This is a genomic window from Myceligenerans halotolerans (assembly GCF_054782975.1).
Map to the genome: position 1 here is coordinate 1 of NZ_BAAGRL010000007.1, position 48,102 is coordinate 48,102.

Genomic DNA, 48,102 nt, shown 5'->3' on the forward strand with positions numbered 1-48,102 from the left:
CAGAGACCTCAACCGACCCGTCCGCACACTCCTCCAGTCATGACTTTGCCGGAGCCCTGGGCGGGTGACTGTCGCGACCTGCGCAACCTCGTCCTCGACGGCCTTGGAGATCGCGCCCTCACCACCGAGGATGACAACCTCAGCGTTTCCCCACTGCGAGAGCTTTCTCAGAACCGACTCGCCAATACGACCCTTCCGCGTCAAGATGACCGGTCCCCCCAGGCTCCCCGCTACGGGCGCACCCGACAACGCATCGGGAAAATCGGTACCCGAGGCCAGGAAGACGGTATCCGGATCCTCCGGATAGAAGGTCTTTCTGGCGATCCATTCTGACGTTTTGTAACGGTCAAGGTCCGCCAGGCGCTTGACGTCGTCCTCCGCCGCGTTCACATACAGCCGCTCCGTGTGATCCGTGTATCCGTACCTCGAAGCCGTGACGGCGACCTCGAGGAGTTTATTGGCACTGCCTTCCGGCAGGATGAATTCGGGTGAGTCCGAGCTGTGAACATGTTCCCTGTCGATGTACCAGTCGAAATGGAAGGACTCGGGCTTCGGGTACCAATTGTTGCTCACCCTCGCGACGGCGGTCGATTCCTCGATCGGTTGTTGATCAACGCTGACCGCAGTCCCGCGGACGTCGAAACTCCCGACGACCACGTCTATCGTCAGGTCGAGCACTGCTTTCTCGTACTTGACGTCATCTGGCAGAAACTCGATCCGAAGCAAGTGCGCTCCGCCGACGGGGACGAGATCGGCCGGAAGGGTGAAAGAACCTTCGCCGTACAGGATCTCGTAATCCGGGCTGATCTCCTGCCCGTCCCAGACAAGTCGATACGCGCCATCCCTGACCTGTCCGAAACTCTCGGAAATAACCTTGACGTACAAGGATACAGTCTCGGCAATCACCATCTCCGTGTCGCTGTCGACAGGACGCGTATTGATCGATGGCCGGATCGTGAGAGGGAGGGCCGTGACATCGACCGTCCCCAGGCTGACCCTCGACGGCAGGTAGTTTCGCACGCCGTCATTGCTGGGTACGAACTCGGCATAGATCTCATAAGGTCCAGGCGGGATCTTGAGTTCCACGCCTGGCTTTGCCACTCCGTACCGGTTGAGGGTGCCCCCGCTGAGGCCGACCTCGCCGTTCGAGCCATCCATTGACCTTGCCCGGATGCGGACGTCGCCTGCGGGAGCCGTCCCGTCTGCAGCGCGCACGCAGGCCCGTACGTAGAAGAACGTGCCATACGGTCCTTCGCTGGGGACTTCTCCTTCAGCGGTGATCGTTGTCGCGATCGACTGGGCTTCGTCACGGTCTCCGAGGCTGCTGTCATCCGACGGAACCGGATCCGTCGTGCAGTCGGGTTCCGCCATGCCGGACGCGCCCGCCACCGGTGTCATGGTGAAGGCCAGAGCGGCCGCGACACCGCTCGCGACGGCGCGGGCCGCCGTTCGGGATGCTCGTGTCGTTCCGGCGTAGCGCGAGCCAGATGGGGGAACTGCGTGTCGCGGCTGGGGGCCGCTGCCGGTGTTCATCGGCCAGGGTGGCATGTCGGCCCTTCAGCCTTCGGAGAAATCGCCCGGAATGTATCGATCGCGGTGGTGCACTGTCAACCGAGCCGCCCAGAGCTCCCACCACTGCTCGGACGGCTCGAACCGGTCGACGTGCACGACCACGGGCGGGTCGGGAAGGCGCAGGTCCTCGACCCGTACACCCCACATCGCCACGCCCTGGTTCTCGTGGCGTACGACCAAGCACACCGTCCCTGACCTGTGCCTCCGCGACGCCCGACTCGTCGTCAAGCGCCGCACCGATCCAGTGCCGAGCGAACCGCGCCACGAACCGCCATGCAGCCTCACGGTCCACACCGGCCGCCACCACTTCCGCGGCCAGGTCGAAGTTGTCCTCCTCACGCATGACCACGACTGCAGCGGGGCGGCGCCGACCGGTTCAGTGCTCCCGTTCCACCAGGGCGATCAAGCCGGCCAGGTCCGCAGCAAGCACTTCGTCCAGACCGGCCATCTCCGCCGCGAGTTCCGCCGCCCGCGGCCCGTCGATCCGGGCATGCAGTTCCAGCCGGCTGCCCGTACCGTCACGGTGCGACTCGTGGCGGACAGTCAAGGCGCCACCGTCAAGCAGCACGGTGTCCTGGAAAGCCACCCCGGGAACGACATCACTGACCAGCATCGCCGTCTCCTGCCCCTCACGGGTCTTCATCACCCCATGGACACCGGGGCGCACCGGCCCCTCCAGCCTGATGTATTCCATCCCGGGCGCCCATTGCGGATGCGTCTCCACGTCGCACCACCGGGCGTGGAAATGTTCGGGCGCGACCCGCGACCCTGCCGTGATCACCGGAAACCTCACCATGGCGGCCCGCCGCAGTCGTTGGTGGCGAGCGTGTAGCGGTAGCTCATGAGCGTCGTCATGCCCCGCACACTAGAGTCTTGAAATCCGGCTGCGCAACAATCTGCAACACCTTTCAACCTCTCGTCACCCGGATCCGCACTCCGGCGGCCAATCGCACATCTCAGATCATGAGATGAGCGGGCGTTCCGCGATCCGCCGTCACGGCAGATCCCTTCGCTCGACGCCATGACGCCATCGGGCCCGGCGTGCCGTCCGGAAGGCGCGTTGCAGGTCAGCGGCGGCACTCAGCGCATCCTCCAACGAGGCCAAGGCCTACCCCCGGCAAGGGCGGGCTGATCGCCAAGCTGTCTCCCGCCAGGTCAGGACCAGGCCACCCGGAGCCCGTGACGCTGGGCGAAGCGTTCCAGGTGGCCACCCACGACCCGCTGTACCGTCGCCAGGCCTTCCTGGTCGTCTCCGACGGCGTGCAGGTGCACGGCCGTGTCCGTGGTGCGCAGCGTGCAGCTGCCGACCGTCAGATAGATCACCGTCGTCTCGTCCCCCGACTCGACACGCGAGCGCCGGCCCAGGTGAGAGGCAAGCTGCTTGACGTAGCGGGCACCGCTGTCGGTCTCGAGGACGCCGTCTGCCGTGGGGTTCGTGTCGTTCATCGCGCCTCGTCTTCGCTGCTGAAGGGATCGGCTGTCAGGGTGTACTTGGTCTGCAGGTACTCGTGGATGCCTTCGGCGCCGCCCTCTCTGCCCAGGCCGGAGAACTTCCAGCCGCCGAACGGCGCCGCGGCGTCGGACACGACGCCGACGTTGAGGCCCATCATTCCGGTGGCGAGCCGCTCGATCATTCGTTGTCCGCGGGCCAGGTCGCGGGTGTAGACGTAGGAGACCAGACCGTACTCGGTGTCGTTGGCGAGCCGGACGGCGTCGTCCTCGGTGTCGAAGGGGACGACGGCGAGCACCGGGCCGAAGATCTCCTCGCGCAGGATGTCGCTGCCGGCGGGCACGTCGCTCAGGACGGTCGCGGGGAAGAACGACCCCGGACCGTCAAGGGGCGTGCCGCCGGTGCGGAGCGTGGCACCGCGGCGGACGGCGTCGTCGACGAGTTCCGACGCCTTGGCCACGGCACGGTCGTCGATGAGCGGCCCGATGGTCACCCCGTCCTCGGTCCCGGACCCCGTGCGGAACGCCCGCACGCGCTCGGTGACCCGCCGCGCGAACTCCTCCGCGATCGAGGAGTGCACGATGAACCGGTTCGCGGCCGTGCAGGCCTGGCCGACGTTGCGGAACTTCGCCGCGACGGCACCGTCGACCGCATCCGCCAGGTCGGCGTCCGGGAAGACGACGAACGGCGCGTTGCCCCCGAGCTCCATCGACGTGCGCAGGACGCCGTCGGACGCCTGGCGGAGCAGCATCTGCCCCACCGGTGTGGAGCCCGTGAACGACAGCTTCCGCAGCCGCGGGTCGCGGATGATCCGCTCGGAGACCGGGCCGGTGCGGGTGGTGGTGACGACGTTGACGACGCCGTCGGGCACCCCCGCCTCGGTGAGCAGCTGAGCGAACGCGAGGGTGGTCAGCGGCGTCAGCGCGGCGGGTTTGACCACCACGGTGCAGCCGGCCGCGAGCGCCGGCGCGATCTTGCGGGTGGCCATGGCCAGCGGGAAGTTCCACGGCGTGATGAGGAAGCACGGGCCGACGGGGTGCTGGGTGACGATCGTGCGTCCCGTCCCGGCGGGGTTGGCGCCGTAGCGGCCCTGGACCCGGACGGCTTCCTCGCTGAACCAGCGGAGGAACTCGGCGCCGTAGGCGACCTCTCCGCGGGCCTCGGCGAGGGGCTTGCCCATCTCGAGGGTCATGAGGAGGGCGATGTCTTCCGTGCGCTCGGTGAGGAGGTCGAAGGCGCGGCGGAGGATCTCGCTGCGGGCGCGGGCGGGGGTGCCTGCCCAGGAGTCGGCGGCGTCGACCGCGGCGTCCAGGGCGGCGACTCCGTCGTCGACGGTGGCGTCGGCGATCTCCTTGATGGTCTCGCCGGTGGCGGGGTTCTGAACGGCGAAGCGGGCGCCGTCGGCCGCCTGCTGCCGGCGGCCGGCCACGAGAAGCGCGTCGGGGACCCGGGTCAGGAGCTCGGCTGCTCGGGTGTCGGTCATGGGGTGTCTCCGGTGCTCTGGGTGGTGGTCTGGGTGGGCAGCACCGCGAGGAGGTCGCACTGGACCAGGCCGCCGTTGTCCAGCTGGGCGGCCATGACCTGCCGGGCGGGGCGGTCGTCCACCGACGGGAACAGGGCCGTCCACTCGCGGTTGAGGGCGTCCCGGTCGCGGTAGCGGGTCAGCCAGAACGTCATCTTGAGGATGTCGCCCGGGGCGCCGCCCACCTCGGCGAGCAGGGCGCGGACGTGGGTGAACAGGTTGGCCACCTGGTCGTCGAGTCCGTGGGGCATCTCGCGGGTGGCCGGGTCCCGCCCCGTCAGCAGGCCGCTCGCGAGGTACGGTCCGATCCGTGCGGCCACCGGGATGGGGTTGGCGTGCGTGAATCCCGGCAGGTGGATCGACTCGCGGGCCATGTCACCCCTCCTCGACGATCCGGTTCTCGATCGCGCCGAGCGGCCCGATCTCCGCGCGCACGACGTCGCCCGCCTTCAGGAAGTTCCTGGTGGGGGCGCCGATGCCCGACGGCGTGCCGGTGGCGAGGATGTCTCCCGGCATGAGGGTCATCACCTGGGTGAGGTACGCGATCTGGTCGTAGATGTCGTAGATCATGTCGTCGGTGCGCCCGTCCTGCCGTACCTCGCCGTTCACGGTGAGGGTCATGCGCAGGGCGTGCGGGTCGTCGATCTCGTCGTCGGTCGTGAGCCAGGGCCCGAGAGGCCCGTGCGTGTCGAACGACTTGCCGAGCGTGAAGGTCGGCGAGCGCTTCGCCAGCCAGTCGCGCACCGACACGTCGTTGGCGACCAGGTACCCGGCGATGACGGACCGCGCCTCCGCACGCGATACGTGCTTGCACTCGGTCCCGATGACGACGGCGAGCTCGACCTCGTAGTCCAGCTCCTCGGAGATGGCCGGCTTCACGACGTCGTCGTACGGGCCGACGATGCAGGACGTCTGCTTGTTGAACCACAGCTGGTTCTCCGGGATCGGGATGCCGGCCTGGCGTGCCTCCTCGGCGTGCGCGGCGTAGTTCATCCCGATGCCGAGATACTTCTGCGGGTAGTCGACCGGCGCCAGCAACGTCACGTCGTTCAACGCGTGGCCGGGGCCCTCCGCGGCGGTCAGTGTCGCGCTCAGTTCGGTGAGGCGCGGCAGCAGCACCCGGGTCGACGTCGTCCCGGCCGCTGCGCTGATGTCGGTGACGGTCTCACCGTCGACCCGGCCGAGCCGTGCCGGCCCGTCGCCCACGCGGAATCGTGCGATCTTCATCGTGTCCGTTCCTTCTCCTCGGCCTCTTCCGAGGGCAGCTTCCCCCAGATCTGTTCGCCGTACGGGGTCAGCTGGAAGCTGATGAACCGCCAGCGCGGTGTGGCGCCGTCGGACCCGCCGGACCCGTCGGACCTGACGAGCACCTGCGTCACGACGCCCTTCTGCGTGCGCTCTCCGCCGTCCGGCGTGCGCATGTGGTTGGTGACGGGGCCGACGACGACGGCGACGTCGCCCGCCACCCGGATGTTCAGCTCGCCGCGCTCGACCCGCAGGAACGCACGGCGCGTCTGGACGTGCTCCAGGAACTGCGCCTTGGTGTGCACCAGACCAGGGGCGTGCACGTGCACGAGCGAGTCGTCGAAGATCGCGTCGAGCGCGGCGAGGTCGACGTCGACCAGTGCGCGGTGACGCTCGGCCTCGACCGCGAGGATCTCCGCGCGGACGGCCGAGTCCGCATCCGTCACGGCGCTCGTCGTGCTCATGCGCTCGCCTCCTGCTCCCAGGTGCGGAAGCCGGTCGCGTCGCCGGCCTCGTGGCCGGGGCGCGGAGCGCCGACCAGGGCGTGGTAGCCGCTGAAGATCTCGTCGGCCTCGGCCAGCGGGAGGACGTCCTCGATGTCGTCGAACGGTTCCCCGTTCGTGCGGTCGGCGACCATCCGGCGGATCACCTCGTACCCCTCGCCACGCATGCTGTCCACGATGCGGTTGACGATCTCGCGGCGGTCCTTGTCGTAGGCGGCGAACGCGGCGACCGGGTCGGCCTCGTTCTCGGTGAGCCGCGCGGTGATCGCGCGCGCGTCCAGCATCGCCTGCGTGATGCCGTTGCCGCCGCGCGGGTACATGGCGTGCGCCGCGTCGCCGAGCAGGGCCACGCGCCCGTCCACCCAGGTGTCCAGGGGGAAGTGGCGCACCAGCGGGAACAGGTACACGTCGCGGGCGTCCCGGATCAGGTCCTGCACGTCGAGGAACGGGAGCTTCAGGGTGTCGAACAGGCCGATGATCTCCTCGGGATCGGCGACCTGGTTCCAGTCCTCGATCGTCTCGGCGCCGTGGGTCTCGACCACCCAGTTGATCAGGTCGAGCCCGCTGTTCTCGAAGTTCTCCGCGATCGGGTACACGATCATCGACGCGACGTGTGGGTTACCGAGGTGCAGGATCGTGTGGCCGCCGCGGAACGGTTCGCGCAGCGTGGTGCCGCGCCACATCGTGATCCCGGAGAACTCCGGCTCGGTCAGGGTGGGGTGCATCTGCCGCCGGACGGCCGACTTGATGCCGTCGGCCGCGATCACGGCCTCGTGCCGCACCTGCTCGGTACGGCTGTCGGCGTGCTCCAGGTCGAGCGTCACGTGGTCGTCGTCCTGGGCGTAGCCGGTGACCCGGACCCCCAGCCGGACGGAGTCGGGCCCGAGCCGGTCCAGGACGGTGCGGTACAGCATCATCTGCAGGACACCCCGGTGCACGAACCGCTGCTCGTGCAGGTATCCCATGTGGACACCGCACTTCTCGGCGTAGATCTCCTGGCCGTGGTGGTTGTAGAAGATCGAGTCCTCGGCCTCCACGGAGATCGCGCGGAACTCCTCCAGCAGGCCGAGCTCGTCGAGCTCGGCGGTCCCGACGGTCTTGATGTCCACACCGACGCCGAGCGGCTTCAGCTCGGGGACGGTCTCGTAGATCGTGGGCCGCAGGCCCGCCTGATGCAGGCGGAGCGCGGTGAGCAGGCCCCCGGGGCCTGCGCCGGTGATGGCGATGTCGAGCATGTTCCTCGTCCTTCTCGTGGGGTCAGGGGCCGGCCGCGGCCGGTCAGGCGGGCAGCGTCTCGCGCAGGAACCGGGTGGTGGCCTCCCAGGCGCGCGCGGCCATGGCGCCGATCAGCGGTCCGATCTCGGGTTCGGCCTGCGGCTGTGTGCGTTCGCCCCAGACGTCGGCGCAGAAGACGGGGTGACCGAGGGCGGCGAGGCGCCGCGTCCCCGCACGTCGCGCCGCACGGGGGTGAGCAGATCGTTCATCAGTGAACCTTCCGTCCGACACCGATGTCGTGCCAGGCATCGTAGAAGCATTTCCTACACGATTTCAAGTGCGATTCCACCCTCCAGGATCTGTCGAGCCCTGGAGAACGGCGCGTTTGCGCCAGATTCGCGCGGTTCTCGATGTCGGTCGAAGCGAGGATCCTGATGGGATAGTTGCAACCTCGCGCTGGATCTGCATATGATTTCCGACACGATCCGACGTCGCCCGTCGGACGGCACACCGAGGTGCAAGGGAGCAAGACGCGACCATGACCGTCGTCGACATCAACATCCACCACCTGCCCGAGGACCTGTTCTCGAACGAGAAGATCCGATCAGGCTTCCTGAACAGCGCCCCGCGCGGCTTCGGCGAGATCGCCTCGGTCGGCACGGCCGACGACGGCAAGCCGCAGCTGATCCTCGAGAAGCCGAAGGGCTACCAGAACCTCAACTACGTCGACGGCGACTACTCGGCCGAGGCCAAGCTCGCCGCCATGGACGACGCCGGCGTCGACTACGGCATCATGCGCGTGCCGGTCTGGCAGGAGTGGCTGGACCTGGAGACCTGCAAGGCCGTGAACGACAACGCCGCCGAGATCGTGAAGAAGTCCGGCGGGCGGCTCTTCTCCACCGCGTGCGTGCCGCCGTGGGGCGGCAAGGAGAACATCTACGAGCTCGAGCGCTGCATCGACGAGCTCGGCGTCGTCGGCGTGCAGCTCGCCTGCCACTACGGCCAGCTCTACCTCGACGACGAGGTGTTCAAGCCCTACCTGAAGGTGCTCAACGACAAGGGCCTGCCCGTCATCGTGCACCACACCCCGCTGCCCGTGGAGTGGCGCTCGATCATCGACTACACGAACCTGCGCCGCGAGTTCGGCCGCATCGTCGACCAGGCCACGGCCGTGGGCCGCGAGCTGTTCAGCGGCATGTTCGACGAGTTCGCGGACCTGCGCTTCATCCACACCATGCTCGGCGGCAACTGGTTCGCCAACGCCGACCTGATGACCCCGCACGCGTCGACCAAGAAGGAGTCGCTGAACCGCCTCGACGCGAGCGGCGGGGACAAGATCCGCGGCTACCTCGAGAACAACATCTTCTTCGACCTGACCCACCCGCACTCGTGGGGCAAGCACCAGGTCGAGGCAGCCCTGAAGATCAGCGGCGCCGACCACTACCTGTTCGGCTCCTCGTTCCCCGTCTTCCGCGGCTGGATGAGCCAGGGCGTCGACTTCGTGAAGAACGACCTGGAGATCAGCGACGCGGACCGCGCGGCGGTGCTGTCCGGCAACGCCAAGCGCCTGTTCAACCTGCCGATCTGAGTTCCCCCGAACCGGCGGCCGCCCGCCCGGACCGGACGGCCGCCCGCACCCCCGTCCACGAAGGACATCCAGCGCAAGGAGGCGCTGATCTCATGACGAAGAACACGATGCTCCTCAAGCCCCTCGCCGTCGCGGCGACACTGGCCCTCGCCCTGAGCGCCTGCTCGGCCGACGACACCGATGACGGAGGCGGCGGTGCCGCCACGGGTGACACCGGTTCGGGCACCGTGCCCGGCTCGGTCCTCCGGGTCAACTGGGGAGGCTTCCCCGAGAGCTGGGCACCGGGCGCCGACATGGAAGCGGGCAGCATGCGCGTCCCGTACGAGAACCTCGTCGCCCTCGTCGACGGCGAGTTCCGGCCCGTGCTCGCCACCGAATGGGAACTCAGCGACGAGGCCCTGACGCTGACCCTGCGCGAGGGAGTCACCTTCCACGACGGCACGCCGTTCGACGCCGAGGCCGTGAAGACCAACATCGAGACCGTCAAGAGCACGCCCGGGCCGTACGCCGGCCCGTTCCAGGTGGTCGACTCGATCGATGTCGTGGACGAGCACACCGTGACCCTCAACCTGTCGCGGCCGACGCCGTCGCTGCTGACCACGCTTTCCACCCGGGCCGCGCCGATGGCCAGCCCCGCCGCGATCGAGGCCGGCACCGTCACCACCGCTCCCGTCGGCACGGGACCCTGGGCGTACGACGAGGATGCCTCCGTCGCCGGAACCCGCATGGTCTTCGGCGGATACGCGGACTACTGGGGCGAGGCGCCCGGGTTCGAGACCATCCAGATCGTCGCCATCGAGGAGGACACCGCCGCGAGCGCCGCCCTGGTGAGCGGTGAGATCGACCTGACCGACACCGAGACCACGGAGTTCACGACGCTGGAGTCGGCGGGCAACGCGGACCACCTGTCCTACCCGGCGATCCGCAACAACCCGATCTTCTTCGACCGGGGCCCGGGCGGCGTGTTCGAGGACGTCGAGGTGCGCCGGGCGGCCTGCCTGGCGATCGACACCGAGACGCTGGCCTCGGTGGAGACGGACTGGGAGGTGCGCACGCAGCACTTCGCCGAGGGCGAGCAGGGGTACAACCCGGACATCATCGGGTACCCGCACGACCTGGCCGAGGCGCAGCGGCTGTACGACGAGGCCGGGAACCCGCCGGTCGACGTGGAGATGCTCGCGACGTTCTTCAACGAACGGCAGATGCAGGTCTACGCCGAGCAGGTGGGCGAGATCGGGATGAACATCACCGTGCAGACGGCGCCGCCGCCGCAGTTCTTCTCCGAGTGGGCGTCCGGCCGCTACCCGGTCGGGCTGGGCGGTAACGACGAGCTGACCCCGTACGACTGGTACCAGGCGTGGTTCGCCGCCGACGCCCCGGGCAACCCGTCGGGCGTGGAGAGCGAGGAGCTCGCCGCGGCCGCCGACGCCGCGATCGCCGCGGGGACGTCGCCCGAGGCGGACGAGCTGTGGGCCGAGGTCACCCGGATCATCTCGGACGAGGCCCTCACCTGCGCCCACGTGGCCGGCGAGGAACTGATCGCCTGGAACACGGACACCGTGACCGGGGTGGCCCCGCCGGCCGAGGCGTGGGAGACGACCTCGGTGGACTACCGCGCGCTGCGGCCCGCGAGCTGACGAGAGGTTTCATCGCACCATGGGCAAGCTCATCGCCTACCGGCTGTTGTTCGCCGTCCCGCAGCTGCTGGTCATCGCCGCCGTCGTGTTCTCACTGACGTACCTGGTGCCCGGCAGCCCGGCGGCGGCCATGCTCGGCTCGGCGGCCACGCCCGAGAGCATCGCGCAGGTCGAGGCCCAGATGGGTCTCGACCGGCCGGCTCCGGAGCGGTTCGTCGACTGGATCGGCGGTCTGCTGACCGGCGACCTGGGCACGTCGTTCCGTTCCGGCGTGCCGGTGGCGGACCTGCTGGCGCGGCACGTGCCGGCGACGCTGTCGGTCGTGGCGGGCGGCATGCTCGTGGCGCTCGTGCTGGGGGTGGGTGCCGGCGTGTGGACCGGCACCCGCCCGGGCACGGTGACCGACCGGGTCGTCACGGGAGGAACGGTGCTCGGCATGGCCGTCCCGGAGTTCTGGCTCGGGCTGCTGCTGACCTCGCTCTTCGCGGTACGGCTGGGGTGGGTACCGATCGTGGCGTGGACGCCGCTGACGGACGACCCCCTCGGCTGGCTGCGCGGGATCGCCCTGCCGTCGATCACCCTCGGTGTGACGGGCGGCGCGATGATCGCGCGGCAGGCACGTGCCGCCGTGGTCACGTCGATGGCCGCCCCGTACGCCGACACGCTGACCGCAGCGGGCGTCTCGCGCGGCACTCTTGTGGCGCGCTACGGCGTGAAGAACGCCCTGGTTCCCGTCCTGGCGTCGGCGGGTGTCACGCTCGCCATCCTCATCGGGGTGAGCTTCGTGGTGGAGAAGGTGTTCTCCCTGCCCGGGCTCGGCTCGATCATGCTGTCCGGCGTCATCGCGCAGGACTTCCCCGTCGTGCAGGGCGTCGTCATGGTCACGGCCGTGCTCGTCATCGCCGTGAACCTGCTGCTCGACGTCTGCTACGGCCTGATCAACCCGCAAGCGAGGCCCCAGTGAGAACCGCCTTCCGACAACCCACGGCGCTGTTCGCCGTCGTCGTCATCACCGTCGTCGTGATCGTGGCGATCGCGGCACCGCTGATCGCCCCGTACGCCCCCGAGGCGAAGGACTTCACCGCTCCCCTGTCCGGCCCGACGTCGGCGTATCCGTTCGGGACCGACGACCTGGGCCGGGACCTGCTGAGCCAGCTGATCTACTCCGCTCGCACGGCGCTGCTCGTGGCGGTCGGCTCGGTGGTGGTCGCCATGCTCATCGGCGTACCCCTCGGCCTCGTGCTGGGCTACAAGGGCGGCTGGTACGACCGGATCGGCTCGCGTGGCCTCGACATCGCGGACGCGCTGCCCGGTCTCATGATCGGGTTCGTCGTCATCGCGATCCTCGGTCAGGGCATGGCGGTCCTGGTCCTGGCCATCGGGCTGGTCTTCTGCATGAACTTCGCACGTCTGACCCGCGCGATCACACTCGCCGAGCGGAACAAGGGATACGTCGAGTCGGCCCGTGTCTCGGGCCTCGCATCCCCCAGGATCCTGTTCTCGCAGCTCCTGCCCAACCTCGCCGGGCCACTCGTGGTCCAGGCCGCGGTGTTCCTGGGTTCGGCGATCAAGGTCGAGGCCGCGCTGTCCTTCCTCGGCCTCGGGCTCGGCGAGGAGCAGCCGTCGTGGGGCGGCATGCTCGGGTTCGCCACCCAGCACACCGCCGACCATCCCGAGATGGCCGTCGCGCCCGGTGTCGCGATCTGCGTCACGGTGCTCGCGTTCAGCCTGCTCGGCGACGCGATCAACGACTCGCTGTCGGGGTCGCGGACGCTGCGCCGCACGAAGATCCTCGGGCGCGTACTCCTGGACGACGACGCCCCCGAGACCTACGGCGGAACCGCCGCCGGGAGCACTCCGGAGGCACGCACCACCGCGACGGCGGACGAGCCCTCCGGCGATCTCGTGCTCGCCCTCCGGAACGTCGACATCGTCGCGGACCGGCCCGACGGCGGAGTCGTGCCGCTCGTGCGGAACGCCTCCCTCACGGTACGGCGCGGTGAGATCCTCGGCCTGCTGGGCGAGTCCGGCTCGGGCAAGTCGATGCTGGCCAAGGCGGTCCTCGGGCTCCTGCCCGCGGGAGTCCGCCTGGCGGGCGGCTCGGTCACGCTGAACGGCAGCGAGCTCGCCGGCCGCACTCCGGCACAGCTCGCGGCCCTGCGCGGGACCGGCATGGGCGTCGTGTTCCAGAACCCGCAGGCGAACCTGTCCCCGGTGCACACCGTCGGCCGCCAGCTGACCGACGTCGTGCGGGCGCACGACGCCACGATCTCGAAGGAGGCTGCCCGCGCCCGGGCCGCCGAGCTGCTCGACCTGGTGGGGGTGGACGACCCCGAACGGCGGCTGGACCAGTATCCCTACCAGTTCTCGGGCGGCATGGCCCAGCGCGTCGCGATCGCCGTCGCGCTGGTCGGCGAGCCGGACCTGCTGATCCTCGACGAGGCGACGTCGGCCCTCGACGTGACGACGCAGGCCCAGGTGCTCGACCTCGTGCTGGACCTGCGGGACCAGCTCGGGATGGCGGTCGTCAACATCACCCACGACCTCGGCGTCGCCGCCGAGACGTGCGACCGGGTCGCCGTGCTCCTGCGCGGCGACCTGGTCGAGACCGGCGACGTGCACGCCGTGTTCGACCATCCGCGGCACGAGTACACGGCTCGGCTCATCGCCGCCTACCCCGGGGTGGACGACGCCGTCCCCGGGCTCGGCACCCACGACCAGCGGAAGGTGGAACACGCGTGAACGCCACATCGACATCGCCTCTCCTGGAGGTCCGTGACCTGTGCGTGGACTACGACGTCGGCGGCGCCCTCGCGGTGCGGCGCCGCACGCTGCGGGTCGTGCGCGGGATCAGCTTCGCGATCGCGCCCGGTGAGACGTACGGGCTCGTCGGCGAGTCCGGCTCGGGCAAGAGCACGACCGGGCGGGCGATCCTCCGGCTGACTGACGTCTCCGCCGGCGCGATCACGTTCGTCGGCAGCGACATCGCCGGCTTCGGCCGCACCACACCGCTCTCCTACCGTCGTGCCGTGCAGGCCGTGTACCAGGACCCGGCCGCGTCGCTGAACCCGCGCCACCGCGCGGGGCAGGCCGTCACGGACGTGCTCGCCCGGCACGGCGTGACCGACCGCGCCGAGCGGCGGCGGCGTGCCGCGGCCGCCTTCGAGCAGGTGGGCCTCGGGACCGAGCACCTCACGCGACTGCCGTCCGAGCTGTCGGGCGGCCAGCTGCAGCGCATCGCGATCGCACGGGCGCTCGTGCTGTCGCCACGTCTGGTCGTGTGCGACGAGGCCGTCAGCGCGCTCGACCTGTCGACCCAGGCGCAGATTCTGGACCTGCTGCGCGAACGGCAGGCGGAGACCGGGGTGAGCTACCTGTTCATCACGCACGACCTGGGCGTCGTGCGGCACGTCGCCCACCATGTCGGGGTGCTGCGGGCCGGCGAGATCGTCGAGCAGGGCACGACCTCACGGGTGCTGGACGCGCCTTCACACGAATACACGAAGAAGCTGCTGGCCGCGAGCCTGTCACCGCACCCGGCCGGGCGGCAGACCCGCCGCGCCGCCCGCATCGCAGCCCGCGGAGGTGTGGCCGCATGAGTGACCACGACCTCGACGGCTTCTTCTCGACCGCCCGCGTCTCCGGGCGGGCCGAGGCCGTCACGCTCGGCGGCGAGAGCTACCGTGAGCATCTGTACCGTCACGACGACCCGATCCTCGCCGACTGGCGCGGACTGGGATTCCGCGAGGCGTCAGCACGCAAGCGCAGCCCGGACTTCGTCCAGGACCTGCTGGGTGACTGGCGCGAGCTCTACGAGGAACCCTTCTGCGGGGTCACGACCGACGGCGTCGTGCGCGACGACGTGTGGCGGCTCGAACCGCCGTCGTCCCCGGACCCGGGTCCGGCCGAGGCGGCGTCCCGCCTGCTCGGGATGCTGCCGCCCGACCTCGCCGAGCGGGTGCGGTATCCGCTGGACGCGCCGCAGTGGCGCGCGTGGAGCAACCCGGAGTTCGTGATCCACGAGGTCGGGCTGCGTCTCGAGGAGCTGTCCGAGGACGCGGCGCGCGCCGTGCTGGACGTGGTCGCCGCCTCGCTGAGCCCTGAGGGGTTCGAGCGGGTGGCCGAGGCGATGGAGCTCAACGCCTTCCTCGGGGATCTGACGGACCTGCCGTCGCTGATGAACGCGCGCAGCTACTGGTTCTCGCTGTTCGGTGAGCCGTCGCCGGACGGCGCGTGGGGCTGGCAGCTGTTCGGGCACCACGTCGCGGTGAACTTCGTGTCGGTGACGGGGCGGCACGTCGTCGCTCCCGTGTTCCTCGGGGCGGAGCCCGCGCTGTCCAACGGCGCGCGGCCGCCCCTGTTCGAGGCCCGGCAGAGGCTGGCGGTGGACCTGGCGTCGTCGCTCGCCCCCGAGCAGCGGCCCGCGGCCGTGGTGTACGAGTCGGTGCTGGACCCGGCGATGCCCGCAGGCCGGCTGCACCCGGCGGACGAGCGGCACGTGGCCGGCGCGTTCCGGGACAACCGGGTGGTGCCGTACGAGGGGCTGCGGGCGGACGAGCTGGACGAGCGGCAGTGGGAGCTGGTGCGCGCGATCGTCGAGGACTTCCACCTGCTGCTCGCCGCGCCGCAGCGGGCGCTGACGATGCGGGAGTTCGACGCCCACCGGGTGGAGACGTACCTGTCCTGGTACGGCGCCACGGACGGCTCCGAACCGTTCTACCTGCGCGTCCACAGCCCAGTGCTCCTGGCAGAGCTGGACCACCACGCGGGCGTGTGGCTGGCCAACAAGCTCCCGGCCGCCTTCCACGTCCACACGACGCTGCGCCACCCGAACGGCAACGACTACGGGAAGGCGTATCTGTCGCACCGCTGATCCCGGTACTCCGCACCAGGACGACACTGCCGTCGACGAACTCCGTTCCCGTCGACGGCAGTGTCGTCGTGTGGGTCGTCCGGCCGCGGGACCGGCGCGGCCGCTACCCCTCGGCCTCGCCGCGCTCCGCCTCCTCTGCCTCGGCCTCCGCGATCGCCGCGACCGTGTTGAGTTCGTGGCGCCGCGCCGCGGTCTCGATGACGTCGGGGGCCGCGCCGCCCTCGACAAGGTCGACGAGCCCCTCGTGCTCGGCGATCGACGCCTGTGCCCGGCCCGGCGCGTACCAGAACGCCGAGCGGCGGATCAGTTCCAGGCGGGTCCACTCCGCATCGACGAGGCCGAGCAGCCGCTCGTCGTCGCAGCGGGAGTACAGCAGCTGGTGGAACTGCCGGTTCAGGGCGCCGAACCGGCCCGGGTCGAAGTTCGCCAGCGCGCCGGCCATCTCCTTGTTGAGGGCGCGCGCCTTCTCCAGGTCCTCGGGCGTCAGGTGCGGCGCGGAGACCGCCGTCGCGTAGCCCTCGATGCGCGCGAGCAACTGCATGGTGCGTTCCCAGGCGTTCGTGTCGAACGTCTTGACGACGGCGCCGGCGTTGCGCACGATGTCGACCCAGCCCTCGGCCTCCAGCCGCCGCAGCGACTCACGCCAGGGCACGGAGCTGATCCCGTAGTCGCGCACGAGCTGGTCGATGACCAGCCGGTGGCCCGGCCCGAAGGCGCCCTCCATGATCCCTTTGCGCAGGATCTCGTAGGCCTCGTCCGTCTTGCTCTTCGCCACGTCTGCGTCACTCCTGTCCGGATCGCCACGGCAACGCCGCCGTCACGTCAATCTCAGCGAAATCATATCGAAGATCGCACACGATCAGCCACCTCCGACCCGCTCCGCACCATCGGCGATCCTCCGCAGCACGCCGATCACCCCCGGATCTCCGTCCGCGCCAGGACGGGACAGCACGAGGGCCCGCAGCGGGCGCGGCTCGGGATCCAGTCGCCGCACGACGACGTCGAACCGACCCAGGCTCGCCCGGTCCGGGTCGGGCAGGATCCCCCGGGCCACGCCCGCCTCGATCAGTGGGAGCCCCGCCTGGAGGGTCTCCACCGTCCGCACCGACCCGGGAGTGACCCCGTGCCGCCGGAACGCGGCGTCCACCTCCTCCGGCAGGCTGGGCACGGCTGCCGCGCGGCGGGGCAACAGCACCTGCTCGCCGTCGAACGCCCGCAGCGGATAAGGGTCCGGCGCGCCGGTCTCGTCCGGCGGCAGCACGGCGACGAGCGGCACCTCGCCCCAGTCGAGCACGTCGAGCCCGGGTCGGTGCCGCGCCGCGAACCGCCGGTGCCCGGCGACGACGACCGCAGCAAGGTCCGCGCGCCGCCCCGACAGCATCTCGATCGCGGTCCACGGCGGCGGGTCCACAAGCCGCACCTCCAGGTCGGGCGCCTCGGCGGCGTGCGCGCGCAGCAGCCGTGGCACCCGGTGCCACATGAGCTGGGGCACCGCCGCGAGCGTGACGGTTCCGGCCGCCCCCGCGCCGAACCGATGCAGGGCCGCGGCGATCTCGTCGACGTCGTCCAGCACCCGGGTCCCGGCTCCCAGCAGGTAGCTGCCGGCGCTCGTCGGCTCGACGCCGCGCGAGGTCCGCACCAGCAACGGCACTCCGACCTCCCGCTCCAGCTTCGCGATCGCGACGCTCAGCGGCGGCTGGGAGATCCGCAGCACCTCCGCGGCGGCCGTCAGCGATCCGGCTTCGACGACGGCGGTGAAGTACCGCAGCTGACGCAGCTCCATACGCCAAGAATAGGTCAGGTGCTCACGATATAGGGCTGATGTATGGCTCCTAGAGCGCATCGGTTCTTCCGCGCCGGCTCGCCCGGTGCGAGCCTGGCGACATCGCCGGGCAGTCCCGGCCGCCGCACGACCGACCCGAGTCCCTGGAGCCGACGATGCTTCCCACCACCAACTTCTCTCCGCCGTTCACGATCACCCGCGCCAGCCACGTCGCGCTGGCCGTCACCGACCTCGCCGCGAGCCGTGACTTCTACCGCGACACGATCGGCCTGGTCGTCACCGAGGAGGCCGACGACGCCGTCTACCTGCGCGGCCTCGAGGAGGCCGCGCACCACAGCCTCGTGCTCCGGCGCGCGGACGAGGCCAGGGCCCTGCACATCGGCCTGCGCGTGCGGACCGACGACGACATCACGGCCGCCGAGCGGTACTTCGCCGACCGGGGCATCGACCACGAGCGCGTCGAGGTCCCCCACCAGGGCCCCACCCTCCGGTTCCGTGACGGCGTGGGCACGCACATCGAGCTCACCTCCTCGATGGAGACCGTGCCCCGCAAGATGGCCGCCTTCCACGAGTTCACCGCCGGAGCCCCGCAGCGCCTCGACCACTACCAGGTCGCCACCCACGACGTGCAGACCGCCACCGACTTCTGGGCAGACCTGGGAATGCGCCTTTCCGAGTACACGGCGAAGGACGGCACGGACGAGCTGTGGGGCACGTGGATGGAGGTCAAGGGCAACACGCACGACCTCGTCTTCACCAACGGCCGCGGCCCGCGCCTGCACCACTTCGCCTACACCGTCCCCGACGCCACCCACCTCATCCACGCGGCCGACGTCGCGGGCGCCACCGGGTTCGGCGAGGAGATCGACCGCGGCCCCGGCCGGCACGGCCTGAGCAACGCCCTGTTCCTGTACCTGCGCGACCCCGACCAGCACCGCATCGAGCTGTTCACGACGCACTACCAGTTCATCGACCTGGAGGACGAGCCCATCCGCTGGGACGTGTCCGACCCGCGCCGCGCCCAGCAGTGGGGCATGCCTGCGAGCCGCCGGTGGTTCTTCGAGGCCAGCGAGTTCCCGGGCGAGCCGGTGCACGACCCGCTGCTCACCGCCACGCCCGCCACCCTCGAGGACTACCTGAGCGTGCACTGACGCCGACGGAACCCGCACGCACCGGCCGAGGCAAACCACACCGGGCTCGGTTGCCCCGACCGCCTCGCCCGGCCCGCGTGCACGTCGGATCCGACGCGACGACCGACCCCATCACCGCACGAAGGAAGGACGATCATGACATCGAGTACCGCTGCGGCCCCGCCACCCGAGTGCATGCCCCCGCCCGCGATGACCGAGGCTCTCCGCGACAAGCTCACCCGCACACCGGTCGCGGGCCTGTCCGCGCAGCTGCGCTCCCGCGGCCTGAACAACGTCCACATCGACGGGCTCACTCCCTTGCACCCCGACGCGAAACTCATCGGGACAGCCCGCACCCTGCGGTTCGTCCCGAACCGCGAGGATCTCTTCACGCGGTTCGGCGGCGGCTTCAACGCCCAGAAGCGCATCTTCGACGCCGTCCGGGAGGGCGAGGTCATCGTCATCGAGGCTCGCGGCGAGACCGGCGCGGCCACGCTCGGCGACGTCCTCGCCATCCGAGCCCGCACTCGCGGCGCCGCGGGCATCGTGACCGACGGTGGCGTACGCGACGTCTCCGCCGTGCGCGACGCCGGCATCCCGGTGCACTGCGCGGGCCCGCACCCCGCGGTGCTGGGCCGCCGGCACGTGCCCTGGGACTCGGATGTCACGATCGCCTGCGGCGGGACGACGGTGCAGCCGGGTGACGTCGTCGTCGGCGACGCGGATGGTCTCGTCGTCATCCCGCCCGCGCTCGCCGAGGAGATCGCGGACGCGACCCTCGCCAAGGAGGACGAGGACGCGTGGATCGCCGCGCGCGTGGCCGAGGGGCACCCGGTCGAAGGGCTGTTCCCGATGAACGCCGCGTGGAGGGCGAAGTTCGAGGCACGCGACGCCGCCACGAGCCAGGGCGGGGCATCGGACCAGGCAGGTGGCGCGCTGTGACCCTCTCCCCCGAGACGATCTCCGCTCTCGCCGGCGAACTCGCCGACGCCGACCGCCGTCGCACGGTGATCCCCCGCATCACGGCGCGCCATCCCGACGCCACGATCGAGGACTCGTACGCGATCCAGGGCCTGTGGCGCGACGGCCAGATCGCTGCCGGACGGCGGCTCGTGGGCCGCAAGATCGGCCTGACGTCGCGTGCCATGCAGGCGGCCACCGGCATCACCGAGCCCGACTACGGCGTCATGTTCGACGACACGGTCTGGGAGAGCGGATCGGTCATCCCTGCCGAGCGGTTCTCGAACGTCCGCATCGAGGTCGAGCTCGCGTTCGTGCTCAAGGAAGAACTCGAAGGCCCGCACCGCACGCTGTTCGACGTGCTGCGCGCGACCGAGTACGTGACCCCCGCGCTGGAGATCCTCAACTCGCACATCGAGCTCGAGGGCCGCACGATCGTCGACACGATCGCCGACAACGCCGCCTACGGCGGGATGGTGCTCGGCGGCAGCCCGGCACGGCCCGCGGACATCGACCTGCGCTGGGTGTCCGCTCTCCTGTACCGGAACGAGACCATCGAGGAGACCGGTGTCGCGGCAGGGGTCCTCGGCCATCCCGCGACGGGTGTCGCGTGGCTGGCGAACAAGCTGGCGGCGCACGGCGCACGCCTGGAGGCGGGTGAGATCATCCTGGCGGGGTCGTTCACCCGGCCGATGTGGGTGGGCACGGGCGACTCCGTGCTGTGCGACTACGGACCGATGGGAACCCTGACATGCCGATTCAGCTGAAGCCGACCTTCCGCGACACGCTCGCCGAGCGTGCGCTGCCCGACGCAGGCCGCCCCCTGGCCGGGATGTGGGTGAACTCCGGGAGCCCGCTGGTGGCCGAGATCTGCGCCGGAAGCGGCCTGGACGTCCTGTTCGTCGACATGGAGCACGGCCCGAACGGGATCGAGGGCGTCCTGCCGCAGCTCCAGGCGATCGCCGCGTACCCGCCCAGCGTGGTGGTCCGCCTGCCCGGCCTGCTGCCCGTCATGATCAAGCAGGTCCTCGACCTGGGCGCACAGAACCTCCTGATCCCCATGGTCGACACCCCCGAACAGGCCGAGGCCGCCGTCCGGGCCGTGCGCTACCCGCCCCGCGGGATTCGCGGGATCGGGTCGGCGATGGCCCGTTCCGGACGGTGGGGCCGGATCGAGAACTACCTCACCGACGGCGACGACCACGTGTCCCTGATGGTCCAGGTGGAGTCGACCGAAGGTGTGAGGAATGCCGCCGAGATCGCCGCGGTCGACGGGGTGGACGGCGTCCTCGTCGGGCCCAGCGACCTCGCGGCGTCGATGGGACTGATCGGGCAGCAGACGCACCCTGACGTCACGGGCGCCGTACTGCGCACCTTCGAGGCGGTCCGGGGGGCGGGCAAAGCCGTGGGCGTCAACGCCTTCGACCCGGCCATGGCGGACCACTACGTGACCGCCGGAGCCCACTTCGTGCTGGTCGGAGCCGACGTCGTCCTACTGGCCCGTGGCTCGGAGGCCCTCGCGGAACGGTTCGCGCCGACGACCGGATGACGACCGAGGACGACCCCCGCGGCCACGCACCACAGCGGTCAGCACTCGATCACGTTGACCGCGAGCCCGCCGCGGGAGGTCTCCTTGTACTTGGTCTTCATGTCCCGGCCGGTGTCCCGCATCGTCTTGATCGCCTTGTCGAGACTGACCTTGTGGACACCGTCACCGCTGAGCGCGAGCCGGGCCGCGTTCACGGCCTTCACCGAGGCGATGGCGTTGCGCTCGATGCACGGGATCTGCACGAGGCCGCCGACCGGGTCGCAGGTCAGGCCCAGGTTGTGCTCGATGCCCACCTCGGCGGCGTTCTCGACCTGCCGCGGGGAACCGCCGAGGACCTCACACAGCCCGGCCGCGGCCATCGAGCAGGCGGAGCCGACCTCGCCCTGACAGCCGACCTCGGCACCGGAGATGGACGCCCTGGCCTTGAAGAGGATCCCGACCGCGGCAGCCGTCAGCAGGAAGCGCACGACGGCGTCGTCGTCGGCACCCGGAACGAACCATGCGTAGTAGTGCAGGACCGCGGGGATGATCCCGGCCGCGCCGTTGGTGGGGGCGGTCACGATCCTGCCGCCGGAGGCGTTCTCCTCGTTCACGGCGAGTGCGAACAGATTGACCCAGTCCATGACGTGCAGCGGATCCTGTCCGGAATACCGGGACAGCTCCTGGAAGAGCCCGGGTGCACGGCGTGGGACCTTCAGCCCCCCGGGCAGGGTGCCTTCACGATGGATCCCCCGCTCCACGCAGTCCGCCATCGCGGACCACAGGTGCAGCATGCCGTCGCGGATCTCCCGCTCGGACCGCCATGCCTGCTCGTTGGCGAACATGACGTCGCTGATGCGCATCCCTTCGCGGGCGCAGATCGCGAGAAGCTCGTCGGCGGTCTCGAAGGGGAACTTCACCGAGGTCTCGTCGCGGACCACCCGGTCGGCGCCCGTCGCCGAGCCGTCGACCACGAACCCGCCGCCGACCGAGTAGTAGGTCTTCTGCAGCAGGGGCGTCCCGGAGGCGTCGAAGGCGGCGAAGGTCATGCCGTTGGGGTGGTCCGGAAGGCTGCGCCGACGGTGCATGACCAGGTCGTCGTCCAGGGTGAACGGCACGGCGTGAGTGCCGCCGAGGCGGAGCTCACGTTCGGTGCGGAGCCGGTCCAGCCGCAGGCCGGCGAGGTCGGTGTCGGTGGTCGCGGGGTCCTCCCCCTCGAGGCCCAGGACGACGGCCTGGGGCGAACCGTGCCCGTGCCCGGTGGCGCCGAGCGAACCGAACAGCTCGACGCGCACACGGGTGACGTCCTCCAGCGCCTCGGCCTCGGCGAGCCGCACCGAGAACATCCGAGCCGCCCGCATCGGCCCCACCGTGTGTGACGAGGACGGCCCGATGCCGACGGAGTAGAGGTCGAACGCGGAGAGCGCCATCAGCCGTTGAACTCCCGCATCGCGTCCACCAGCCAGCGAGCGACGTAGTCGGCGAAGCTGGAGCGCGGTAGCACCCGGTAGGCGTCGTGGCCGGTCTGCCACAGCAGCACCGGCACCCGGGCGAGGGTGGTGGCCACGGCACGTCCCGGTTCGAACGAGCGAGGGTGCAGGTCGACGGGGCAGCCCTTCTCGAGCACGGTGCGTGCCCGCGGCCCGGCGAGCTCGATGACGGTCCGGTTGGCCGACACGTCCAGTGCCAGCCCCGGGTCCTCGCCGAGCGCGGCGTCGAGCTCGCGAGTCAGTGCGACCGGGTCGCCGGTGGTGACGACGAGCCACTCGCCGGGACCGAGCCAGAGCGCCCGCCTGTCGTCGTTGCCGGTGGTCTCTCCGCAACCGGCCGGCAGTGGTGCCCCGAGGACGTCCGCGGCACGCGCCGAGGCGGGCGTGGACGGCTCGACCCGCAGGCTGACCATCCCGAGGAACGGCACCTCCGACAGGCTCACGGTGACGCTGACCGAGGCAGCGGCCATCCGGTCGGCGAGGTGGGTCAGGGGGCTGCGTCGCAGCGTCGTCAGGTCAGCCATCTCGCTTGGTCCCTTCGGGGTCGTAGAGCACGGGTGAGGTCACTTCGACCTCGACCAGCCGGTCGCCGACCGGGGCCAGGAGGACCTGCCCGAAACGCTCGCGGCCGGACTTCACGAGCGCCAGCCCGAACGGCCGGCCGAGTGCCTCGCTGTGGTAGCTGGAGGTGACGTGTCCCAGCATCGGTACCGGCCCGTCCGTCGGCACCGCGGGTGAGCCCGGAGCGACGAGCTGGGTGCCCTCGGGCAGCCGGGTGCTGCGGTCCACGGGCAGCAGCCCGACCAGGTGCTTGCGGTCCGCCCGCGCGGAGTCCGACCGGCTGTAGGAGCGCTTGCCGACGAAGTCCTTGGTCTTCGAGACGACCCAGCCCATCCCGAGGTCCTGCGGCGTGACCGTGCCGTCGGTGTCCTGCCCCGCGATCGGGTAGCCCTTCTCGGCGCGCAGCACGTGCATGGTCTCGGTGCCGTACGGCGTGATCCCCAGGTCCTGCCCGGCGGCGTACACGTCCTCCCAGAGCGCGCGCCCGTACCACCCGGACACGTTGATCTCGAAGGCCAGCTCGCCGGAGAAGGAGATGCGGCAGACGCGTGCGGGAACCCCGGAGGCCAGGGTGGTCTCGCGGAACGCCATGAACGGGAACGCCTCGCCCGACACGTCGAGGTCCGGCGCCACCCGGGAGACGACCTCGCGCGAGCGGGGACCGACGACGGCGACCGTGGTCCACTGCTCGGTGACCGAGGTGAAGACCACGTCGAGGTCGGGCCACTCGGTCTGCGACCACTCCTCGAGCCAGTCCAGCACGCCCGCGGCGCCGCCGGTGGTGGTCGTGAGGAAGTAGCGGTCCTCGGCCAGCCGGAGGTTCACCCCGTCGTCGAACATCATGCCGTCGGGACGGCACATCACCCCGTACCGGGCGGAGCCGACGGCCAGCTTCTTGAAGGCGTTCGTGTAGATCCGGTTCAGGAACTCCCCGGCGTCGCGTCCGCGGACCTCGATCTTGCCGAGCGTCGTCGCGTCCATCATCGCCACGCCGGTGCGTGCGGCCCGGCACTCGCGGCGGACCGCGTCGTCCATGCTCTCGCCCGGCCGCGGGTAGTACCAGGGCCGGAGCCACTGGCCGACGACCTCGAACTCGGCGCCGTGGTCGACGTGCCAGCCGTGCACGGGTGTCGTGCGTGCGGGGTCGAACAGGTCGCCACGCTCCCGCCCCGCGATCGCCGCGAACGGCACGGGGGTGTACGGCGCCCGGTAGCTGGTGACACCGATCTCTCCGACGTCCGGCCCGGTGCCGGACCCGGCGAGCGCGGCCGCGATCACCCCGGTCGCGACGACGCCGGAGGTCCTTCCCTGGTCCTGGCCCGTCCCGATGGACGTGTACCGCTTGACGTGCTCGACGTTGCGCATGCCGGCGCCGGTCGCCCGCCAGACGTCGGCGACGGTCTGGTCGCGCTGCTGGTCCACGAAGTGCTGACGCCACTCCCCCGGCTCGCCGTCGAGGCCGGGCACGAGCCAGACCGGTCGCACCGGCCCGCGCCAGCCGCCGGCGCCGCGGGACGCGGCCGCGTCGGCGGGGTATCCCTGCCGCCCGGCGGCCTCGAAGCCCGCGGCGGTCGCGGCCGCGAGGGTCGCGTCCAGGTCGAACTCCCCGGCCGCCGAGCCGACGACGAGCTGGTCGCGCACGACACCGTCGGGAACGAACCCGGCGATCCCGGCGTCCCAGGTGAGCTTCCCCTGTCTCTGGCTGTGCAGGTGCACGACGGGACTCCAGCCGCCCGAGACCGCGAGTGTGTCGCAGTCGACGGTGTCGCGCCCGCCGACGAGCTGTCCGCCGTCGTCGATCTCGCTGATCTCCACCGCGGACACGCGAGGGTCGCCGTGGGTCGCGACGACGACGGCGCCCGGCCGTACGGTGACCTCGTGGGAGGCGGCGACGGCGGCGGCGCGCTCGGACAGGGCCGGGCGCGCGTCCAGGACGACGGGCACGTCGACTCCCGCCGTGAGCAGGTCGCCGACCAGGTCGTAGGCGCTGTCGTTGGTGGTGGCGACGACCACGCGGTCCCCTACGGACACCGCGTACCGGTTCAGGTAGGTGCGGACGGCGTCGGCGAGCATGACGCCGGGCCGGTCGTTGCCGGCGAAGACGAGCGGCCGTTCGTGCGCGCCGGTGGCGATGATCACCTGGCCCGCGCGGATGTGCCAGAGTCGCTGCCGGGACACGTGGGTCAGCGGCTCGTCGAGGTGGTCGGTCCGGCGCTCGACGGCCAGGACGTAGTTGTCGTCGTAACTGCCGAAGGCCGTGGTCCGGGCGAGCAGGGTGACCTCGGGGAATGCGTCGAGCCGCGCGGTCACGTCGGCGATCCACTCCAGGGCCGGCCCGCCGTCGACGCGCTCCTCGCCGCTGGAGAGCAGCGAGCCACCGAGTTCTGCCTGCTCGTCGAGCAGGATGACGCGGGCGCCACCGGTCGCGGCCGCGGCGGCCGCCGCCAGCCCGGCCGGTCCGGCGCCGATCACAAGGACGTCGGTGTGCACGAACCGCTTGTCGTACTCCGCCGGGTCCGGCGCGGGGTCGAGGTGTCCGAGGCCGGAGAGTGTCCGTGCGCTGAGCCCGTCCGCGAGCGCCCGCACGGTCGCGGGGACCATGGGCTCGGAGCACTCGCCGCCGACCTGGAGGAGGGCGTTGGGCTCCTCGGCGCCGGCCGCGACGATCCCCCGGGGGCGCCCGAGGTAGATGGACGAGCCGACCTCGATCCGGCCGCTGGCCAGGAGGGCGGAGGCGACGGTGTCACCGGGGTACCCCGCGTACTCGACGTCGTCCACGGTGAACGTCAGCTCGCGGCCGCGGTCGATGCGGCCGCCGTCGGGGAGCCGGCGGGTCTGGGTGGTCATCGCGGGCCTCCTGGGTGGCCGGGGGTCGGGGTACCTGGGACCTGGCTGTCCGGGGACGCCCCGGTGTAGACGGCGAGCACCTCGTAGGTCGCGGTGTCGCGGACGACGTTGAACCAGCGCCGGCAGCCGAGGCTGTGGGCCCACCGCTCGGCGTACGGCCCCTCGGGGTTGTCGCGGTAGAACAGGTACTGCGCCCACTCCTCGTCGGAGAGTGCGGCGGGGTCCGCGGGGTAGGGCACGTGTGCCTGGCCGCCGTAGTGGTATTCGGTCTCGTCCCGTGGTCCGCACCAGGGACAGGTCAGCAGGAGCATGTGCTTCCTCCGCTCGGTCAGTGCGCGACGGCGGCGGCGCCGTGCTCGTCGATGAGGGCGCCGGTGACGAACCGCTCCAGCGCATAGGGACGGTTCAGCTCGTGCGGCTCGCCGGTGGCCATGGTGTGTGCCATCGCCCACCCCGCGGACGGCGTCGCCTTGAAACCGCCGGTCCCCCAGCCGGCGTTCACGTAGAGCTGGTCCACGGGCGTCGCGCCGATGATCGGCGAGGCGTCCGGGGAGACGTCGACGACGCCGCCCCAGGTCCGCAGCAGGTTCGCTCGCGCGAAGATCGGGAACAGCTCCAGCGCGGCGGCCATCTGGTGCTCGATCACGTGGAAGGACCCCCGCCGGCCGTAGCCGTTGTAGGCGTCCACGCCGGCACCCATCACCAGTTCGCCCTTGTGGGCCTGCGAGACGTAGACGTGCACGTGGTTCGACATGACCACGGTCGGGTGGACCGGCTCGTAGAGCTCGGAGACCAGGGCCTGCAGCGGGTGGGACTGGACAGGGAGCCGGAATCCGGCCTGCTGTGCGAGGACGCTGCTGTGCCCGGCCGCGGCGAGCCCGACCACGCCGGCGTTGATCCGCCCCCGGGTGGTCTCGACGCCGACGACCCGGTTGCCGTCCTTGACGAACCCCGTGACCTCGCAGTTCTGGATCAGGTCGACGCCCAGCCGGTCACAGGCCCGGGCGAACGCCCACGCGACGTGGTCGTGCTTGGCGATGCCGGCCCGCGGCTGGAAGGTCGCGCCGAGCACCGGGTAGCGCACGTCGGGGGACACGTTGATGATCGGGCAGATCTTGGCGACCTCGTCGGGCTCGACCCACTCGGCGTCGACCCCGTTGAGCACGTTGGCGTTCACTCTCCGGACGCTGTCGCGGACGTCCTGCGTGGTGTGGGCGAGGTTGAGCACCCCGCGCTGGCTGAACAGGAAGTCGTAGTCCAGCTCGGCGGGCAGCTGCTCCCACAGCTTGAGGGCGAACTCGTAGATCGCCGCGCTCTCGTCCCAGAGGTAGTTCGAGCGGATGATCGTGGTGTTCCTGGCCATGTTCCCGCCCGCGAGCCAGCCCTTCTCCAGCACCGCCACGTTGGTCAGGCCGTGGTTCTTGGCCAGGTAGTACGCGGTGGCCAGGCCGTGTCCGCCGCCACCGACCACGATCGCGTCGTACGTCGGCTTCGGGTCGGGGGCGCGCCAGAGCCAGTCCGGGTGCTCGGGGAGCAGCGTGGTGGTCATGCCCGGGCTCCGTCCAGGTGCGGGTACAGGGGGAACGCGGCGGCGAGCTTCTCGACCCGGCCCCGAAGGTCGTCGCGGACGGCGTCGGTCGCCGGACTCGTGAGGGCGGCGGCGATGATGTCGGCCACCTCGCGGAACTCGGCGTCCCCGAACCCGCGGGCCGCCAGGGCGGGTGTGCCGATCCGCAGCCCGGAGGCGACCATCGGGGGCCGCGGGTCGAAGGGCACGGCGTTGCGGTTGACCGTGATCCCGATGTCGTGCAGGCGGTCCTCCCCCTGCTGCCCGTCGAGTTCCGACTCACGCAGGTCGACGAGCACGAGGTGCACCTCGGTGCCGCCGGTCAGGACGGAGATCCCGGCCGCACCGACGTCGTCGGCCAGCAGCCGGCCGGCGAGGATGCGGGCGCCGCTGAGCGTGCGCTCCTGCCGCTCCCGGAACTCCCTCGTTCCGGCCATCTTGAACGCGACCGCCTTGGCGGCGATCACGTGCTCGAGCGGGCCGCCCTGCTGGCCGGGGAACACCGCGCTGTTGATCTTCTTCGCGAACTCCGCCTTGCTGAGTATCACCCCGCCGCGGGGGCCGCCGAGGGTCTTGTGGGTCGTCGTGGTCACCACGTCGGCGTACGGGACGGGGCTGGGGTGCAGACCGGTCGCGACCAGGCCGGCGAAGTGCGCCATGTCGACCATCAGGTAGGCGCCGACGAGGTCGGCGATGCGGCGGAACTCCGCGAAGTCGAGCTGGCGGGGGTAGGCCGACCAGCCGGCCACGATCATCCTGGGCCGGTGCTCCAGGGCCAGTCGCTCGACTTCTTCCATGTCGACCCTCAGGTCCGACTCGCGCACGTGGTACGGGACGACCTGGTAGAGCTTGCCCGAGAAGTTGAGGCGCATCCCGTGGGTGAGGTGGCCCCCGTGGGCGAGGTCCAGGCCGAGGATGGTGTCGCCGGGGTTCAGGAGGGCGAACATCGTGGCCGCGTTCGCCTGCGCCCCGGAGTGCGGCTGCACGTTGGCGGCCTCGGCGCCGAAGAGCGCCTTGACCCGGTCGACGGCGAGCTGTTCGACGACGTCGACGTGCTCGCAACCGCCGTAGTAGCGGCGGCCCGGGTAGCCCTCGGCGTACTTGTTGGTCAGCACGGAGCCCTGGGCCTGCATCACCGCGGACGGTGCGAAGTTCTCCGAGGCGATCATCTCCAGGGTCGACTGCTGCCGGCCCAGCTCGGCGGTGATGGCGTCGTGGACCTCGGGGTCGAATGCCGCGAGGTCGCGGTCGAGGTCGGGAGTTGCGGTCATGGTGCGGGCCTCCGCCCTGACGTTCGAGTAGAACACAACTGATATATCAAGCTTCGATGTAAGGTATTCCACATGCCTCAGCGTGTCAACACCCTCGACGACCCCAGCCGGGCCACCCTGTCGGGTGACGCGGCGGAGTCGCTGGCGGACCGCGCCTACCGCGAGATCCGCGACCGTCTGGTGATGCTGGACATCCCACCCGGAAGCCCGATCAACGAGGATCAGCTCGCGGCCTCGCTCGGCATCGGCCGCACCCCGGTACGGGAGGCCCTGAAGCAGCTCCGGTACGAGCGACTGGTGGTCGCCTACCCGCGTCGCGGGACGTTCGCCACCGACGTCAACATCACCGATCTGGCCCATGTCTCCGAGGTGCGCCAGCACCTGGAGCCCGTCGCGGCCGCGAGCGCCGCGCGCCGGGCCACCGCTGCCGAGCGCGCGTCTCTCGGCGAGCTGGCCGAGACGCTCCGGTCGGAGGCCGTGTCCGGCATGGACGCCGCCGACCTGATGCGCCTGGACCTGGGGGCGCACCGCGCGCTGTACGCGGCCACGCACAACCCGTACCTCGAGGACACCCTGATGCGGTACGACAACCTGGCCAATCGGATCTGGTGCCTGTTCGTCCACCGGCTGCCCGGGATGGCGGGGCACATCGGCGAGCACGGCCCGCTCCTGGAGAAGGTGGTCGCCGGCGATGCCGATGGGGCGGCCGAGCTGGCCCGCGAACACGTGATCCACTTCGAGAAGGAAGTGCGGGCACTGATCTGAGAACGTGCGGCCCGGGCGGCCGCACCCTGGGAGGCCATCCGGACCGGCAGGCGCAGGGCCTCGGATGACCTCCCAGGGTCCGGAGCGCGCCTACTGGGCAGCTGCCGTCCAGCCGTCCACGGCGTCCTGGTTCTCGGCGACCCAGCCCTGAACGGCCTCGTCCTCGCCACCGTCGCCGGCCTCGTTGATGTCCAGCATGAGCCCGGCGAGCTGGTCCTCGGTCATGTGGAAGTCTGCCCACTGGTCGACGACGGGCGAGACCGCCGAGTCCCCCGCGAAATCCTGGCTGACGACGACCTTGTAGGTGTCGTTGCCCGGGTAGGCCTGCTGGTCGTCCTCCAGCATGACGATCGGGTACTCCTCGAACGCCCAGTGCGGCGTCCACAGCGTGACCACGACGTCTTCCTCGTTCGCGATCGCCTTGTCCAGCGCCGCCAGCATCGCCGGGGTGCTGCCGTCGACGATCTCGTAGCCGGACAGGTCGTAGACACCGGTCGCGTCCTCGCTCGTCTGCCTCATGAGCCCGGAGCCTGCCTCGATCCCGATGATCTGCCCCCCGAACTGGTCGGCCGCTCCCTCGAGCTCGCTCAGCGTCGTGATCCCCGAGTACTCCGGCACCGCCAGGCCCTGGAGCAGGGTGTCGTACCACTGGCCGGCGACGGTGAAGTCCTCGCCGAAGCGGTCCCAGTAGTCCTGGTGGGTGATCGGAACACCGCCGAAGAAGACGTCGAGCTGGCCGTCGGCGACGCCCTGGTACACGGTGGCCACCTCCAGCTGCTGCATCTCGACGTCGTAGCCCTGCTCCTCGAGCAGGTTCTTCCACAGGTAGCTGGTCGCGATCACCTCGTCGAAGGGGACGTAGCCGATCGTGACGGACATGTCGGAGTCGCCGTCGGAGCGGACCGACTGTGCGCCCTCGCTGCAGGCGGAGAGCACCATGGCGGTGGCGAGTGCCGCCGCGGCCATCAGACGCGGCATGTGCCGGCCGTTGAAGTGAGACATCGTGAGGTTCCTTTCGACTTGCTGCACCACTGGGGGGTCAGGCTTGGGTTCGGCGATCAGACATGGTTCGGGGCGGGAGCGGTCACCTGCTGGTGCTCCGGTGCCGGATCCGGCTCAGGATCGACGGGGGTGCTCGCGGGTGCGCGGCGGGCGCGGCGCCCGCGCTTGCGCTCGCGGGGGAAGGCCCCGGTGACACGGTCGAGGTACATGGCGAGGAACACGACGGCCAGGCCGCCCTCGAAGCCGACTCCCATGTCGAGCCGGCTGATGCCGGTCACCACGACCGAGCCGAGGCCACCGGCGCCGACGAGCCCGGCGATCACGACCATGGACAGGGAGAGCATGATGACCTGGTTGAGGCCGGTCATGATGGACGGGACGGCGAGCGGGAGCTGCACCTGCCGCAAGGTCTGGGCGGGTGTCGCGCCGAAGGCCGTGGCCGCCTCCACCATCTCCTTGTCGACCTGGCGGATACCGAGCTCGGTGAGCCGCACGGCCGGAGGGATCCCGAAGATGAAGGTGGACACGACGCCGGGGACGACGCCGATCCCGAAGAAGAAGACCGCGGGGATCAGGTAGACGAACGGGGGCAGCGTCTGCATCAGGTCGAGGACGGGGCGCACGGCGTGGTTGGCCACACGGTTGCGGGCGACCCAGATCCCGGTCGGGATGCCGACGGCGACGGCGAAGAAGGAGGCCACGAGGACCACGGCCAGGCTCTCCATCGCGGGCACCCAGAGCTGCATGCCCTGGATGAGGAGCATCCCGGCGAGCGAGAAGACGGCCAGCCCGATGCCGCGGGCCCAGAAGGCCAGGGCGACGGCGGCCGCGGTGACCACGAGGGGATGCGGCGCGGTCAGGACGAACAGGAGGACGTCGACGCACCACAGCATGAACTCGGAGATGGCGTCGAAGAGGGGCGCCCAGTTCAGGCGCATCCAGTCGACGATCCTCTCGGTGGCGTCTCCGACGGGGATGTCACCCATGGCGGACGCTCCTTTCACCGGCCAAGGCCTGGACGAGGGTGGTACTGGAGATCTCGCCGACGGGGCGGCCCGAGTCGTCCAGCACGCACACCGGCGCGTCGCTCGCGCCGACGAGGGGGAGGATGTCCACGAGCCGGGTGTTCGCCAGGACCGTGGTGACGTTCTCGGCCGGTCCTCCGTCGGGGTCGAGGGTGACGGCCGGCTCGCGCATCACCCGATCGGCGGTGACGACGCGGGAACGGTCGACGTCGGAGACGAAGTCGGCGACGTAGTCGTCGGCCGGGTCGGACAGGATGTCCGACCCTGTGCCGATCTGGACCAGCTTGCCGTCGCGCATGACCATGATCCGATCCCCGAGGCGCATGGCCTCGTTGAGGTCGTGCGTCACGAAGACGATCGTCTTCCTCAGCTGGCTCTGCAGGTCCAGCAGCAGGTCCTGCATGTCCCTGCGGATGAGGGGGTCCAGAGCGCTGAACGGCTCGTCCATGAGAAGCACCTCGGCGTCCGTGGCCAGGGCCCGAGCCAGCCCGACTCGCTGCCGCATGCCGCCGGACAGCGCGGACGGGAGCTCGTGACCCCAGTCCGCCAGCCCCACCCGGTTCAGCGCCCAGGTCGCGCGCTCGACCCGCTCGGAGGCGGGGACACCGCGGACCTGGAGGCCGTAGCCGACGTTCTCCATGAGGGTGCGGTGGGGGAAGATCGCGAAGTGCTGGAAGACCATGTTGACGGTGTTGTTCCGCAGCCGGCGCAGCTCACGAGGAGCGGCGGAGCTGATCTCGACGCCGTCGACCGTGACGGTCCCGGCAGTCGGCTCCACCAGGCGGTTGAGCATCCTCAGGAGCGTCGACTTCCCCGATCCGGAGAGCCCCATGATGACGAACAGCTCACCCCGGGCCACGTCGAACGAGACCGAGTCGACCGCCGGGCCGTGCCCGGGATCGGGCGCCCTGCGCCTGCCCCAGGATCTCCCGCCGTCGGCCTGGTAGATCTTCGTGAGGTCCCGCGCCTCGATCATCGATGATGGCGATGCCATGTCGTTACTCCCTGTGGTGTCGATCGGCGAGGGGCGCCGAAGGGCGCGCCGCGACGGCACGCGACCGTCGTGATGCGGGCTCGGACAGATGAGGCGCAGAACGGACCGGGCCTCTTCCGGGCCGGCATCTGGCGGGTATCGGCGAACATGTTTCTCGCCATCGAGAACTCCTCATGATGGCCCCGCGGACCGGAACGGTCCCCAGGGGTCGGACCGCGCACATCTGCTCGTCGTCGAACCTTGTGATGCGCGTCTCACTGGACTCTAGTTTGTGATCACAGATCGCGCAAGCCCCTGAACGGAGATCGCGGTCGCTCGACGACGGGAGCCCGCCGACGGAGGTACTGGCGGACAGGCCGGCGCCGCCCCCGGGCGGGCCGTCGCGGCCACACGCCCGTCAGGGACGCCCGAGCACCCGCACAACCGGCCGCACGTCAGCGCGATTCCCCGCGCTCGGCCCGACCCTCGACGTGCTGCCCCACCGGCTGCGCAGCCAGGAGCGCCTTGATGCGCCGCGACGCGTTGCCGAGGGATGCGGTGCACGTCGTGGACATGGACGAGCTCCTCGAGCGTCAGCCCCTTCACGACGGCCCCCTTGTGCGGCACCCGTTCGGCGAGGCCCGCCTCCTCCGGGCGGCGGATCGCCTCACGGACGGGCATGACGCCGGCCCCCACCTGCTCGGCCAGGTCCCGGACCCTCAGCCGCGAGCCGGCGGGCAGCTCGCCGCTGATGATCGACTCGTGCAGGACGCCGTAGACCTGATCGGCCAGCAGAGTCGGCGTCCGCACCTTCGGAAGGGTCACAGATCAAAGATATCGCCGCCCGTCGACCGCGCGAGCGATGGTTGCGTGATCTGTGATCTCATTCTACGGTGTGAGGTGCCCCACAACTCCTCCCGGAACGCAGGACAACCGTGCACCAGGGCCGACACCGGTGTCCGCCGTCACGGAAGACAGAGCTCCCGGGACAACCACGCAGAAAGGGCGACCCATGAGAGACGGCATCATCGTCGGAAGCGGTACCAGCGACCACACAGCCACATCCGTACGGCGCGCACAGGGCGCGGCTCCCCTGATCGATCCGGCCGACCTGCCACCGGCCTTGCACTACATCGACGGCGCGTTCCAGGAGAGCCCCGGCGGCGAGACGCTCCCCGTCGTCGACCCGTCCACCGAGGAGCCCATCGCCCAGTCCCCCGCCGCCACGGCCGACGACGTGGACCGGGCGGTGGCCGCCGCCGTCGCCGCCCAGGCACGGTGGGGCCGGCTCGTGCCCAAGGCACGATCGGAGGCCCTGCACCGGATCGCCGACCGCCTGGCGGAGAACGCGGAGCTGCTGGTCCGGATCGAGTCCGCCAACACGGGCAAGCCCCTCCCCGTCTCCCAGGAGGACGTCGACCAGACCGTCGACACGTTTCGGTTCATGGCCGGAGCGCTCCGCGCCACCACCACCATGGCCGCCGGGGACTACGCGGAGAACCACCTCTCGGTCATCCTGCGCGAGCCGCTCGGCGTCGTCGGCGTGATCACGCCGTGGAACTACCCGCTGCTGATGGCCGCGTGGAAGATCGCACCGATCATCGCGGCCGGGAACTCCCTGGTCATCAAGCCCTCCGAGCAGACCCCGCTCACGACCCTGAAGCTCGCGGAGCTCGTGGGTGACCTGCTGCCGCCCGGCGTGCTGAACGTCGTCACCGGCCGGGGACCGGTGGCCGGGGAGCGTCTCGCCACGCACCCCGACGTCAACATGATCGCCCTGACCGGATCGGTCAGGAGCGGCCGGGCAGTCGCCCGCGGGGCCGCCGACACCCTCAAGCGGGTGCACCTCGAGCTCGGGGGCAAGGCACCCGTCGTCGTCTTCGAGGACGCCGATCTCAAGGCGGCCGCCTCCTCGCTGCGCGTGGCCGGCTTCTGGAACTCCGGCCAGGAGTGCGGCGCCGCCTGCCGGGTCCTCGTGCACGAGGCCGTGGCCGACGAGTTCGTCCGTGCCCTCGTCGCCGAGGTGGAGGGCATCGTCGTCGGCGAACCCCGCGCGGGCGACGACATCGAGGTCGGCCCCCTGGTCTCCGGCGCCCACTTCGACCGGGTCATGGGCTACCTGGACCGCGCCGCGCAGCGCGGAGTCCGCGCCGCGATCGGCGGCGGCAGGCTCGAGAGCCCGGGGTACTTCGTCGCACCCACGGTGCTGGTGGACGTGCCCGAGGGCGACGAGTGCACCCGGGAGGAGATCTTCGGCCCCGTCGTCACCGTGGAGACGTTCGCGGACGAGCAGGAGGCGATCCGTCGCGCCAACGACGTACCGCTCGGGCTGTCCGCCTCGGTGTGGACGGACGACGCCCGCCGCAGCCACGACGTCGCCTCACGGCTCGACGCCGGGACCGTCTGGGTCAACTCGCACCTGGTCCTGGCCAGCGAGGTGCCGTGGGGCGGGTTCAAGGGGTCGGGATACGGCCGCGACCTGTCGGTCTACGCCCTCGACGACTTCTCCCGCACCAAGCACGTCATGCACAACCACGAGCGGTAGCCGCTCCCGTTCCCAGGAGGTCTGTCGATGACTGGCTCTGGCTCGCCGACAGCGCCCACCGGAGGCGCTCCGGAGCCGGTCACGCCGCACACGGCGCGACCGGCCACGGTCGATACACTGTCCGCCATGCCCCTGCCGAAGCTCATGCATAACGGTCGCGTGGGTGACCAGGCGTTCGAGGCCATCCGTACCGCCATCGTCAGCGGCGAGCTGCCTGCCGGGCACCGGCTGCGAATCCGGGAACTGGCCGAACAGCTCGGCACGAGCGTGATGCCGGTGCGGGAGGCCATCAGGCGACTCGAGGAGATCGGGCTCGCCGAGGCGTTGCCGTACCGCGGCGCCGTGGTCAAGGGGTTCACCTACCAGGAACTGCTCGACCTGTACTCCGTGCGCCGCGCTCTCGAGACCCAGGCGACCGTCCTGGGTGTCACGCGGCTGTCACGCGCAGACATCGAGCAGATGGAGTCGGCGTACGATGCGATGGCCGCGGCCGTCGCCACGCAGGACGCCCTCGACTACCTCGCACAGGACGAGGACTTCCTCGCGACGATCTACGTGGCGTCCAACAACTCGGTGCTCGTGGAGATGATCCGCACCCTGTGGCAGCGCTGTCGGTCCTACAAGATCGTGGGCGCGCGACGCGAGCTGGAGTCGGGCGACCCCTCGTCACTGCTCGTCTACCAGGAGCGGCTGCTGCGGGCCGTGACGAGCGGGGACGCCGATGCCGCGGGACGCGTCACCGCCGCGTCGCTCGATGCGGCCACGCGGCGTATCGAACAGGCGCTGAGCGAGTCCGCCTCCGCGCACTGATCCCGCCCGGCCCTTCGTCACCCCGCCACCAGCAAGTTCATCGCGGATTGTCGGCAGAGCTTGTTTGATCTGTGATCACACTTTAGGCTGACTGGCAACACAGCAGAGTCCGTGCACGGTGGAACCCAACGGGGGGAACCGCCCGGCGGGACCCGGACGAACCTCTCTCGGTGCCTCTGCCCTGAACGACCTGGTACCCACTCTCGTTCGAAGGATTCACACATGAAGGACGCCGTTGTCGTCGGCGCCGGGCTTGCCGGGCTCGCCGCCGCCTGGCGCCTGCGCCACTGGGACACCGTGGTGCTGGAGTCCGCCGGCCGGGTGGGCGGCCGGATCCGCTCCGAACGCCGCGGGGACTACTGGCTCAACTGGGGCGGGCACGTCTTCGCCGGCCCGGGCTCGTCGACCGACGCGCTGCTGACCGAGGTCGGCGTGACCGCTGTCGAGATCCCGGGTTCGCTGCAGGCCCTGTCGATGAACGGCAGGTTCCTGCGCAAGGGACACATCGCCACGTACCCGCTGCGCATTCCCATGTCGTTCGCGTCACGGGTCGCCACGGTGCGCGCCGGCATGAAGGTCGTGGCCGGTGTCGCCCGGTACACCGGCGTCGTCCGCAAGCGTCCGGGGGAATCCGGAGCCATGCGCCAGCAACGCATCTACGACTTCGCGAACGAGCGGTCCTTCGCAGAGCTCGTCGGCGACCTCCCCGAGGATGCTGCCGCGCTGTTCCGGACCACGGTCACGCGATCGGCAGGTGACATGGACCAGATCTCGGCCGGTGCGGGGATCGGGTACTTCAGCCTCGTCCTCGGCTTCGGCCAGGGCCTCAACCGGGGAGTCGTCGGCGGGCCGTCGACCCTGACGGAGTCGGTCGCGGCCGCGCTCCGCGACCGCGTGCAGCTCGGCGCCGAAGTCGTGGAGGTGGTCCGCAAGAAGGACTCCGTCGTCGTGCGGTACCGCCAGGACGGCGTGGACCGCGAGGTCGAGGCGCGCACCGCCGTCCTGGCGACGACCGCCGACGTCGCGCATCGGATCGGCGTGGATCTCCCGCAGGAGCTGCGCGAGGCGCTCGGCCGGATCAAGTACGGCCCGCACGTCAGCTCGGCCTTCCTGACCGACGAGACGTCGGCACGACCATGGGACGACATCTATGCGATCGCCGCCCCGAAACGCTCCTTCGCCATCGCGCTGAATCAGGCGAACATCGTGCGCAGCGCGGAGTCCGTACGCAGGCCCGGTGGAAGCTTCATGACCTTCTCGCCGGCCGGTCTCGGGCGCGCGCTGCTCGACAAGAGCGACGAGGAGGTCGTACGCACGCACCTGGCCGACCTCGAGCAGGTGCTCGGCTCCCCCGGGTTCTCCGACACCGTGGTCGAGGCGAAGGCCGCGCGGTGGGAGGTCGCCTCGCCGTACTCCTTCCCCGGCCGGGCGAGACTCCAGCCCGTCCTGCAGCGGGGCGCCGACCGGGTGTTCCTCGCCGGTGACTTCCTCGGCACCCTTTACACGGAGACCTCGATCACGTCGGGGTTCGCCGCCGCGCAGGACGCAGCCAGTCTGCTCGCCAGCCGGCGACAGGCGTCGGGGAGCGGCACCGGGGTGACCACCCCCTCGGGCGCCTTCCAGAAACCCACACCCACTCGCCATGCCCAGGAAAGGACCGTCGCATGACCACTCAGCTGAACGGTGTACTCACCGCCCTGTCGACCCCCTTCGACCGGGACGAGGCGATCGACGAAGTCGCGCTGCGGCGCGTGGTCGACCGCTCCGTCGACGCCGGCGTGGACGGCGTCGTCGCCGCCGGCTCCACCGGTGAGGTCGGCGCCCTGTCGTCCGACGAGCGGCTCCGCCTCATCGACACCGTCATCGACCAGACGGCCGGCCGCGTGCCGGTGATCGCCCAGACCGGCGCGACGTCGACCCGCGAGGCCATCCGCCTCTCCCGCGCCGCGCAGGACTCGGGCGCGAATGTCCTCATGCTGGTGACGCCCTACTACGAACCGCTGTCCGTCCCGGAGACCGTCGCCTACGTCAAGGACGTCGCCGAGGCGGTCGACCTGCCGGTCATGCTCTACAACATCCCCGCCGTGACCGGCGTCAACCTCGACCCCGACACCGTGCGCTCGCTCGCCGACGAGGTGGACAACATCCGCTACATCAAGGACTCCAGTGCGAACTGGGAGCAGGCGCTGCAGCTGATCCACCACCACGGCGACGCGATCGGGACGTTCATCGGATGGGACGCCTACATCTACAGTGCGCTCGTCGAGGGCGCCGCCGGCGTCATGGCGGGGGCGGCCAATGTCGTTCCCCACGAGATCGTCACGGTCAGCAGGCTTGTCGCCGAGGGGGACCTGGCCGGGGCCTTGTCCCGCTGGAAGGCTCTGTACCCCGTGATCGACGCGATGCTCTCGGTGCCCTTCATCGCCGCGGTCAAGGCAGGACTCGACCTGCAGGGTGAGCCCGCAGGGGCTCCGCGCCGTCCGACGAGCGCCCTACCCGCCGACGCGGTCGAGCGCATCCGGCACTCGCTGTCACAGCTCGTGCGGGACGCCGTTCGATGAGCGACGGCGAGCGCGCCGTGTACTTCGTCTCGGACAGCACCGGCATCACCGCCGAGACCCTGGGCAGCGCGCTGCTCGCGAACTTCCCGGCGATCGCCTTCCGTCGCCGCACCGTCCCGTTCGTCGACACCGCCCGCGGCGCACGCTCGCTCGTCGCCGAGATCGACCGGGCTGCCTCGGAGGGCCGGGGGCCGATCGTGTTCACGACGGTGAACGCCACCGCCGTGCGCGAGGAACTCACCCGGTCACGCGCCGTGATCATCGATCTTCTCGGGGGCCACCTCGTCGAGCTGGAGGACGCGCTGGGCACCCCGTCCAGCGCCCAGCCGGGGCAGTTCCACGGGGTCGGCGACCTCGAGCGGTATTTCGCACGCATGCGCGCGATCGAGTACGCCATCGAGCACGACGACGGACAGAGCCGCCGCGCTCTCCACCACGCCGACGTCGTGATCATCGCGCCGTCACGCTGCGGCAAGACGCCCACCACGATGTATCTCGCGCTGCAGTACGGGCTCCTGGTCGCCAACTACCCGCTGACCGAGGAGGACTTCCCCGCCGACGCGCTGCCTCCCGCCGTCGCGCCCTACGCCACGCGGTGCTTCGGGCTCACCACGACGCCGTTGCGGCTGAGCCAGGTGCGGCACGAACGCCGTCCGCGCTCGCAGTACGCGAGCCTCGCCCAGTGCAAGCTCGAACTGCGCCGGGCCGAAGACCTCTACCGGCGCAACCGTGTGCCGTTCCTGAACTCCTCCACCAAGAGTGTCGAGGAGATGTCCGCCGTCATCCTGCAGTCGATGAAGCTGCGCGACTGATCGAGTACCCACGAGAGGGGACGACGATGTCCAACATCGCCTGGTTCGACGATATCGGCATGTTCGACCTGGCCAAGGTCGGCGGCAAGAACGCCTCCCTGGGAGAGATGGTGTCCCAGCTCGCGGCCGCCGGCGTCCGCGTGCCGCGCGGGTTCGCGACGACCGCGGAAGCATACCGGCGTTTCCTCGCACACGGCGGCCTCGGGGAGCGCATCCGCGCCGCGGTCGACGGCCTGGACACCGACGACGTCGCCGGGCTCGCACGTGTCGGTGCCTCCGTGCGCGGCTGGATCGAGGCGCAGCCGTTCCCCGCCGACGTGGAGACCGACATCAGAGCGGCCTACGCGAAGCTCGTCGCGGAGGATCCCGACCCGGAGCGCGTGACGTGGGCGGTGCGCTCCAGCGCCACGGCGGAGGACCTGCCCGATGCGTCGTTCGCCGGGCAGCAGGAGACCTTCCTCAACATCGGCGGCGTCGACAACGTGCTGCACGCCGTGCGCGCGGTCTTCGCGTCGCTCTACAACGACCGTGCGATCGCCTACCGGGCGCACCACGGTTTCCGCCACCATGACGTCGCACTGTCGGCCGGAGTCCAGCGGATGGTCCGCTCCGACGTGGGTGCCTCCGGGGTCATGTTCACGGTCGACACCGAGTCGGGATTCGACCAGGCGATCTTCGTCACGAGCTCGTACGGGCTCGGCGAGGCGGTCGTGCAGGGCGCCGTCAACCCGGACGAGTTCTACGTCTACAAGCCCGCCCTGCGTGCGGGCCGGCCCGCGATCCTCAAGCGCTCGGTCGGTGAGAAGGCGGTCGCCATGCGGTACGCCGCCGGCCGGCACGTGGGAGGCAGCACCGTGTTCGCCGACGTCGATCCCGCCGACCGGGCGCGCTTCTCGCTCACCGACGCCGACGTCGAGGAACTCGGCCGCATCGCCCTGGTCATCGAGAAGCACTACGGGCGCCCGATGGACATCGAGTGGGGCAAGGACGGCGTCGACGGCGGGCTCTACGTCCTGCAGGCACGTCCCGAGACCGTCGTGTCGCGCGAGTCGATGAACGTCCTGCGCCGGTTCACGCTCCGTGGCGAAGGTCCGCTGCTCCTCGAAGGGCGCGCCATCGGGCAGAAGATCGGCGCCGGCCGCGTGCGCGTGCTGTCCTCGATCGAGCAGATGGAGGGCTTCACACCCGGCGACGTGCTCGTCGCGGACATGACCGACCCGGACTGGGAACCGATCATGAAACGCGCCGCGGCGATCGTGACCGACCGCGGCGGACGCACCTGCCACGCCGCGATCATCGCGCGCGAGCTGGGCATCCCCGCCGTCGTGGGTACCGGGTCGGCCACGCGGGTGCTGGTCGACGGGCAGGACGTCACCGTCTCGTGCGCGGAGGGCGACGAGGGACGCGTCTACGAGGGGCTGCTGGCGTTCGACGAGGAAGAGACGAGGCTCGACGCCATGCCCGAGCCGCCGGTGAAGGTCATGATGAACGTCGGTACGCCGGACCAGGCGTTCTCCTTCTCGAGACTGCCCCACCACGGTGTCGGGCTGGCCCGGCTCGAGTTCATCATCAACCGGCAGATCGGGATCCACCCGCGTGCGCTCCTCGCGGCGGACGAACTGCCCGGCGATCTGCGGGACGAGGTCCGCCGCCGGGTCGGCGCCTACCCCTCCCCGCGTGAGTACTTCGTCCAGCGCGTCGCCGAGGGCGTGTCGACGATCGCCGCCGCGTTCGCGCCCGAACCCGTCATCGTGCGGCTGAGTGACTTCAAGTCCAACGAGTACGCCAACCTTCTCGGCGGGCCCCTGTACGAGCCCGACGAGGAGAACCCCATGATCGGGTACCGGGGCGCGTCGCGATATCTCTCGCCCGACTTCCGCGAGTGCTTCGACATGGAGTGCGAGGCCCTGCGGCGTGTGCGCGACGACATGGGCCTGACCAACGTGCGCATCATGGTCCCGTTCGTCCGCACACTCGACGAGGCCGCGGCCGTCGTCGCCCTGCTCGCCGAGAACGGCCTGCGTCGCGGCGAGAACGGCCTGGAGCTCGTGATGATGTGCGAGCTCCCGTCCAACGCCCTGCTCGCCGACGAGTTCCTGCAGTACTTCGACGGATTCTCCATCGGGTCGAACGACATGACCCAGCTCACCCTCGGACTCGACCGGGACTCCGCGCTCGTCGCCCACGCCTTCGACGAACGCGACGGCGCGGTCCGGAAGCTCCTCGGCCTCGCGATCGACGCATGCCGCCGCCACGGCAAGTACATCGGCATCTGCGGCCAGGGCCCGTCCGACCACACGGACTTCGCGCAGTGGCTCGTGGAACGCGGGATCGACTCCGTCTCGCTGAACCCCGACACCGTCGTGAGCACGTGGCTCGCGCTGGAGCGCTCCACGACCCCGTCAGGCACGGGGACACACCCCGAGTAGGTCTCGCGGGTGGCCTCTCGCAGCAGCGGACACCGGCGCCACGGCCAGGCGGCCACCGGCGCGCGAGAGCGCACCGGTGGCCGCGGCACGGGGTGGCCGGCACCACCCCGGTCTACGACGTGGTCAGACGGAACCAGTCGAACGCGACCGTGACGGGCGTCTCCTGCTGCGGACCGATCGCCATCACGCCGATCGACGTCAACGGCACCTCGGACGTCACGGGATCGCCGAGCGGTTCCCAGTTCACCCCGCCGTCGCTCACCCAGCCCTGGTAGCTGTCGCCCGTCTTCGCCAGGCGCAGGTACCAGTAGCCGGACTCGGTCGTCTCCGCGATGTCGAGCGCGCGGTTGCCGCCCGCACCGAACTCCGCGCCCTGCTCCGACACCAGTTCCGCGCCGAGGTCGAGCGCCTCGCCGGGAACGTTCCTCGCCACGACGTCGAGCTTGACGTAGTTGTCGTCGTCGGCATGAGCGAGGAGTCCGGTGAGCTGCCAGCGGTGCGCGAGCGGAGCGTCGATCCGCGTCTCGGCGACCCAGTCGCCTTCCGGCGCCTCCTGGAGAACGAAGTTCCGCGGGTCCTCGTTCGCCGTCCCGTTGATGTCGCCCGGCTGCGTCGTGATGCGCAGAGCGCCGTCCTCGACCGCGACCTTCCCGCCGTCGTAACGGACCACGGCGTTCCACCGGCACCCGTCCAGGGCGTCGCCCTCGAACTCGTCGCCGGGCTCGCGGCTGCCGTCATCGACGTTGTCCCCGGTGATACGGACGTAGTCGACGAGTGCGCTCACCCTGGTGGGCGCCGTGTCCCCACCGGCCATCACGCCGAAGGTCGCGCCCGGTACGACCGGCGCCTCGCCGACGAGCGTCGTCCAGACCACGTCGTCAGCGGAGTAGGCGGCCCTGATGACGTCACCGTCCGACACGAGACGCAGGTGGATGCTCGTCGGGAAGTCCGTCTGGACGTCCGAGCGCCCGTGCCAGACCCGCTCGGCCCCGCTCTCCGTCTGGAACTCGACGAACCGGTTACCGCTCGGGTTCTTGGTGAAGGCGAACTTGGTGTAGTCGTCGTCTCCCGAGCTGACCAGGAGGCCCGCGTGCTGCCAGTGCCGGTCGTGCGGGATCTCGATCTTGGTCTCGATCGTCCAGGGTCCTTCCGGAGCGACCTGACCGAGATAGCTGATCGGCCCGGTCGCGTCCTCGTTGATGTCGCCCTCCACGACCGGGAGGACGGCGTGGCCGTCGGCGAGGGTGATCGGCTCCCCCTCGCCCTGGCGGACGACGGTCCAGCGCGGGTCGAGCTCCTCGCCGTCGAACTCGTCCGAGGGGTCCTGCGCGAGGCACTGCGGCGGGTCGGTGTCTCCCGGGCCTGCCGGGTCGTCGTCGAACGCGAAGCCGGCGAACTCCACCGCACTGGTCGCCGTCGTGCTGTGAGCCGTGACGAAGAGCCCGACGTCCTGGACGGACGCCGCACCGGGGAGCGTCTCCGGCTCACCGATCCTCGTGAAGTTCTCGCCGTCCTTGCTCCAGTAGGCCGAGTACTGGTCGCCGTCGCGTACGAGCCGCACCCAGGCCGGGTAGCTCGTCGTGCTCGCCGAGCTCGAGGTGACCAGCTGCCCGTCGGCGTTGCCCCGCAGCCACTCGAAGCCGCCGCTGGGCCGCATGGCGAGGGCGGCGTAACCGGCCGAGCCGGACGTCTGGGTGACGTCGTTGCGGACGATGATTCCGGCCTTCGCCGAGGTGTGCGAGTTCTCCTGGCTGTCGATCCGTACCGTGGCGGACCACTGCTCGCCGGCCCCCGCCTCGCGGTAGATCGTCGAGTACTCGTTGGTGCCCTGCCACATGTTCGCGCCGCCGGACGTGATGCGGTACGCACCCTGCCCCAGCTGCTCGAACGTGCCGTCGGCGTTGCTGAACGTCCGCATCCCGCCGAACAGCTCACCGACCTGGGCCTCGACCACGCGGGACGTCGTGCTGAGCCCCTGGTCGTTGGTCGCGACCGCGGTCAGGTGGTAGTAGCCGTCCGCGGTGACGTCCCACGTCGCCTCGTACGGCGCCGCGGTGTCAGTGCCGATGGACTCCCCGTCGACGAAGAACTCCACCTCGGCGACGGTGTTCTCCGCGTCCGTGGCGTCGGCCGCGACCGTGATCTGCCCCTGCTCGAGCTGTACGCCCGCCTCGGGTGCCGTCACCGCGACCTCGGGGCGCGTCGTGGAGGAGGCGCCCTTGCCGTGCGCCTCGATGAAGTTCAGGTGACGCTCGCCGGCGCCGGGGAAGACCACGTAGAGGGTGAAGCTCTCCCCCGGGTCCGCGACATCGACGCGTACGTCCGTGAAGGTGCCGAGACCCGTGGCCGGGACCTCGGCGGTGCCGAGCAGTTCGCCGTCCGGTGCGTCCCGGCGCAGCTCGACGGCTCCCGCCGACGCGCCGGCCACGCGCAGCGTCAGCGCGTCCACCCCGTGCAGGCTCATCGGGTCGTACGAGGCCCAGGCGCCGTCGGCGCCCGCGATCACGGAGCCTCCGCCCTCGATGTCGCGGCTCGGCTCGGTCGCCGTCCCCTCGCTCGCGGTGTGGAACTCGGCCTCCCGCTGCTGCCCGAACACGAGGGTCGTGTCCGAGCCCGTCAGCGCCGGGACACCGCCCTCACCCCCGCCGTCGGTGTAGCGGGCGTCGATCACGTAGAAGACGTTCATGCCCTCGCCGTGGCCACCGCCGAGGCTCGTCTCGACCTCTCCCGTACGGCCCTGCAGCGGCTCGGCCGGGTGCGCGTGGGCGTCGTGGCCCAGCGCCGGCTGGATGATCACGTCGGCGTCGTCGATCTCCGAGCCGTCCGGCGAGTCCTCCGCGTCCGTCACCTCGACGTCCCACGGGATCGTGTCCCCGAAGTGGAAGAACGAGCCGGTCGGCGGCAGACCGAAATCGACCTCGGGGCGCGTGTTGCCGACCGTGATCGGCACGGTGGCCGTCCCCGTCTTGCCCGCCGGGTCCGTGACCGTGAGCCGCGCGTCGAACACGCCGTTCCCGGTGTAGGTGTGCGTCGGGGCGACGTCGGACGAGTCCGTGGTGCCGTCGCCGTCGAAGTCCCACGCGAACGTGAGGTCCTCGCCCTCCGGGTCGGAACTGGCGGCGCCGTCGAACGTCACCTCGAGGGGCGCGGTGCCCGAGTCGGGCGTCGCCACGGGTGCGGCCACCGGAGAGCGGGAACCGGAGATGTAGTCGATCCGGTGCAGGCCGGAGTCCGGGTTGTCGCGGCCGTAGCCGCCGCCCCAGTCGAGCATGTACAGCGCGCCGTCCGGCCCGAACTCGGAGTCGATCGGCGCGAGGAACTCCTCCGTCGGCAGGAACGGGTTGACCTTCTCGACGTCCGAGGCCCCCGACGCCGCTCCGCCGTCGACGAGGTCCATCGAGTACATCTCGTTGCGCGCCCAGTCGTAGAAGAAGGGCTTGCCGTCGTAGTACTCGGGGAACTTGACGTCGGAGTCGAGCGCGGCGTCGAAGTCGTAGAACGGGCCGCCCATCGGGGCCAGGCCGCTCCCGGCGTCGATGATCCCCGGTGCCGACGTGCGCTGGTAGCCGTACCACATGTCCGCCGGCTGGGCCGGGGGCAGCTCGGTCAGGCCGGTGTTCCGGACCGAGTCGTTGACCGGGGCGTCGCAGTCGAAGTAGTCACCGACGGTGACCGGGCTCGTGCGGTAGTCGACGTCGCGGAACGGCTCGTTGTCGCCCATGCACAGGGGCCAGCCGAAGAAGCCCGGTTCCTTGATCAGGTTCCACTCCGCGATGCCCGCCGGGCCGCGCTCGTCCGGGTCGTCGGTGTTGTTGTCGGGCGAGTAGTCGGCCACGCCGAGTGCGCCCGACTCCGGGTCGAGGGTGAAACGGAACGGGTTTCGGAAGCCCATGGCGTAGATCTCGGGCATGGTCTTCGCGGTACCCGGCGCGAACAGGTTGCCCTCGGGGATCGTGTACGTGCCGTCGTCCTCGGGATGGATGCGCAGCACCTTGCCGCGCAGGTCGTTGGTGTTCGCGGACGTGGCGCGCGCGTCGTGGAACGTCCCGTCGCGCTCGGAGAGCGGGGCGTAGCCGCCCGAGGGCTCGGAGTGCGGGTTCACGTCGTCGCCGACGCCGAGGTACAGGTCCCCCGTCGCCTGGTCGACGATGACGCCGCCGCCGGTGTGGCCCGGCTCGTCCGGCAGGCGCCGCGCGGGCACCTCGAGCAGGACCTCCTCCGAGGCCGGGTCGATGACCGTGGCGCCCGGCTCGTCACCGGTGACCGTGAACCGGGACAGGCGGCTGACGAAGTTCGCGGGGTCGGTGTCGTCGTCGCTCTCGGGCGCGTAGTACTGGTAGAGGTACCCGTTGTTCTCGAAGTCCTCGTCGAGCGCGAGGCCGAGCAGGCCGTCCTCACCGCCGGAGTACACCGGGATCGTGATCGCGGTCGTCGTGCCCTGCGTGCGCGGGTCGTAGACGCGGATCTGCCCCTTGACGAGCTCGGTGTAGAACACCCGGCCGTCAGGAGCGACGTCCATCGCGAACGGGGCGCTCGTGTTGGTGTCGAGCGCGACCTTCTCGAACTGGTTCCAGTCGGTGCCGCCGCAGTCGCTCTCCACGAGGCCCCCGGCCCACTGGACGCCGCCGACGATGTGCTGCACGAGATCCGGCTCGTCGGTGTAGTGCGAGCCGAAGTGCCCCATGCCCGTCATCCAGGCGCGCCCGCCGTCGTACGGCTTGCACCAGGAGATCGGGTGGTCGGCGCCCATGGCGTTGGGGCCCGGGTCGTACGTGCTCTCGTCCATGGTGGCCAGCACGTGCGCCTCGCCGCGGACGTTGGCCGAGTAGTTGTACCACTCGTCGGCGCGCTCCCAGCGCTGCGGCAGGTGCTCGGTGGACGCGTGCGTGCGGTCCTCGACACGCACCGTGCCCGGCTGGCCCGGGTCGGTCCCCGTGGCGGCGTGACCGGGCATCAGTGCGCCGATCATGTCGTCCCACCACGCGTAGTTCCCGCGCATGTCCGTGGCGTTGTGGATGGCGACGATGCCACCGCCCGCCTGCTGGTAACGCTCGAGCGCGGCCTTCTGGTCGGCATTCCAGGGATCGCCGGAGGTCTGGAACATGACCAGGGCGTCGTACTGGGCGAGGTCCGTGTCGTTGAAGACGGTCGAGTCCTCGGTGTGGTCGGACAGGATCCCCACCTCGGCGAAGGCGGCCTCGAGCACGGGCGTGCCCTGGTCGATCGCGTCGGCGTGCCGGTACTGCGTGGTCTTGGTGAAGATCAGGACCTTGTGCTCCTCGCCGGGAGCGTGCGGCCCGTCGTGCGCCGCGGCCGGTGGCGCGGACGCGAGCGTGAGCGCCAGCGCTCCGCCCGCCAGGCCGGCGACAAGTCTCCGGGTGAGACCTCGTACTGCGGTCATCGTGATGCCTCCAGGGCAGGTCGACGTGTGTACCCGACGGACTGCTCCGTCGGGAGGGCTGGTCGATCCCGCGGCGTGCCGGCGCCGGCGGTGGTGCGCGGCGGACGCGTCGGTGCGCCCGCCGTGTCCTGCTGACGTGCTGTGACGGCTACCGCATCACCCCCCTCAGGTAGGCGAGGCCATCGACCGCGATGGCGTCCTGCGTGCTCGCCAGCGGCCGCCAGATCGAGGCCGCGGTGGCGATGGTCGCGTTGTCGGCGGTGAACGACTCGATCACGAGCGGGCCGTCGTAGGCCGTCGCGTCGAGCGCGCCGAGCAGCGCGGGCCAGTCGAGGTGGTCGTCTCCCGGCGCGCCGCGGTCGTTGCCGCAGACCTGCACGTGCGCGATCCGGTCACCCGCCCGCGCGACGGCCGCGGGCAGGTCCTTCTCCTCGATGTTCATGTGGTAGACGTCGAGCATCAGCCCGATGCCCTCCGGCGGGAGCTCCCGGACCACCTCGAGCGCCTGGTCGACGGTGTTGATCAGGCTGGTCTCGTACCGGTTCAGGGGTTCGAGGCCCACGACGACGCCCGCGGCGGCGGCGTGCTCCACGACCGGGCCGAGGTTCTCCGCGAGTTCGGCGTACGCGGCCGAGCGCTCGGCCGGCGTCATCCGCCAGGTGCGGCCCACCGAGGCGTAGGCCGGGCCGCCGATCACCGGCGCCCCGACGGTACGGGCGACGTCCACGACGTGACGCAGGTAGTCCTGGGTCGCGGCGACGGTCGCCGGGTCGGCGGTCACGAGCTCGCGCCCGGGGCCCATGACGAGCGAGACACTGGCCGCGAGCCCGTGGTCCGCGAGAATCCCGGCCGCCCGGCGGGGGTCCCAGTCGCCGGGCTGCTCGACCGGAAGCTCGAGGACGTCGAACCCCCAGCCGGCCGCGCGCGCGGCGATCTCCCGCAACGAGTCGTCCGTCAGGGGCGACGTCCACACCCACGTGTTGACGCCGAGCGGCCTGGTGCGCGGGCGTTTTGGAGCCACGGTGCTCCCTCCTTCG

The 48,102-nt window shown here is 70.6% G+C and carries 39 protein-coding genes and 2 pseudogenes; 17 read left to right on the top strand and 24 right to left on the bottom strand.

Annotated elements, in window-relative coordinates; genetic code table 11:
- The 10 genes from ACYVK5_RS06440 to ACYVK5_RS06485 all read right to left on the bottom strand — a co-directional run.
- A partial coding sequence (locus tag ACYVK5_RS06440) for a cell wall-binding repeat-containing protein (protein ID WP_460703004.1) occupies positions 1-1,533 on the bottom strand: 1,533 nt, incomplete at its 3' end.
- Between the two features lie 24 nt (positions 1,534-1,557).
- Complete coding sequence (locus ACYVK5_RS06445; RefSeq protein WP_460703006.1) at positions 1,558-1,752, bottom strand: hypothetical protein; 195 nt, start codon at positions 1,750-1,752, stop codon at positions 1,558-1,560.
- A 196-nt stretch (positions 1,753-1,948) separates the two neighbouring features.
- Positions 1,949-2,353, bottom strand: a complete 405-nt coding sequence (locus tag ACYVK5_RS06450; RefSeq protein ID WP_460703008.1) for an SRPBCC family protein — start codon at positions 2,351-2,353, stop codon at positions 1,949-1,951.
- A 374-nt stretch (positions 2,354-2,727) separates the two neighbouring features.
- The gene (locus ACYVK5_RS06455) at positions 2,728-3,018 is read right to left on the bottom strand and encodes a DUF2218 domain-containing protein (RefSeq protein ID WP_460703010.1); all 291 of its coding nucleotides are present in this window, start codon (positions 3,016-3,018) and stop codon (positions 2,728-2,730) included.
- Positions 3,015-4,505 carry an NAD-dependent succinate-semialdehyde dehydrogenase gene (locus ACYVK5_RS06460; protein WP_460703012.1) on the bottom strand — a complete coding sequence of 497 codons (1,491 nt, stop codon included), beginning with the start codon at positions 4,503-4,505 and terminating at the stop codon, positions 3,015-3,017. Before ACYVK5_RS06460 ends, ACYVK5_RS06455 begins: the two co-directional genes overlap by 4 nt.
- The gene (locus ACYVK5_RS06465) at positions 4,502-4,918 is read right to left on the bottom strand and encodes a RidA family protein (protein WP_460703014.1); all 417 of its coding nucleotides are present in this window, start codon (positions 4,916-4,918) and stop codon (positions 4,502-4,504) included. The genes ACYVK5_RS06460 and ACYVK5_RS06465 overlap by 4 nt, the downstream gene beginning before the upstream one ends.
- 1 nt (position 4,919) lies before the next feature.
- Entirely contained in the window at positions 4,920-5,771 is an 852-nt protein-coding gene (locus ACYVK5_RS06470; protein ID WP_460703017.1) for a fumarylacetoacetate hydrolase family protein, read from the bottom strand.
- Positions 5,768-6,253 carry a nuclear transport factor 2 family protein gene (locus ACYVK5_RS06475; protein ID WP_460703019.1) on the bottom strand — a complete coding sequence of 162 codons (486 nt, stop codon included), beginning with the start codon at positions 6,251-6,253 and terminating at the stop codon, positions 5,768-5,770. Before ACYVK5_RS06475 ends, ACYVK5_RS06470 begins: the two co-directional genes overlap by 4 nt.
- The gene (locus tag ACYVK5_RS06480) at positions 6,250-7,527 is read right to left on the bottom strand and encodes an FAD-dependent monooxygenase (protein ID WP_460703021.1); all 1,278 of its coding nucleotides are present in this window, start codon (positions 7,525-7,527) and stop codon (positions 6,250-6,252) included. The genes ACYVK5_RS06475 and ACYVK5_RS06480 overlap by 4 nt, the downstream gene beginning before the upstream one ends.
- 43 nt (positions 7,528-7,570) lie before the next feature.
- Positions 7,571-7,816: a hypothetical protein gene (locus tag ACYVK5_RS06485; protein ID WP_460703023.1), complete on the bottom strand. Its 246-nt coding sequence runs from the start codon at positions 7,814-7,816 to the stop codon at positions 7,571-7,573.
- Positions 7,817-8,045: 229 nt separating this feature from the next.
- Between ACYVK5_RS06485 and ACYVK5_RS06490 the strand changes: the two genes are divergently transcribed.
- From ACYVK5_RS06490 to ACYVK5_RS06515, 6 genes are all read left to right on the top strand, one after another.
- Positions 8,046-9,095, top strand: a complete 1,050-nt coding sequence (locus tag ACYVK5_RS06490) for an amidohydrolase family protein (RefSeq protein ID WP_460703025.1) — start codon at positions 8,046-8,048, stop codon at positions 9,093-9,095.
- Between the two features lie 92 nt (positions 9,096-9,187).
- A complete protein-coding gene (locus ACYVK5_RS06495; protein ID WP_460703027.1) occupies positions 9,188-10,732 on the top strand; it encodes an ABC transporter substrate-binding protein in 1,545 nt (514 codons plus the stop codon).
- Positions 10,733-10,751: 19 nt separating this feature from the next.
- Complete coding sequence (locus tag ACYVK5_RS06500; protein WP_460703029.1) at positions 10,752-11,696, top strand: ABC transporter permease; 945 nt, start codon at positions 10,752-10,754, stop codon at positions 11,694-11,696.
- Positions 11,693-13,474, top strand: coding sequence for a dipeptide/oligopeptide/nickel ABC transporter permease/ATP-binding protein (locus ACYVK5_RS06505; protein ID WP_460703031.1), 1,782 nt, complete (start codon positions 11,693-11,695; stop codon positions 13,472-13,474). Before ACYVK5_RS06500 ends, ACYVK5_RS06505 begins: the two co-directional genes overlap by 4 nt.
- Positions 13,471-14,331, top strand: coding sequence for an ATP-binding cassette domain-containing protein (locus ACYVK5_RS06510; protein WP_460703033.1), 861 nt, complete (start codon positions 13,471-13,473; stop codon positions 14,329-14,331). Before ACYVK5_RS06505 ends, ACYVK5_RS06510 begins: the two co-directional genes overlap by 4 nt.
- Complete coding sequence (locus ACYVK5_RS06515) at positions 14,328-15,605, top strand: DUF3500 domain-containing protein (RefSeq protein WP_460703035.1); 1,278 nt, start codon at positions 14,328-14,330, stop codon at positions 15,603-15,605. The genes ACYVK5_RS06510 and ACYVK5_RS06515 overlap by 4 nt, the downstream gene beginning before the upstream one ends.
- 103 nt (positions 15,606-15,708) lie before the next feature.
- Here ACYVK5_RS06515 and ACYVK5_RS06520 read toward each other — a convergent pair whose 3' ends face one another.
- Together ACYVK5_RS06520 and ACYVK5_RS06525 are read right to left on the bottom strand one after the other, a co-directional pair.
- The gene (locus ACYVK5_RS06520; protein WP_460703037.1) at positions 15,709-16,380 is read right to left on the bottom strand and encodes a GntR family transcriptional regulator; all 672 of its coding nucleotides are present in this window, start codon (positions 16,378-16,380) and stop codon (positions 15,709-15,711) included.
- Positions 16,381-16,464: 84 nt separating this feature from the next.
- A complete protein-coding gene (locus ACYVK5_RS06525; RefSeq protein ID WP_460703039.1) occupies positions 16,465-17,388 on the bottom strand; it encodes a LysR family transcriptional regulator in 924 nt (307 codons plus the stop codon).
- Between the two features lie 155 nt (positions 17,389-17,543).
- Between ACYVK5_RS06525 and hpaD the strand changes: the two genes are divergently transcribed.
- The 4 genes and pseudogenes from hpaD (at position 17,544) to ACYVK5_RS06545 (ending at position 21,027) form a co-directional block, all read left to right on the top strand.
- Positions 17,544-18,539, top strand: coding sequence for a 3,4-dihydroxyphenylacetate 2,3-dioxygenase (hpaD, locus tag ACYVK5_RS06530; RefSeq protein WP_460703041.1), 996 nt, complete (start codon positions 17,544-17,546; stop codon positions 18,537-18,539).
- Between the two features lie 183 nt (positions 18,540-18,722).
- A pseudogene (locus tag ACYVK5_RS06535) lies at positions 18,723-19,460 on the top strand (RraA family protein); the annotation flags it as partial.
- Positions 19,457-20,245 carry a 2-oxo-hept-4-ene-1,7-dioate hydratase gene (hpaH, locus tag ACYVK5_RS06540; RefSeq protein ID WP_460703043.1) on the top strand — a complete coding sequence of 263 codons (789 nt, stop codon included), beginning with the start codon at positions 19,457-19,459 and terminating at the stop codon, positions 20,243-20,245. The pseudogene ACYVK5_RS06535 and the gene hpaH, both read left to right, overlap by 4 nt.
- Positions 20,230-21,027, top strand: a complete 798-nt coding sequence (locus ACYVK5_RS06545) for an HpcH/HpaI aldolase family protein (RefSeq protein WP_460703045.1) — start codon at positions 20,230-20,232, stop codon at positions 21,025-21,027. The genes hpaH and ACYVK5_RS06545 overlap by 16 nt, the downstream gene beginning before the upstream one ends.
- Positions 21,028-21,065: 38 nt before the next feature.
- On the opposite strand, the gene ACYVK5_RS06550 is transcribed toward ACYVK5_RS06545, so the two are convergent.
- The 6 genes from ACYVK5_RS06550 to glyA are packed head-to-tail and all read right to left on the bottom strand — an operon-like array spanning position 21,066 to position 28,742.
- Positions 21,066-22,436 (bottom strand): L-serine ammonia-lyase, encoded by a 1,371-nt coding sequence (locus ACYVK5_RS06550; RefSeq protein WP_460703047.1) that lies wholly within the window; start codon positions 22,434-22,436, stop codon positions 21,066-21,068.
- Positions 22,436-23,020 carry a sarcosine oxidase subunit gamma gene (locus ACYVK5_RS06555; RefSeq protein ID WP_460703049.1) on the bottom strand — a complete coding sequence of 195 codons (585 nt, stop codon included), beginning with the start codon at positions 23,018-23,020 and terminating at the stop codon, positions 22,436-22,438. The genes ACYVK5_RS06550 and ACYVK5_RS06555 overlap by 1 nt, the downstream gene beginning before the upstream one ends.
- Positions 23,013-25,904, bottom strand: coding sequence for a sarcosine oxidase subunit alpha family protein (locus ACYVK5_RS06560; protein WP_460703051.1), 2,892 nt, complete (start codon positions 25,902-25,904; stop codon positions 23,013-23,015). Before ACYVK5_RS06560 ends, ACYVK5_RS06555 begins: the two co-directional genes overlap by 8 nt.
- Positions 25,901-26,215 carry a sarcosine oxidase subunit delta gene (locus ACYVK5_RS06565; RefSeq protein WP_460703053.1) on the bottom strand — a complete coding sequence of 105 codons (315 nt, stop codon included), beginning with the start codon at positions 26,213-26,215 and terminating at the stop codon, positions 25,901-25,903. Before ACYVK5_RS06565 ends, ACYVK5_RS06560 begins: the two co-directional genes overlap by 4 nt.
- Positions 26,216-26,232: 17 nt before the next feature.
- Positions 26,233-27,453 (bottom strand): sarcosine oxidase subunit beta family protein, encoded by a 1,221-nt coding sequence (locus ACYVK5_RS06570; protein ID WP_460703055.1) that lies wholly within the window; start codon positions 27,451-27,453, stop codon positions 26,233-26,235.
- A complete protein-coding gene (gene glyA / locus ACYVK5_RS06575; RefSeq protein WP_460703057.1) occupies positions 27,450-28,742 on the bottom strand; it encodes a serine hydroxymethyltransferase in 1,293 nt (430 codons plus the stop codon). The genes ACYVK5_RS06570 and glyA overlap by 4 nt, the downstream gene beginning before the upstream one ends.
- A 72-nt stretch (positions 28,743-28,814) precedes the next feature.
- On the opposite strand from glyA, the gene ACYVK5_RS06580 reads away from it, so the two are divergent.
- Positions 28,815-29,507 (top strand): GntR family transcriptional regulator, encoded by a 693-nt coding sequence (locus ACYVK5_RS06580; RefSeq protein ID WP_460703059.1) that lies wholly within the window; start codon positions 28,815-28,817, stop codon positions 29,505-29,507.
- Positions 29,508-29,597: 90 nt separating this feature from the next.
- On the opposite strand, the gene ACYVK5_RS06585 is transcribed toward ACYVK5_RS06580, so the two are convergent.
- The 4 genes and pseudogenes from ACYVK5_RS06585 to ACYVK5_RS06600 all read right to left on the bottom strand — a co-directional run.
- Positions 29,598-30,509 carry a glycine betaine ABC transporter substrate-binding protein gene (locus ACYVK5_RS06585; RefSeq protein WP_460703061.1) on the bottom strand — a complete coding sequence of 304 codons (912 nt, stop codon included), beginning with the start codon at positions 30,507-30,509 and terminating at the stop codon, positions 29,598-29,600.
- Positions 30,510-30,565: 56 nt separating this feature from the next.
- Complete coding sequence (locus tag ACYVK5_RS06590; protein WP_460703063.1) at positions 30,566-31,495, bottom strand: ABC transporter permease; 930 nt, start codon at positions 31,493-31,495, stop codon at positions 30,566-30,568.
- A complete protein-coding gene (locus tag ACYVK5_RS06595; RefSeq protein WP_460703065.1) occupies positions 31,488-32,528 on the bottom strand; it encodes a quaternary amine ABC transporter ATP-binding protein in 1,041 nt (346 codons plus the stop codon). The genes ACYVK5_RS06590 and ACYVK5_RS06595 overlap by 8 nt, the downstream gene beginning before the upstream one ends.
- 594 nt (positions 32,529-33,122) lie before the next feature.
- A pseudogene (locus ACYVK5_RS06600) lies at positions 33,123-33,332 on the bottom strand (GntR family transcriptional regulator); the annotation flags it as partial.
- Between the two features lie 187 nt (positions 33,333-33,519).
- On the opposite strand from ACYVK5_RS06600, the gene ACYVK5_RS06605 reads away from it, so the two are divergent.
- The 6 genes from ACYVK5_RS06605 (at position 33,520) to ppsA (ending at position 41,664) form a co-directional block, all read left to right on the top strand.
- Positions 33,520-35,052: an aminobutyraldehyde dehydrogenase gene (locus ACYVK5_RS06605; RefSeq protein WP_460703067.1), complete on the top strand. Its 1,533-nt coding sequence runs from the start codon at positions 33,520-33,522 to the stop codon at positions 35,050-35,052.
- A gap of 126 nt (positions 35,053-35,178) precedes the next feature.
- Entirely contained in the window at positions 35,179-35,862 is a 684-nt protein-coding gene (locus tag ACYVK5_RS06610; protein ID WP_460703069.1) for a GntR family transcriptional regulator, read from the top strand.
- A gap of 222 nt (positions 35,863-36,084) precedes the next feature.
- Complete coding sequence (locus ACYVK5_RS06615; protein ID WP_460703072.1) at positions 36,085-37,530, top strand: FAD-dependent oxidoreductase; 1,446 nt, start codon at positions 36,085-36,087, stop codon at positions 37,528-37,530.
- Positions 37,527-38,423: a 4-hydroxy-tetrahydrodipicolinate synthase gene (gene dapA / locus ACYVK5_RS06620; RefSeq protein WP_460703074.1), complete on the top strand. Its 897-nt coding sequence runs from the start codon at positions 37,527-37,529 to the stop codon at positions 38,421-38,423. Before ACYVK5_RS06615 ends, dapA begins: the two co-directional genes overlap by 4 nt.
- Positions 38,420-39,235: a pyruvate, water dikinase regulatory protein gene (locus ACYVK5_RS06625; RefSeq protein ID WP_460703076.1), complete on the top strand. Its 816-nt coding sequence runs from the start codon at positions 38,420-38,422 to the stop codon at positions 39,233-39,235. The genes dapA and ACYVK5_RS06625 overlap by 4 nt, the downstream gene beginning before the upstream one ends.
- Before the next feature lie 26 nt (positions 39,236-39,261).
- A complete protein-coding gene (ppsA, locus tag ACYVK5_RS06630; protein ID WP_460703078.1) occupies positions 39,262-41,664 on the top strand; it encodes a phosphoenolpyruvate synthase in 2,403 nt (800 codons plus the stop codon).
- A 112-nt stretch (positions 41,665-41,776) separates the two neighbouring features.
- On the opposite strand, the gene ACYVK5_RS06635 is transcribed toward ppsA, so the two are convergent.
- Positions 41,777-47,065, bottom strand: a complete 5,289-nt coding sequence (locus ACYVK5_RS06635) for a ThuA domain-containing protein (RefSeq protein WP_460703080.1) — start codon at positions 47,063-47,065, stop codon at positions 41,777-41,779.
- Between the two features lie 148 nt (positions 47,066-47,213).
- Complete coding sequence (locus tag ACYVK5_RS06640; protein ID WP_460703082.1) at positions 47,214-48,086, bottom strand: sugar phosphate isomerase/epimerase family protein; 873 nt, start codon at positions 48,084-48,086, stop codon at positions 47,214-47,216.
- Positions 48,087-48,102: the final 16 nt, after the last annotated feature.

Bases quoted from the DNA above. Each gene is read 5' to 3' on its own strand.
- ACYVK5_RS06455 (WP_460703010.1), bottom strand. From the start codon at position 3,018: ATGAACGACACGAACCCCACGGCAGACGGCGTCCTCGAGACCGACAGC.
- ACYVK5_RS06460 (WP_460703012.1), bottom strand. From the start codon at position 4,505: ATGACCGACACCCGAGCAGCCGAGCTCCTGACCCGGGTCCCCGACGCG.
- ACYVK5_RS06465 (WP_460703014.1), bottom strand. From the start codon at position 4,918: ATGGCCCGCGAGTCGATCCACCTGCCGGGATTCACGCACGCCAACCCC.
- ACYVK5_RS06470 (WP_460703017.1), bottom strand. From the start codon at position 5,771: ATGAAGATCGCACGATTCCGCGTGGGCGACGGGCCGGCACGGCTCGGC.
- ACYVK5_RS06475 (WP_460703019.1), bottom strand. From the start codon at position 6,253: ATGAGCACGACGAGCGCCGTGACGGATGCGGACTCGGCCGTCCGCGCG.
- ACYVK5_RS06480 (WP_460703021.1), bottom strand. From the start codon at position 7,527: ATGCTCGACATCGCCATCACCGGCGCAGGCCCCGGGGGCCTGCTCACC.
- ACYVK5_RS06485 (WP_460703023.1), bottom strand. From the start codon at position 7,816: ATGCCTGGCACGACATCGGTGTCGGACGGAAGGTTCACTGATGAACGA.
- ACYVK5_RS06490 (WP_460703025.1), top strand. From the start codon at position 8,046: ATGACCGTCGTCGACATCAACATCCACCACCTGCCCGAGGACCTGTTC.
- ACYVK5_RS06495 (WP_460703027.1), top strand. From the start codon at position 9,188: ATGACGAAGAACACGATGCTCCTCAAGCCCCTCGCCGTCGCGGCGACA.
- ACYVK5_RS06500 (WP_460703029.1), top strand. From the start codon at position 10,752: ATGGGCAAGCTCATCGCCTACCGGCTGTTGTTCGCCGTCCCGCAGCTG.
- ACYVK5_RS06515 (WP_460703035.1), top strand. From the start codon at position 14,328: ATGAGTGACCACGACCTCGACGGCTTCTTCTCGACCGCCCGCGTCTCC.
- ACYVK5_RS06525 (WP_460703039.1), bottom strand. From the start codon at position 17,388: ATGGAGCTGCGTCAGCTGCGGTACTTCACCGCCGTCGTCGAAGCCGGA.
- hpaD (WP_460703041.1), top strand. From the start codon at position 17,544: ATGCTTCCCACCACCAACTTCTCTCCGCCGTTCACGATCACCCGCGCC.
- ACYVK5_RS06545 (WP_460703045.1), top strand. From the start codon at position 20,230: ATGCCGATTCAGCTGAAGCCGACCTTCCGCGACACGCTCGCCGAGCGT.
- ACYVK5_RS06550 (WP_460703047.1), bottom strand. From the start codon at position 22,436: ATGGCGCTCTCCGCGTTCGACCTCTACTCCGTCGGCATCGGGCCGTCC.
- ACYVK5_RS06555 (WP_460703049.1), bottom strand. From the start codon at position 23,020: ATGGCTGACCTGACGACGCTGCGACGCAGCCCCCTGACCCACCTCGCC.
- ACYVK5_RS06560 (WP_460703051.1), bottom strand. From the start codon at position 25,904: ATGACCACCCAGACCCGCCGGCTCCCCGACGGCGGCCGCATCGACCGC.
- ACYVK5_RS06565 (WP_460703053.1), bottom strand. From the start codon at position 26,215: ATGCTCCTGCTGACCTGTCCCTGGTGCGGACCACGGGACGAGACCGAA.
- ACYVK5_RS06570 (WP_460703055.1), bottom strand. From the start codon at position 27,453: ATGACCACCACGCTGCTCCCCGAGCACCCGGACTGGCTCTGGCGCGCC.
- glyA (WP_460703057.1), bottom strand. From the start codon at position 28,742: ATGACCGCAACTCCCGACCTCGACCGCGACCTCGCGGCATTCGACCCC.
- ACYVK5_RS06580 (WP_460703059.1), top strand. From the start codon at position 28,815: ATGCCTCAGCGTGTCAACACCCTCGACGACCCCAGCCGGGCCACCCTG.
- ACYVK5_RS06585 (WP_460703061.1), bottom strand. From the start codon at position 30,509: ATGTCTCACTTCAACGGCCGGCACATGCCGCGTCTGATGGCCGCGGCG.
- ACYVK5_RS06590 (WP_460703063.1), bottom strand. From the start codon at position 31,495: ATGGGTGACATCCCCGTCGGAGACGCCACCGAGAGGATCGTCGACTGG.
- ACYVK5_RS06595 (WP_460703065.1), bottom strand. From the start codon at position 32,528: ATGGCATCGCCATCATCGATGATCGAGGCGCGGGACCTCACGAAGATC.
- ACYVK5_RS06605 (WP_460703067.1), top strand. From the start codon at position 33,520: ATGAGAGACGGCATCATCGTCGGAAGCGGTACCAGCGACCACACAGCC.
- ACYVK5_RS06610 (WP_460703069.1), top strand. From the start codon at position 35,179: ATGCCCCTGCCGAAGCTCATGCATAACGGTCGCGTGGGTGACCAGGCG.
- ACYVK5_RS06615 (WP_460703072.1), top strand. From the start codon at position 36,085: ATGAAGGACGCCGTTGTCGTCGGCGCCGGGCTTGCCGGGCTCGCCGCC.
- dapA (WP_460703074.1), top strand. From the start codon at position 37,527: ATGACCACTCAGCTGAACGGTGTACTCACCGCCCTGTCGACCCCCTTC.
- ACYVK5_RS06625 (WP_460703076.1), top strand. From the start codon at position 38,420: ATGAGCGACGGCGAGCGCGCCGTGTACTTCGTCTCGGACAGCACCGGC.
- ppsA (WP_460703078.1), top strand. From the start codon at position 39,262: ATGTCCAACATCGCCTGGTTCGACGATATCGGCATGTTCGACCTGGCC.
- ACYVK5_RS06635 (WP_460703080.1), bottom strand. From the start codon at position 47,065: ATGACCGCAGTACGAGGTCTCACCCGGAGACTTGTCGCCGGCCTGGCG.